Here is a 57,671-nt window from a genome sequence, read left to right on the forward strand (position 1 = left end):
TATATTGCGCCCGGTGGTCACTTTCAGGTCTTGCGCATGTAATTTGGCGTTAATCGCCACGGAGCGGGCGATAATATCGGTGTAACTTTGCCGGGTGCTGTCCATGCCGTGCCCGTCAATGCGCACTTCCCCCTGATTGACATCAAACCCTTTCAATCGGCCCCGTTCCATCAGGGCTTGCCCGGTGGTGAGCGTGGTGCGATGCGCATTAATAAACCCGCAACCGTTACAGGTGATACCCGCCGGGTTGGCAATAATCACCTCGGCTTTATGCCCGGCCACTTCAATCCAGCCGTTGAGGTGACTGCGGTCGTGGCTGTTGACTTCGTTGAGGATAACACTGGCGTCCCCTTTGGCTAACCACGGATTACCGGCCACCATGCCGCCGAGTTGCGTCTGCGTGGCCTGATGGCTGTTATTAAGGATAACCCCTGGTTTATCCACATCAAACTGGCGGTAGCTGTTGTGGGAAACGCCATCAGAACCGGGCGTCTGAATATTCACCTGCGGCGTGCCGTTGGCGCTGCGAATGACGGTCGGTTGCTGACGCCCCGGCGCCTGTCCATCGGCGACAATCGTCGCCTGTGCCGTGAGTGAAATCCCGCCCAGCGCTAACAAGAGACTGAATCGTAACGTCGTGAGCCGACAACGACACGACGGCAGAGATGGCCGACGAGCGCGGCGTCCTGTTCGTCCGCGCCCGGCACTCACTATCTCGGCCACCACCATCCACATCTGACGGGCCTGATTAAAGATAATACGATATAACGGCTTGTTCATGATTGACTCCACTCACACGCTACCCACTGGCAGCCGGGTTATTTAAATTAATACTGCCAAGACAGGTTGAATCCGGCCGTGACCGGGGAGGTTTGAAAACCGGCGGGTTTCGGGTACAGACAGGCGAACCTCCACAGGGGGTGGCGTTAACTGGGCTTCCAGGGCTGGCTGGCGTGCCTGTTGATGGATGCGTTGTTGATCTGAAATGTCTGCGGCCTGACTGACTGAAACCACGCTACAAAAAACCGCAAACACTAAAATACTGCTTTTCATTGACTTTCTATTCCACAATGTCGAAGCGGTATTAACCATGAATTTAGCTTAGCGATCAATATTTAGGATTGATGATCAACCGGGCATCTAAAATAGGGGGATTGGTTAAGATAGCAGCAAAAACAAGGGGTTATAGTGAAAAGCAAAAAACAGGCCAATGTGATTATTTTGTGACAACATTGTATAAAAAACAGATTAATATTAATCATTTAATAACCAATATTAATAATTTCAAATTAATTTCATTTTTTGTGTTAATTATGTGATGAATATCACATTTATGATGTTTGATTTCAGGATGAAATTACTGGCAAAGTGATGATTGTCGTAAATTGGTGATGAGATATTATCTTTTCTGATTATGTGAGGATTTATCCATGCCAATCTTGCTTTTTACCTATCGCTCGATCTGCCTGCCAGAATATCATTCAACCTGAATCCCTTATAATTATATGGGATAAATAGCATGATTTGTTGTCGTCATTACTCTCCCTGGGAAAGGGGGAGCAATGAAAATATCAATGGATTAATCAGACAATACTTTCCAAAGGAACCGATTTTAATGAAGTCTCGGAGCAGGAAATAGATTTTGTGGTAAAACATCGAATGAATTATTTAAAGGAATATGGATATGTTTACTTCCAGAGTAACGATGTTGCACTTATTATGTGAATCTACCAATTATTTTTAAATATATTAGTTTTATTTTTACATAAATATAATATATTTTTGTTATCGTATTAATAAGGGTTTTTATAATGGATGGATATAAGCGGATATATTGTGTTTGTAATGATAGGCGATATTTCTATATAACGACAATCATTAATCATTCTATTTAAATGTTTTTTATGTAATGTGAAGTCAAATTATATCTTATAAATAAATAGCTTTTCATAATACCGATACAGTTGGTCTATTTGATTAATATCCGAGCAATGCAAGTCTAATGCCTGATAAGCCGCACTAACTCGTCGCTTTGCTATGCATAGCGCACAACCCTTGCTACACAAGGCGTTGTCCGAAGTGGAGCACTATTTTGGAAAATGATTTATATTATATTCTTATCTTATAATATAGATGAAATGAGCGTGGTCATGTAAGTCAATTACAGGCTTTATAGTGATGTTTAAGTTTAATTATTGTTAACTACGCTAGGTATTAGTATAGTATATTTGATTAAATTGTTTGAATGACCTATCGTTGAATTTTATTTTTAATAATATATTTACCTCTTTCTTTAAAATATGTTGTACAGCAAGGGATAATATTTCCATGTTAATATTGCAAGACAATAAATATGATAGAGAGATAATCATTTCATGTTGAAAAATTAACTGTTAGTATCGGAGGGGTAATTTGTGATCTGCTTATAAAAATGTGACGATATAATTGTTTTTCATTATTTTATTGATGTACGTCAATGCTATTGTTGCTCGTATCGTTTAATAGAAGCATTACTTCAACAAAACTAATGGATATGCCATGTCGTTAAAAATAACTGTACTCCTGGAAAATAAAACATCTGATTCATATTTGATAGCTAAGCCTGGCCTGAGCCTTTTACTTGAGGATGGTGAAGAAAAGATAATTTTTGATACTGGTCCGGATGGTAGTTATATTGAGAATGCAAATAGGATGGGAATATCTATTGATGATATATCTAAAATTGTTATCTCTCATGGGCATTCTGACCATATAGGTGGTGTTAACTATTTTCCACATAATGCTAAATTAATATGTCATCCCGATGCATTAAGTGAGAGGTATTATGGTGTTATGTTCAACAAAAAGAGTGTGTTAAAGTTCAAAAAAATATCGGGTAAAATTAATAAAAGAGTTAAGAAGAGAGTTTTTTTTCGCTTAACGAAATCGCATATGAAAATAAGTGAACGATTTGTTTTTTCAGGCGAAATAGTAAATAGCCATCGAAAATCTTATGGGTTAATTAGAAAGAATTCCTGGGCTCATGATTATATATTTGATGATAGCGCATTAATTTGGAAAAGTGATAATGGACTGGTGATTATCATTGGGTGCGGTCATTCTGGTATTTGTGAAATCATTAACCACGCTAAAATGATTACCGGTGTAGACAAAGTATGCGCGGTAATAGGTGGATTGCATTTAAGGAGAGCATTACCGATGGAGTTATTGAAGATTAGAGAATTTTTTATAAAAGAAAATATAAAAGAAGTCTATGGATGTCATTGTACTGGTAGTTGGGGAAGACTTTGGTTACCAAATGTCAAACAGCTAAAAACAGGACAAGTATTATTAGTAGAGTAACATAATGAAAGTCGTTGAGAAAATGGATGTTCATCAGGTTATTACCCCATTTGCGATAGCGTTGGGGTTAGCGTTTTTTCATCATAGAGGATTTTATTTATATTTTATAGAAAACAATTTGTGTAGTCGGTGTTTCACGCCAGTGATTATTGCCACTTTTGATAAGAAAGTGGCACCCTATACCTAATAGATTTCGAGTTGCAGCGCGGCGGCAAGTGAACGAATCCCTAGGAGCATAGATAACGATGTGACTGGGGTGAGTGAAAGCAGCCAACAAAGCAGCAGCTTGAAAGATGAAGGGTATATAATTCTATTAATATACTTTGTTGGGAAAAATAATAGTATATTGGAATCGGATATATCTAATTCGATAGCGATATTTATAATCGGTACAATAATGATAATTTTCTGTTTATTTAATTTGTTTTAATGGTCGATTTTATATTATTTTACTGCTTGTAAATTATCAAGCAGGTGGTGCGGTAAAAGGGCTATCTTCGGTCACTGAGGGAAATGACGAAAATTGGTTTTACAAGATATATAGAGTTCTTAATGAAAAATTGAATCGATAAATTTAGATTTATTTATCGTCTCTGTGATGTTTAATTCGTTAAAATAACAGGCTATTATATGAAATTAATGTCTGGATGTTGCCTAATATAGATAGGCGGTATATAAGTTGATTATATCTGTTTGATTTAAATTTAATATATTGATTGATACCCTATGGATTTCAAGATGCATCGCGACGGCAAGGGAGAGAATCCCCGGGAGCATAGCGAACTATGTGACCGGGGTGAGCGAGTGCAGCCAACAAAGAGGCAACTTGAAAGATAACGGGTATACAAGGTTATTCATTAAATCCTACCACCAGTTGGTTGGAGTTAAGACAGAGGTTATGGTTATGAATCAAGGTCAATTCTGGCAACGACCAGGAAAAAATAAGCGTTATTTGGCGGTGATTTTGGCTTCTTTGTTGATGCTTTCTGGTTGTGACCAGTCTGGTAGCACTAATAATGATCAAGCTGCTCATCCACAGTCCACAGAAATTCAAAGCGAAAAAGCATCTCAGCAATCACATATTCCACCAAAATCAGTAAAACAGAAAGACTCAGTATCACTGGCTGAATTAGTCAAACGTTATGCCGGTAAACCAGTGAAGATTCTGGATGCTTCTGAAGTTCAGCTTGATGGCGCTAGCGCAATGGTGGTGACATTTTCTGTTCCTTTAGATCCGAATCAGGATTTTGCGCGGAATGTCCGTTTGGTGGATGTCAAAGAGGGCAAACTTGATGGCGCGTGGGAGCTGTCAGATAACATGATGGAGCTTCGCCTGCGCCATTTACCGCCCTCCCGTAAGTTGCAATTGACGGTAGATAAAGGTGTTAAAGGTATCAATGAGCGTCAACTTGAAACGGCTTATGAGGAAACGCTGACAACCACGACGATTTCTCCGTCGGTCGGTTTTGCCAGCAAAGGCTCTCTGTTACCTAGTAAAGTCGCTGAAGGTTTGCCGGTATTGGCTCTGAATGTTAATCGTGTTGATGTTAATTTTTTCAGGATAAAAGAGGCGGCATTACCGGCTTTTATTGCACAGTGGCAATATCGCAACAATATGAGTTCTTGGGAATCTGAAGAGGTACTCAAAGGTGCGGAACTGGTGTATACCGGCCGTTTCGATTTGAATCCAACACTGAATACCCGCGAAAAATTACTGCTGCCATTAAATAATATTAAAGAGTTACAGAAAGACGGTGTTTATCTGGCAGTGATGCAACAAGCGGGTAAATACACCGACACTAATCCAGCAACAATGTTTACCTTAAGTGATATTGGTGTTTCTATGCACAGCTATCTGGATAAGATGGATGTGTTTACCCAATCTTTGGCGCAAGGTAGCAGCCTGAAAGGGGTGGAAATACGGCTGTTGGATGAGAAAGGGCAATTATTGTCAAAGGCAACAACGGACGATGATGGACACGTTAGCTTGGAGAAAAATGCGAAAGCGAAACTATTGCTTGCTACGCGTGATCACCAAACCAGTATGATTGATTTGGTATCACCGGCGCTGGATCTGTCTGAGTTTGATATCTCTGGTCCACAAGGATACAGCAAACAATTTTTTGTTTTCGGGCCCCGTGATCTCTATCGTCCGGGTGAGACGTTGATTGTCAATGGCTTGTTGCGTGATGGCGATGGCCGCGCAGTGAAGAGTCAGCCAGTTAAAGTGGATGTATTGAAAACCGATGGTCAGGTTGTTCGTGGTTTTGTCTGGCAACCCGAAAATGGGTTGTATCAGTATCGCTATGCGATCCCCCAGTCAGCGGCTACCGGGCTCTGGTCGTTACGTTTTGATCTGGGCGATAATAAACCTCGTTATTACAAGTTTAATGTAGAAGATTTTATGCCGGAGCGCATGGCGCTGGAAATTAGTAGTGAGTCGCAACCGGTGATGAAAGACCACAACGTGGATTTCGCGATTAACGGCCGTTATCTGTATGGGGCGCCTGCTGCATATAATCGCCTGCAAGGGCAATTATTCCTGCGTCCAGCTCGGGATGCGGTAGCAAAATTGCCTGGCTATGAATTTGGTGCGGCCACGGAAGACAATCTTAGCCGCACATTGGATGAGTTTGATTTGGTTTTAGATAGTGGTGGTAAAGCCGCACTTAATGTCAGTGCCGACAACTGGAGTTCGGTCTCTTCGCCGGTAAATGTCATTGTACAGGCAGGTTTGCTTGAATCGGGTGGCCGCCCGGTAACTCGTCGAGTTGAACAGGCCGTTTGGCCGGCAGAAAAGCTGGTTGGTATTCGTCCGCTGTTTAATCAGAAAGAGATTTATGACTATCGCATAGGTCGTTACCAAAGCCGTTACAATGTGGATGAAAATTCCCTGGCGCAATTTGCGGTGGTGTATGCCGATGCCGATGGAAAAAAATATGCTGCGAAAGATTTAACTGCCCGTTTGGTTTATGAACGCCGTGACTATTATTGGCGCTGGTCGGATGGTGAAGGTTGGCAATCAGGTTATGACCAGAAAGATTTGGTGATGGCGGATGAACATATCCAGATTGCTCAAGAGGGTACCGCAAAGGTCAGCTTCCCGGTTGATTGGGGTTCGTATCGTATTGAAGTGGTTAATCCAGAAAATCAATTAGTGACCAGCGTTAATTTCTGGGCCGGTTACTCATGGCAGGACAATACCGGTGGCACAGGGGCTGTTCGTCCTGATCAGGTGAAGTTATCTCTGGATAAACCCGCTTATCAGGTAGGTGAGAAGATAAAACTGCATATGGTCGCACCACAGGCCGGTAAAGGTTATCTGTTGGTGGAATCCAGTGAAGGGCCGCTTTGGTGGCAAAAAATTGATGTGCCGGAACAAGGTCTGGATGTGGAAGTGCCGGTGAATAAAGAGTGGCGTCGTCATGATCTTTATTTGACTGCCGTGGTGGTACGTCCAGAGGATAAATCTCATCAGGCGACACCGAAACGGGCCATTGGCGTGTTGCATCTGCCATTGGCCGATGAAAATCGTAAACTGGATTTGACGCTATCCGCACCGGAAAAAATGCGTCCGAATCAGAATTTGACCGTCAAAGTCAAGGCGACACCACAGCACGGGCGGAAATTACCCAAGCAGGTTAATGTGCTGCTTTCTGCTGTCGATACGGGGGTGCTGAATGTCACGAATTTTAAAACCCCGGACCCCTATCAGGCTTTCTTTGGTCGTAAGCGTTACAGCGTCGATCAATATGATGTGTATGGTCAGTTGATTGAAGGCGAAGGCCGTCTGGCGAATCTGCGCTTTGGCGGTGATGGTGATGATAGTGCCCTTGATCGGGGCGGCAGAAAGCCATTAACCGAAGTGAAGATTATCGCTGAGCAAGCACAGCCCGTGACATTGGATGAAAACGGGGAAGGGCGGATCGTTTTGCCAATTCCTGATTTCAATGGTGAATTGAGGTTGATGGCTCAAGCGTGGAGTGAAGATGAGTTCGGCCATGGTGAAAGCAAAGTTGTCATTGCTGCGCCGGTGATTACGCAGATGGCATTACCTCGCTTTATGGCGGGTGGTGATCACGCATTGTTGTCGTTGGATTTGACTAATTTAACTGAACAGACGCAAAACTTGGCCTTGAACTTTGCTGCTAATGACCTGATTAGGTTAGAGGGGGATGCTAGCAAAGAGATAACATTGGAAAAAGGCAAACGCACTACAGTGGAGATTCCGGTCACGGCGGATTTGGGGTTTGGTCAAGGAGAGGTTTCTCTGACGGTTGATGGTCTGAATTTACCCGGTGAGAATCTGAAACAGTATAAAAATAGTTGGAAGATTGGCGTACGTCCGGCACAGCCAGCGGAAACGGTGCTGTTTGCTAATGTTATTCATCCGGGAGAGGACTGGCAGTTGCCGTTAAAAGCCTTATTGGATTTATCACCAGAAGGGGCGGAGGGGCAATTGTTACTGAGTAGCCGTCCACCGTTACAGATCTCACGTTATATTCGTGAATTGTACGCTTACCCGTATGGTTGTCTTGAACAGACAATCAGTGGGCTTTATCCGTCACTCTATTCGAACAAATCAGAGCTGAATAGTTTGGGTATCATGACGGAAGATGATGACAAACGCCGGGCAAGCATTGATGAGGGAATTATTCACCTGTTGAGTATGCAGCGTCATGACGGTAGCTTTGCTTTATGGGATAAAACCGGTGATGAAGAGTATTGGTTAACGGCCTATGCCACCGATTTTCTATTCCGTGCAAGTCAACGAGGTTACAGCGTACCTAAAGAGGTGTTGACTTCTGCCAATAACCGCTTGTTACGTTATTTACAGGATAAGAGTGTTATTAACTATCCCTACGGTCGGAATCAGGAAGCAACGCGATTCTCGGTTCAGGCTTATGCCGGGCTGGTGCTTGCTAATCAACAGAAAGCGCCATTGGGCGCTCTGAGACAAGTTTATGAACGCCGTCAACAAGCAGGCAATGGCTTGTCACTGGTACAACTGGGTGTTGCACTAAAACTGATGGGGGATAACACCCGAGCAGATGAAGCGGTTCGTTTGGGGATCAGTAAAAACCGTAATGATGATTTAGATTTAGGTGATTACGGTAGTGCTGTTCGCGACAATGCAATGATTGTTGCTCTGTTGACTGAAAATAATATGCAGATAAAGGAACGCGATGAGAAATTGCTGGCTCTGTCTGATGAATTGTCATCTCGTCATTATTTCTCAACTCAGGAGAGTAATTCACTCTATCTGGCGGGACGTTTCTTTATTGATGCATCGGTGCAACCGTGGAAAGCGGTGGTTAATCAACGGACTTCAATAATAGGTAGGGACAAACCCTATAGTGAGATGCTGTATCCGCAGGATATTCAGCAAGGTATGAGTATCAGTAACCTCGGTGATAGCACGCTCTATTCACGCGTGAATGTGGTGGCCTATCCACTGCGTTCTCCGAAACCTTACGCTAATGTGTTGAAAATTCAGCGTAGCTATCTGGATATGAAGGGGAATCCGGTTTCCATTGACCATCTGGGAAGCGGTGAAATGGTGGTTGTGAAGCTGGTGGTGAGCTCAGATAAACCCGTACAGGATGCTTTGGTTGTTGATTTATTGCCCGCTGGTTTGGAGCTGGAAAACCAGAATTTGGCTAACAGCAGTGCCAAGTTGAGTGAGAGTGCCGCTAATCTTCAGGAGTTGATTGGTGATATGCAACAGGCGACGATTCGTCATATTGAATATCGTGATGATCGATATGTGGCGGCAGTCGCGGTTGATCCGTCTCAGCCGGTGACGTTGCTCTATCTGGCTCGCGCTGTGACGCCAGGCGTCTACACAATTCCTGCGCCACAGGTGGAATCTATGTATGTGCCTTACTGGCGTTCAGTTGGTTCCACACCTGAAAAATTGGAAGTTGTCCGCTAAATTTGTCAGCCCTTATGCTCAGGTGTAAGGGCTGATTTCTCATCAGGTATTCATCAATGAAGAAAACGCATCGCCTTATATGGCTGATTGTGCTGTTGTTATTTCTGATCCCGGCGGGTTTATGGCTGGCGGATAAAGTCTGGCCTTTGCCACTGCGTGAAGTCAAAATGGCGCGTATTGTCGTGAGTGAGGATGGTACGCCACTTTGGCGTTTTGCCGATGATGAAGGTGTCTGGCGTTATCCGGTGACATTGGATCAAGTATCACCCGAATATATTCAAGCTTTGCTGACTTATGAAGATCGTTGGTTCTACAAGCACCCAGGGATTAACCCGATTTCTCTGCTTCGGGCTGCCTGGCAGGATATGCGGGCAGGTAAAATTTTGTCTGGGGGCAGTACTCTGTCGATGCAGGTAGCCCGGTTGATTGACCCACATTCACGCACTTTAGGCGGGAAGCTGAAACAGATCTGGCGTACTTTGCAGCTTGAATGGCACTATTCAAAAGATGAAATTCTGGAAATGTATCTAAACCGTGCGCCGTTTGGAGGCACGTTACAAGGCGTCGGTGCGGCGAGTTGGGCATATTTGGCTAAACCGCCCTCTGAACTCTCTACGGGAGAAGCGGCTTTACTGGCTGTTTTGCCGCAAGCTCCTAGTCGTTTAAGGCCAGATCGCTATCCTGAACGGGCACGGGCTGCTCGTGATAAGGTGCTGAAACGGTTGGCACACTATAAAATCTGGCCGGACCGGATGATTGCTGATATTCGGCAAGAAACGTTGTGGTTGGCTCCTCGGCAGGTGCCACGGCTTGCCCCGCTTCTTGCCAGACGCATGGCGAAAGGCACTCGTCAGGAGATCATCAAAACAACCCTTGATGTGGGATTACAGCGTCAGCTTGAAGATATGGCGGTGAATTGGAAGTACCAGTTACCAGAAAAAACGTCGATTGGCGTGTTAATCGTTGATCACACCGACATGGCGGTGAAAGCTTATATCGGCTCGTTGGATATGCGGGATGATAGCCGTTTTGGTCATGTCGATATGATAAGTTCATGGCGTTCGCCGGGATCAACCTTGAAACCATTTCTGTATGCAATGGCGCTGGATGATGGGTTAATTCATGGGGAATCACTGTTACAGGATGTGCCTCGCCGCTTTGATTATTATCGCCCAGGAAATTTTGACAGTGGCTTTCATGGGCCGGTCAGTGCCAGTGAGGCATTGGTTCGCTCACTGAATTTACCCGCCGTGCAACTGCTTGAAGTCTATGGCGCTAAGCGGTTTACCGCCAATATGCGTAATGTAGGAACAATATTGCGTTTTCCTCCCGGCAGTGAACCTAACTTATCATTGATTCTTGGTGGCACGGCAACTCGGATGGATCAATTGGTGGCGGCTTACACGGCGTTTGCCCGTCAAGGGAAGGTTTCCCCCCTGAGATTCACCCCACGACAGAAATTGCGTGATCGGCAACTTTTTTCGCCCGGCGCTGCATGGATAGTGAGGCGGATTATGGCTGGAGAAGCTCTGCCACAACCTGATGATGTGTTACCGGCACAGGTGCCGTTGGCCTGGAAAACCGGCACCAGCTATGGCTACCGTGATGCTTGGGCTATCGGCTTAAATGCGCGTTATACCATCGGTGTTTGGGTTGGTCGGCCGGACGGCACGCCGGTTGTTGGGCAGTTCGGCTACGCTACGGCGATTCCCATCATGAATCAGATTAATAACCTGTTACTCGCCAATATGCGAAATGGGGCTAAACGAATTCCTGTTGATCCACGTCCAGCAAGTGTGAGTCAGGCAATCATCTGTTGGCCGGGAGGGCAGAGTTTGCCGAAGGGAGAGAATAATTGCCGTCAGCGTCGTCTGAGCTGGATACTGAATAACACTATTCCGCCTACGTTGCCTGCGGTGGGGCAAGAGGCCATTTCGGGCATCAATGAACAGGTGTGGTTGGATAAAAACGGTTTGCGTGTGGCGCCTGATTGTCCCGGTGCTCAGTCTAAAAATATCGCTTTATGGCCGATTACCCTCGAATCATGGTTACCAGCACAAGAGCGACGGGCACAGCGTCTGCCACCGGTTAACCCTCAATGTCCACCGTTGAAATCAGATGAAGCGCCCTTGTTGATCGTGGGTATTCATCATGGAGATGTATTGAAACGGCTCCCCGGTTTTGACAGCCTTGATTTACGTATTACCACTCAGGGCGGTAGTCATGGGCAACAGTGGTGGTTTCTGAATGGAGAACAGGTGATGACCACGGAAAAGAATCAGGGATTTGTTCAGACATTGACTGAACCGGGTAAATATCAACTTAGTGTTTTGGATTTAGGTGGACAGGTTGATTCCGTCAATTTTACTTTGAAGTAAACGATTCAGGTAAAAATGTGATTTGTACGAAAAAATGGTAATTTTCGCTAATAAAAATTTAATGGAATGTTATGTTTTCTGTAGGCAACCGCTATTCGTACCCCTATAATCAACGCCGTTTTTATCTCCGCTAAGGTTGCGGAATGAGTATTAGCCGATTAACTTATCGGGAAAAATTAAAATTATCAGTTGCTGACAGAAGAACCAAGAGGTTATCCATGACGGTTGAACGTACTTTTTCTATTATTAAGCCTAACGCTGTGAAGAAAAATGCCATCGGGGCTATTTATGCTCGTTTTGAAAGCGCCGGGTTTAAAATTATTGCCGCCAAAATGCTTCACCTGACCCGTGAACAGGCTGAGGGCTTCTATGCGGAGCACAAAGGCCGCCCTTTCTTTGATGGTCTGGTGGAATTTATGACTTCTGGTCCCATCGTGGTTCAGGTATTGGAAGGCGAGAATGCAGTACAGCGTCACCGTGACCTAATGGGGGCAACTAATCCTGATAATGCATTAGCAGGTACTCTGCGTGCCGATTACGCAGATAGCTTCACTGAAAATGCGGTTCACGGCTCTGATGCGGTTGAATCTGCAAACCGTGAAATTGCCTATTTCTTCACGGAAGATGAAATTTGCCCACGTTAATTGATTTGCCGTTACCCGTAGCATCATTGCATTAAAGTTTGTACAATGCGGCGCCCCGTTGTTAATTCAACGGGGCGCTTATTATTTGTTACTATACTAAACTGATAGTGACCTGAATTGAAACTTCGCGTTGAGTTCATTAACGCAGAGCCGAAAGTGTTACAACGAGGCGATATAAAAAGATGTCCCAACCAAATACCGCGGCACAATTTGCTGCTTCTGTCGTGTCCGAAACTCCAGAAAAGAAAGGCGGTAAAATTAACCTGCTTGATCTGAATCGCAAGCAAATGCGCCAGTTTTTCATTGATATGGGAGAAAAACCATTCCGTGCTGATCAGGTGATGAAGTGGATGTATCACTATTGCTATGACGATTTTGAGCAGATGACGGATATCAATAAAACCCTGCGGGCAAAATTGCAGCAAGTGGCGGAGATCCGCGCACCTGAAGTAGCAGAAGAGCAACGTTCGGCCGATGGTACGATTAAATGGGCGATCACTGTTGGCGATCAGCAGGTTGAAACGGTTTATATCCCGGAAGATGATCGCGCAACTTTGTGTGTCTCTTCTCAGGTAGGCTGTGCACTGGAATGTAAATTCTGTTCTACCGCTCAACAAGGGTTTAACCGTAATTTGCGGGTTTCTGAAATTATTGGTCAGGTTTGGCGTGCCGCGAAAATTATTGGCTCACTGAAATCCAGTGGTCGCCGCCCGATTACCAATGTGGTGATGATGGGGATGGGAGAACCGCTACTTAATCTGAATAATGTGGTGCCGGCCATGGAAATTATGATGGATGATTTTGGCTTTGGTCTGTCGAAACGCCGCGTGACATTGTCCACATCTGGTGTGGTGCCAGCACTGGATAAGCTTGGCGATATGATTGATGTTGCTTTGGCAATATCCCTGCATGCACCGACAGATAATGTGCGGGATGATATTGTTCCTATCAATCGTAAGTATAATATCGAGCAGTTCCTTGCAGGTGTGCGCCGCTATTTGACTAAATCTAATGCCAATCAGGGGCGTGTAACCGTGGAATATGTCATGCTGGATCATATTAATGACAGCGTGGAACAGGCACATCAATTAGCTGAATGCTTGAAAGACACACCGAGTAAGATCAATTTGATCCCGTGGAACCCGTTTCCGGGGGCGCCATATGGTCGCAGTTCCAATAGCCGGATTGATCGCTTTGCGAAAGTGTTGATGGGATATGGTTTCACCACTATTGTCCGCAAGACTCGCGGTGATGATATTGATGCCGCATGTGGTCAGCTTGCCGGTGATGTGATTGATCGTACTAAACGTACATTGAAAAAACGTCAGGCCGGTGAACCTATTCAGATAAGAACAGTCTGAATGGGAATGTTGGTATGTCCTGTCATGCAGTAAGTGAAATGATTGTTACAATTGCATATCTTTGGTCGGTGGGGATGGAATGATAAGGAAATCGTTATCGGGAATGATGGTTGTTGCCGTGGTGGTTGCTATGTTGTTGGCAGGATGTTCCAATCAACCAACAAACGGCAATCAACAGCGAAAAGTCGCGGCGGAAACCCGGATTCAACTGGGAATGGCCTATCTGGCTAAAGGTAATTTACCTGCCGCCAGATATCACTTTGATAAGGTTTTACTGGCAAAGCCAGACCATTATCAGGCTCAATTAGGTATGGCGTTGTATGAGCAATATTCTGGTCGGCCGGAAGCTGCCCGTCAACGTTACAAAATGGCGATGCAGTATGCGCCAGGAAATGATACGGTATTGTATCATTACAGCGTTTTTCTCTGTGAGCAGGGGCAGTATGAAGAAGTCAAAACTCTGTTTACTGGGAGCCATGCTGACAGGCGTGTTTGTTATCAGTGATTTGCCGCTAGTAAAATAGCAAATCTATTTCGCCGCGCAGGCCATTGTGTAATTTAACGATTATAGCAAGGCGCCAGCGCGAAGTTTTTCACAACCTGAAAGTACCGCGTCTTCTTGCTAATGAATACTGAAACGACTCCAGAACAAGCTCATTTAACCGCAGGTCAGCTCCTGCGTCAGGCTCGTGAACAGCACGGGCTAACCCAGCAGACTGTAGCTGATCGCTTGTGTTTAAAACTTTCTACTATCCGTGATATTGAAGAGGACAATATTCCAGCCACCATGGTACCGACTTTCCTGCGTGGTTATGTTCGCTCTTATGCTAAGTTGGTACAAATTCCAGAAGCAGAGATTCTGGCAATTTTGGATAAGCATACCCCGGCAAAAACAGCGAAAGTTTCACCGATGCAGAGTTTTTCATTGGGTAAAAAACGTAAAAAACGCGAAAGTTGGTTGATGTGGATTACGTGGTTGATTATTTTAGCCGTAATTAGTTTGACGGGAGCATGGTGGTGGCAAAACCACATAGCTCAACAGAAGGAATTGATTTCGATGGCTGATCATTCCGCGGCTCAGATTGCTCAGAAGAAAGCCAGTTCAGAGAATTTGTCCACTGAAAGTCATAATCAGGTGGCGCAGTTACCGACCCGCGAGCAGGCCGCAAGTGAGCCATCATCATCTGCCGCTGTAACCGAAAATGCAGTGGCAGCGAATAATACTGGTGATCATCATAAGGAAGTGGCTCAATCTGCGGTATCAACTCAAAATCAAGTGGTGAAAACACCGGAAACTCAGCCACAGACTCAGACTGCTCCGTTGCCAACCAATAAAGGGACAGCTCAAGTACCGAGTGTGTCTGAAAATAATTCAGCGGCAGTCGCTGACAGTAATAAGCTGATGATGAATTTTAAAGCATCCTGTTGGTTACAAATTGTTGATGCAAAAGGGAAAAAATTATTTAGTGGAACTAAACATAAGGGTGATCATCTGAGTCTCTCTGGCTCATTACCTTATGAATTAACTATCGGTGCTCCGGCTGTTGTGGATGTACAGTTCCGGGGGCAAGTTGTTGATTTAAGCCGCTTTATTAAAGAGAGTCGTATTGCGCGTCTTAAAGTTCCAGCAGCACAATAAAAGCCCTGTTACAGTAGGGCATGGTTGTAGTTTTATCAGTAAACACATGGAAGTATGGGAGAAACACCAGTATGCATAATGAATCGCCGATAAAAAGACGCAAATCTACGCGTATTTATGTAGGCAATGTGCCAGTCGGGGATGGTGCACCCATTTCGGTGCAGTCAATGACAAACGCACGTACTACAGATGTGGAAGCGACTGTTAAACAGATTAAATCGCTTGAGCGTGTTGGCGTTGATATTGTTCGCGTATCAATACCAACGATGGATGCTGCGGAAGCATTTAAGTTGATTAAGCAGCAAGCGAGTGTTCCTTTGGTTGCAGATATCCATTTTGATTACCGTATCGCGCTTAAAGTTGCAGAGTATGGTGTCGATTGTCTGCGGATTAACCCTGGTAATATCGGTAATGAAGCGCGTATCCGTGAGGTCGTGGCTTCTGCCCGTGATAAAAATATCCCAATCCGTATTGGTGTGAATGGCGGATCATTGGAAAAGGATCTTCAAGAGAAATACGGTGAGCCCACGCCAGAAGCGCTGGTGGAATCGGCTATGCGCCATGTGGATATTCTTGACAGACTTAATTTCGACCAGTTTAAGATCAGTGTAAAAGCCTCAGATGTCTTTCTGGCGGTTGGTGCCTATCGCCTGTTGGCTCAGAAGATTGATCAGCCATTGCATCTTGGTATTACTGAGGCGGGTGGTGCCCGTGCAGGCTCTGTAAAGTCTGCCATTGGTTTGGGTATCCTCCTGTCAGAAGGTATCGGTGATACTTTGCGTATTTCTTTGGCTGCTGATCCTGTCGAAGAAGTGAAAGTGGGTTTCGACATTCTGAAAGCATTACGTATTCGTTCCCGTGGTATAAATTTTATCGCTTGTCCAACTTGTTCCCGTCAGGAATTTGATGTTATTGGCACAGTTAATGCCTTGGAACAGCGTCTGGAAGATTTACTTACACCGATGGATGTTTCTATTATTGGTTGCGTGGTTAACGGACCCGGTGAGGCGGAGGTTTCTACTTTGGGTGTCACCGGCGCCAGAACGAAAAGTGGCTTTTATGAAGATGGTGTACGGCAGAAAGTGCGTCTCGATAATGCTGATATGATCGATCAGCTTGAGGCTAAGATCCGTGCCAAGGCATCAATGCTCGATGAAAATAAGCGCATTGGCATAAGTCAACTGGACAAATAATGTATCTGATACTGGCTCATCGTTATGATGAGCCAGCGTTGTTTTGTTTGTTAATTGAAGCTCGTCGGTATTCGCTTCTATACCTTATGGATTTCAAGATGCATCGCGACGGCAAGGGAGCGAAGCCCCGGGAGCATAGGTAACTATGTGACCGGGGTGAGCGAGTGCAGCCAACAAAGAGGCAACTTGAAAGATAACGGGTATATAATCAACATCATTTTTGAATCATTAACTAGAGATAAGACGTGGCAAAAAATATCCAAGCTATTCGAGGCATGAATGACTACTTGCCGGCAGATACGGTTATCTGGCAGCGTATCGAAACTATTTTGAAACGGGTACTGGCGGGTTATGGTTATAGTGAGATCCGCACACCGATTGTAGAGCAGACCCCGTTATTTAAACGAGCTATTGGGGAAGTCACTGATGTGGTTGAAAAGGAGATGTATACCTTTGATGATCGCAATGGTGAAAGTGTGACCCTACGCCCTGAAAATACCGCCGGTTGTGTGCGTGCCGGTATTGAACATGGTCTGCTGTACAATCAGGAACAGCGCGTATGGTATTTAGGGCCAATGTTCCGTTATGAGCGTCCACAAAAAGGCCGTTACCGCCAATTTTATCAGTTAGGTGCTGAAGTTTTTGGTCTTCAGGGGCCTGATATTGATGCCGAGCTTATTTTATTGACTGCTCGCTGGTGGCGTGAGCTCGGTATTTTTGAGCATGTGACGCTTGAATTGAATTCCATTGGTTCGTTGGCGGCACGCGCCAATTATCGTGAAGCGTTGGTGGCTTTTCTTGAACAGCATAAAGATAAGCTGGATGAAGATTGCAAACGCCGTATGTACAGCAATCCATTACGTGTTTTGGATTCAAAAAATCCCGACGTTCAGCAACTGCTTAATGATGCGCCGGAACTGTTTGATTATCTTGATGCCGAATCAAAGGAACATTTTGATAGCCTGTGCGCACTTCTTGATGGGGCAGGTATCAAATATCGGATTAATCAGCGTTTGGTTCGTGGCTTGGATTATTATAACCGCACGGTATTTGAATGGGTGACAACGGCGCTCGGGGCTCAAGGGACGGTCTGTGCCGGTGGTCGGTACGATGGGCTGGTTGAGCAACTGGGGGGCCGAACAACGCCTGCTGTGGGTTTTGCCATGGGGATGGAGCGTCTGGTTTTGCTGGTGCAAGAAATGAATCCGACATTTGTCGCGGAGCGGTCAGTAGCCGATGTTTATCTCGCTTCTTTTGGTGAAGGTAGTCAGCAAGCGGCATTGATTTTGTCTGAACAGGTACGTGATACGTTGCCCCAATTGCGTTTAATGACGAACCACGGTGGTGGTAACTTTAAGAAGCAACTGGGGCGTGCGGATAAACAAGGCGCCAAAATTGCACTGATCCTCGGTGAGGATGAAGTTCGTTCTGGTCAAGTAGCCATTAAAGATTTACGTACAGGTGAACAACAAACGTTGCCGCAAAGCGAAATTGCTGCTCGTTTGGTTGAACTGTTAGGTTAAGGAGAGACTCTGTGGAAGTCTATACCAATGAAAACGAACAAGTAGACACGATCCGTCGCTTTTTTGCCAATAATGGTAAAGCCTTGGTTTTTGGGCTGGTGTTGGGTGCCGGGGCGTTGATTGGCTGGCGCTACTGGCAATCTCATCAGACAAATCAGTTGCAGGAAAGTGCGGAAGCTTTTGAACGGGTAGATCAAGGTTTAATTGCCAGTACAAAAGAGGGTCATGTTGCGGCTGAAAAATTTGCCAGTGAAACTAATAACAGCTATGGCGTGATGACGCATATGCATTTGGCTCAACTTGCTGTTGAAAAGAATGAGTTAACTAAAGCAGATCAGTTTTTATCTGCGGCTGCCGGTCAGGCAAAAAATGAGGATTTGCAGGCTCTGGTGAATATTCGTCTAGCCAGGGTCCAATTGGCGGAAGATAAAGCGGATGCCGCGCTGAAAGCATTGGAACAGGTCAAAGGTTCCGGTTGGGTTGCCGTCGCAGAGGATATTCGCGGTGATGCACTGTTGAAAAAAGGTGATATTGCCGGTGCCCGCGCAGCGTATACCAAAGGTTTGAGCTCAAATTCACCACAGGCGATCAAATCGATGTTAAATCTTAAATTGAATAACTTATCCAGCTAAGGGGAATTCTTTCAATGCAACTGCGTAAAACACTCTTGGTTGGTTTGGTGGCTTCCGTTCTGCTAGCCGGTTGTTCAAGTGAGCAAGACACAGTAACGATGTCACCATTGCCACAGGTCGAAAATCAATTTAACCCAAGCGAGGTTTGGGATAAATCCGTAGGTGATGGTGTAGGCCGTTATTATTCTCACTTGACGCCAACTTGGCAGGGCTCCGCTGTTTATGTTGCTGATCGTCATGGCATCGTTAAGGCGTTGGACATTGATAGTGGTAAAGAGATATGGTCGGTGAATCTGGCGGAAAAAGCGGGTTTCCTCTCTTCTCGTATACCGGCATTGCTCTCTGGTGGTTTGACCGTTTCTGGGGATCATCTCTATGTAGGCACTGAACGTGCCAAAGTTATTGCATTGAATACCAAAGACGGCCAAGTTGCCTGGCAATCTGACGTTGCCGGTGAGGCGTTGTCGCGTCCTGTGGTGAGTGATGGTTTGGTGCTGATTCATACCAGCAATGGGATGTTGCAGGCATTGAGCGAGTCCGATGGTAAAGTGCAATGGTCTGTTAATTTGGATACACCATCATTGTCATTACGTGGTGAATCGGCGCCTGCCGCGGCTTACGGTGCTGCCATCGTGGGGGGGGATAATGGTCGTGTCAACGCCGTCTTGATTTCTCAGGGGCAGTTGATTTGGCAACAACGTATTTCTCAGGTAACCAGTTCTACAGAAATTGGTCGTCTTAATGATGTTGATACGACACCGGTTATTTCTGAGGGCGTGATATATGCAATAGCCTATAATGGTAATTTGGTGGCGCTTGATATGCGTTCAGGTCAAATCCTCTGGAAGCGCGATTTGGGTTCAGTGAACGAGATGGTTGTTTCTGGTGATAATATCTATATTGTTGACCAAAACGATCGCGTTATGGGTCTGCGTCAAAATGATGGTGTCACTTTATGGACTCAGACAAAATTGCAACACCGTAATTTAACCGCGCCTGAAATGTATAATGGCTATCTGGTTGTCGGTGACAGTGAAGGTTATCTGCACTGGCTGAATATAGATGACGGTAAGTTTGTTGCTCAACATAAAGTTGATAGTTCCGGTTTAATGAGTCGTCCGGTTGTCGCCAGTGATAAATTGATGGTACAGGCGAAAGACGGTACGGTTTATCTGTTTACCCGTTGAGTTTTGCTTACTGCCTGTTTACCGGAAATATAGAGTAAAGCGTTAGTTATAATCCTACGGCTCCTGAAAAGAACAGGAGCCGTTTCGTCTTTTTAGTGTTTTGTTGCAGCTAACGATGAGTAGCAAAATACTGATTTCAAATTTAGTCATGAGGCATCAACAAATGACACCTATCGTCGCTCTGGTAGGGCGCCCAAATGTGGGTAAGTCCACATTATTTAACCGTTTAACCCGTACAAGAGATGCGCTGGTAGCGGATTTTCCAGGTCTGACTCGCGACCGCAAATATGGTCGAGCTGAGGTTGAAGGGCAGGAGTTTATTATCATTGATACCGGTGGTATCGATGGTACCGAAGAGGGTGTGGAAACCCATATGGCAGCTCAAGCTTTGATGGCGATTGAAGAGGCCGATATTGTTCTGTTCATGGTAGATGCTCGTGCCGGACTTATGCCAGCAGACCACGCGATAGCAAAACATCTACGTGGTCGCGAAAAAGCGACTTTTTTGGTCGCGAATAAAACTGACGGTGTTGATATTGATACCGCTATTGCTGAATTTTATTCCCTCGGATTGGGGGATATCTATTCTATCGCTGCTTCTCATGGTCGTGGTGTCACCCAACTTATCGAACGAGTCCTGTTGCCTTTCTACGGTAAAGGTGATGAAGAAGTGGTTGAGTTGACTGAGGAAGAGGCCAACGCAGCTTATTGGGCAGAGCAGGAACAGAATGAAATTGAGATGGTGGAAGAGGAGGAGGATTTTGATCCATCAACTCTGCCATTGAAATTAGCCATTGTCGGTAAGCCAAATGTGGGTAAGTCTACGTTGACTAACCGTATCTTGGGTGAAGAAAGGGTTGTGGTTTACGACATGCCAGGCACTACCCGTGACAGCATTTATATTCCGATGGAGCGCGATGGCCGTGAATATATCCTTATCGATACCGCAGGGGTACGTAAGCGGGGTAAGATCTCTGAAACGATTGAAAAATTTTCAGTCATCAAAACCCTTCAAGCGATTGAAGATGCTAACGTTGTATTGTTGGTGATCGATGCGCGAGAAGGCATTTCCGATCAAGATTTGTCATTATTGGGTTTTATTCTTAATAGCGGACGCTCGTTGGTCATTGCGGTCAATAAATGGGATGGCATGTCACAGGAAGATAAAGAGAGTGTGAAAGAGATGCTGGATTATCGTCTTGGTTTTGTTGATTTTGCCAGAGTACATTTTATTTCTGCTTTACATGGTAGTGGGGTGGGGAATCTGTTTGACTCGATTCTTGAGGCTTATGATTGCGCCACTCGTCGTGTTAATACTTCATTGCTAACCCGTATCATGCGTATGGCCGAAGAAGATCATCAACCGCCGATGATCCGTGGGCGCAGGGTAAAAATGAAATATGCCCATGCTGGTGGTTATAATCCACCAATTGTTGTGATCCACGGTAATCAGGTAACCGATTTGCCTGATTCCTATAAGCGTTATCTGATGAACTATTTCCGTCGATCTTTGAAAGTAATGGGGACGCCAATTCGGATTCAGTTTAAAGAGGGGGCAAATCCTTATGCCGATAAACGTAATACGTTGACGCCAAATCAAATGCGCAAGCGTAAGCGTTTGATGGCGCATCTGAAAAAGCGTTAATGCTAAATTGTAAGAAAAAAGGGTGGTGATTAACCACCCTTGTTGTTGTCATCCCATATCTGAGTAATGATTTCTGGTGCATCTGGCTCTGGAAGAGTGAAGTGGTATTCTTCATTTCCATTGGCAATACTGAGCAGATAATACTGTTGATCAGGATAGGGTGATGGTGGCATGGAATCAGAAAAATCTTGTTCTATGGCTTGAAGAAATAACTGCTGTTGGTGCGGAGACAATGATTTTAAATTCACTGCTTTATCTTGGTTAAGGCTAGGTGTGGTGGTAAATCCTCCTTGTAGAGAAATTGTGATTTTACTATCAGTTGTGAGTTTGAGAGTTTTATTATTCATGATATACCAAATTTTTACGGTTATTTTTTAGGTCTCTTTAGTATAGCGTGAAATTCGTCGTTAACAATTTTGGCATCTTCTATTAGATATATTTTTTACAATTTAGGTGTTACAAATAATAAAATATCGCTGGCGTTAAACCAGCGATATATTTATAGATTAATCTTTAGTTTTGTCTTTATCGCTTCCTGTATCGTCCTTGTCGCCGCCCTTATCGTCTTTATCTTCTTTCACTTTAACGCCTACTTCTTGCCAGCTATCAATTGTCGCTTTTTCAATATCCTCATCAAATAACTCACGAGCATGTTTAATTGTTAATTTAGCGAAGGATACGAAGTTAGCATCACGTGCAAGATCTTTATCCAACAATGTGTTGTACCATATTTTTCCTGCTTTCTCCCAGGAATATCCACCTAATTTTGTCGCCAGATTATAGAAGGCTTTATTAGGAATACCTGAATTAATATGGACTCCACCATTGTCTCTATAAATCGGCAGATCTTTATAATCATCCATATGACCAGGCTGCGGATCTTTACCGAGCGTTTCATCATCATATGCGCTGCCGGGGTTTTTCATTGAACGAATCCCTACACCTTTAATATCTTTGCCCAGTAACCCACTACCTATAATCCAATCTGCTTCGTCAGCTTTTTGTTTCAGATAATGTTGTTTTACCAGTGAGCCAAAAACATCCGCTATTGATTCATTTAATGCTCCAGACTGGAAGAAATAGACCAGATCCGCTGTTTTCTCAATAACGCCATGAGATAATTCATGGCCGATCACATCAATAGATGTCGTGAAATCATTGAAGGTTTTGCCATCTCCGTCGCCAAATACCATTTGTCCGCTGCCCCAGAATGCATTCATATATTCTTCGCCATAATGCACAGTGGCAATCAATTTCATTCCTTTATCATCTAATGAATTACGATTAAAAACTTCTTTATAGAAATTGTAAGTTGCTTCTAAATATATATATGCGTTATCAACTGATTTATCTCCGTTATCTGGATCTCCTTCATCTCGTACTAATTTTCCTGGCAACTTACGTTTATTTTCTGCATCGTGAATAGAACGATGTATAGTAGTGTTAGTAACCTTATCATCAGAATCATCGGAAGATGTGTTAATAACACTGTCCAACATTAAACTCTTAGTATGATTTAATGTCATTAATACTTTCTTCTTTTCGTTATCATTATTATAAATATTTTGAAGAATGTACGGCGGTATTAAGCCTCTGTAGTTATTGTTTTGTATTTGCATAAAATATCTCCTGGAATAAATTTTTAGTTTTAATTAGAGGTACTCTTTAAGTACGGATTCATATTAAACACGTTTCCAGCAGATAGTCATCAGGGCCAACCTGCTTCTTTTGTGTTAAGGGGTTGTTAACAAATTGTTAAGTTTTTTTATGTGAGGGATTCTTACATTGGTTGTAATAAAAATATAAATAGTTAGGAATAGTTTTTTATAATATTCCTAACATGATAGAAAATCATATCCAGTTTTTTGCTGGTAGAAAGTCGGTATATAAAGCGGCTTCCGCAGATCTTGGTTCAGGGTGATAATCATATTCCCAGCGTACTAATGGTGGCATGGACATTAAGATAGATTCTGTTCGTCCCCCGCTTTGTAATCCAAATAGGGTTCCCCTGTCCCAAACGAGGTTAAATTCTACATAGCGACCACGGCGATATAATTGAAATTGCCGTTCACGTTCACCCCATAATATCTCCCTCCTTTTTTCCACAATAGGTAGATAGGCAGAAAGGAAACCTTTACCTATATCTTGAGTGAAATTAAAACAATGTTCAAAGTCAGGTGTACTTAAGTCGTCATAGAATAAGCCACCAATTCCACGGGCTTCGTTACGATGTTTAATATAGAAGTAATTATCACACCATTCTTTATATTTTGGGTAAACATTTTCTCCATAGGGTCGACATATATTTCGGGCGGTGGTGTGCCAATGAATAGCATCTTCCTTAAAACCATAATAAGGTGTTAAATCAAAACCCCCACCGAACCACCATACTGGCGCTTCACCTTCTTTTTCTGCAATAAAGAACCGAACATTAGCATGGCTGGTTGGTATATAGGGATTCAAAGGGTGAATAACTAGAGAGACGCCCATTGCCTGATAATGACGACCGACCAGTTCAGGACGGTGAGCTGTTGCTGATAAAGGAAGCATATCTCCTGATACATGAGAAAAATTAGCGCCTGCTTGTTCGAATATCGTGCCTTCTTTCATAATTCGACTACGGCCTCCGCCACCTTCTTCTCGTTGCCAGCACTGCTCAGTAAATTTCGCTTTGCCATCTGTCTGTTCCAGTTGTTGGCAAATTTCATTCTGTAATGAAAGGAAAAAAGATTTAATCTGATTAATGTTTGGTGTATTCATGATTCTTTTCCCATTATGATGTGGTGAGCGCTATATTATAGCTATTAGTGGAAGAGAATAGTGGAAGAGAACGCATTTTCGTATTGATTCCGGTGTTAAAGCGGAGATAATGAGAAAATAGTTATTTCAATAAAAACAGGTTGGTTAGGGATGGAAATTCGGGTATTTCGACAAGATGATTTTGAAGAAGTGATCACCTTATGGGAACGCTGCGATTTACTTAATCCTGGTGTTGATCCGGAAGTGGATATCGAGCGTAAATTGACGCATGATCCTGACCTGTTTTTAGTCGCAGAAGTGGTTGGTGAAGTGGTTGGGACGATTATGGGTGGTTATGATGGTCATCGTGGTTCAGCTTATTATTTGGGTGTTCATCCTGAATTTCGCGGTAGGGGAATTGCGAATGCATTAATTGCCCGGTTGGAGAAGAAATTGATTGCCCGTGGCTGCCCAAAAATAGTTCTTATTGTTCCTGAAGATAATGATGCCACTATCTATATGTGTGAAAAACTGGAATATGAGGATCGTCATCAAGAGAGCGTTATTTTTAGTAAGCGTTTGATTGTTGATCAGGAATATTGAGTTCAGATATGGCTGAGTGAAAGAATACCACTCAGCCACAAGGCATTAGTTCAATTTGGTGACTTTTTTTACATCAACAGTCATACCATTCCATTCTTTATCGACTTCACCTTCAAGACGGATTCTATCTTGAGGTGTTATCGTTTGACCATTCCAGTATTTATGATCAACTTCGACTTCAACAATTCCTGCATTATCGCGGAATATGAAGTGATCACTGTGGATACGGGATTCAATATGTCCTTCCAGAACGACCCAACTGTCATCTCTCATATTTTTAACTTGTTGGGTGGTGGAAACTCTTGCATTGTGATCGACAAAACCACCTTGTGGTGGTGCTTGGACGGGAGGCTGTGCTGAATCGGGACCAGAAAAACCACCAAATTGCGTCTGTGAGATTTGAGCCATTGACGGCATACTGAACAAAGTAATCAAGGCGGTGGTTATAAATATTTTTTTCATCATAGTGACCTTACTAATAGTAATGACTTTTAGGGGGGAGTAATGATACCGCTAAGCTGTATTTTATCAATAAAATATTCATCTAAAGTAATTAATTTAAACATTCTCTGAAACTAACAATCAGATGTGATGTCTCAGTGCCTATCTCTGTATTGAGTCATAAGGGAACCCGTTATGCAGAAGTATACTTTAACTAACATGTTGTCAGGATTACGTTTTATTACAATAAGTGGTGCATTGTTACTGGCCGGTTGTATGGGTTCATCGGGTCTTTCATGGTCGGATTTGTCTCCTTTTAGCTGGTTTGGCAGCCCTTTAAAAATCTCAGATCAGGGTGTGGGAGAAATAAATGGTCTGACAGCAATGAATAAAGACACAATAGAGAAGGGGTTGGATAGAAAGTACCACTTACGCAGTGGCATGGAAACAAAAAATGGTCAATTGGTGACAGTATTTCAAGCAATGGATGGTGATCAATTGAAGATTGCGTTATTTGGTCAGGCCGATGGAAAAGTCAGTCGCATTGAAGTGTTGGATGAAAATATTGAAACCGTCTGGAGAACAAAGGTCGGCATGCCATTTTCGGCACTTTATGGCAAAGCATTTGATGTTTGTCGAAATACGGTGAGTGAGTCAGAGAAGAGCGCTATTGTTTGCGTATCCCCCCAGAGCAAACATGTCAGTTATCTGTTTACCGGTAATTGGAATGGCCCTGAAGGTTTGATTCCTTCTGATGATGTACTGAAAAATTGGAAAGTGGAACGTATCGTCTGGAAACGATGAGAGTTTCTGATTAAAAACATAAACTGAGCCGGTTTGGTGAATTTAATGTTCCTTTTGCGGAGCCGTAACAGGCCCGCATTTTTCATTTAATATTTCTGTCAGCTTATTGCGTTTCATACTTTCTAAGTGCAATTTGGTATATTAAACGGTGATAGTTATCTACCTTGTTATAAATAAACTGGATACATTAGTCACTGGCGCGTTATTTGATGAAATAACGGATAAGGTGAGAAATGAAAAAGTATTCAATAAAAAATACGATACTAAACGGACTGGTGGTAGTAACTTTATTAGGCAGCAGTCATGCCTTTGCTGTAGAGCTGTTAAACAGCTCTTATGATGTTGCGCGTGAGCTATTTTCCGCACTGAATCCTGAATTTGAAAAACAGTGGAATGAGCAGTATCCACAAGATAAGTTGATAATCAAACAATCCCACGCCGGCTCCTCCAAACAAGCACTGGCAATTCTTCAAGGATTGCGGGCTGATGTGGTGACTTACAATCAGGTAACGGATGTGCAAATTTTGCATGATCGTGGCAATCTGCTCTCGGCTGATTGGCAGAACCGCCTGCCAAATAGCAGTTCACCTTACTATTCCACGATGGCGTTTCTCGTGCGTAAAGGTAACCCCAAAGATATTCATAATTGGGATGACTTAGTGCGTCAGGATGTCAAATTAGTCTTGCCAAATCCTAAAACCTCCGGTAATGGCCGTTATGCTTATTTGGCCGCCTGGGGGGTTATTCAACAGGAAAAGGGTGGAGATCAGGGTAAAACTCGCGAATGGATGAAACATTTCCTGAAAAATGTCGCTGTGTTTGATACTGGCGGTCGCGGTGCAACAACGTCATTTATTGAACGTGGCTTAGGTGATGTGCTGATCAGTTTCGAATCTGAAGTTAATAATATTCGCAAGCAGTATGGTGATGACAAATATGAAGTGATCGTTCCACCGGTAGGTATTCTGGCAGAATTCCCCGTGGCTTGGATTGATAAGCATATTGTGAAAAACGGTACAGAGAAAGTGGCTAAAGCTTATCTGAATTATCTTTATAGCCCACAGGCACAGCAGATCATTACCCGCTTTAATTATCGTGTCAGTAATAAAGACGTGATGGCTCAACAGAGAGCCCGTTTTCCAGAAACTAAGTTGTTTCGATTGGAAGATCAATTTGGTGGTTGGCCTCAAGTGATGAAAACTCACTTCAATACTGGCGGTATACTAGATCAATTGCTGGCCGAGGGGCATAAGTAATGTTTTCGAGATCCAGTAAGCGAGTATTGCCTGGTTTTGGGTTGAGCTTAGGCAGTAGTTTGTTCTATACCTGCTTGATTTTATTGTTACCCCTGAGTGCATTAGTTGTGCAGCTTTCCAGTATGACCTGGGAACAGTATTGGCAGGTGATTGCTAATCCCCAAGTTGTAGCGGCTTATAAAGTGACATTGCTGGCAGCAGCGGTTGCCAGCTTGTTTAATGCGGTGTTTGGTATGCTGATGGCATGGGTTTTAACTCGCTATCGTTTCCCTGGCCGTAGCTTATTGGATGGTTTGATGGATCTCCCTTTTGCGTTACCTACTGCGGTAGCGGGATTGACATTGGCAACGCTATTCTCTGTGAGTGGTTGGTATGGCTCTTTGCTTGGGCACTTTGATGTGAAAGTCGTGAATACTTGGTTGGGTATTGCGGTAGCGATGGCATTTACAAGCCTGCCATTTGTAGTGCGAACGATTCAGCCGGTACTTGAAGAGCTAGGGCCAGAATATGAAGAAGCAGCTCAAACATTAGGTGCTAATCGTTGGCAAACTTTCTGGCGGGTTGTATTGCCAGAATTATCTCCGGCTTTAATTGCGGGCACGGCACTCTCTTTTACCCGCAGCTTGGGGGAGTTTGGTGCAGTGATCTTTATTGCCGGTAACATTGCATGGCAAACAGAAGTGGTATCGCTGATGATTTTCATCCGTTTACAGGAGTTTGATTACCCCGCAGCCAGTGCCATCGCATCAGTTATATTGGCAATATCTCTGATATTACTCTTTAGCATTAATACTCTGCAAAGCCGCTTTGGTAAACGGATTGGGGGGCATTAATGGTTGAATTATCTGAATCTTACGTAGCACAACGACCACCTGTAAATTGGGCGAAATGGGCGCTGATCATAACAGGTGTATTGTTTTCAATCTTACTGTTAGTGATCCCTATTGTCTGGATATTTATGACTGCCTTTTCTAAAGGAGTTGAGGTAGTCACTGAGAATCTTTTAGATCCTGATATGTTGCATGCCATCTGGTTAACGATACTGATCGCATTAATTACCGTTCCGGTAAATCTAATTTTTGGCGTCATGATCGCTTGGCTGGTAACGCGCTTTCAGTTTCCAGGGCGGCAATGTTTATTGACATTGATCGACATTCCATTTGCTGTTTCGCCGGTCGTGGCTGGTTTGCTCTACCTATTGTTTTATGGTTCGAATGGTTGGGCAGGAAGTTTGCTAGAACCCTATGATATCCAATTGATGTTTTCCTGGCCGGGGATGGTCTTGGTAACGATATTTGTGACTTGTCCGTTTGTTGTTCGAGAACTGGTACCGATGATGCTTAGTCAGGGGAGCCAGGAGGATGAAGCTGCAATTTTATTGGGGGCGTCGGGTTGGAAAATGTTTTGGCGGGTGACGTTACCTAATATCCGTTGGGCGTTGTTATATGGTGTGGTTTTGACCAATGCCCGCGCAATTGGTGAATTTGGTGCTGTCTCAGTGGTATCCGGTGCTATTCGTGGTGAAACTTACACATTGCCGTTGCAGGTTGAATTACTGCATCAAGATTACAACACCGTAGGGGCATTTACTGCGGCGGCATTGTTGGCATTGATGGCAATTATCACTTTGATTGTTAAAAGTGCTTTGCAGTGGCGGTTAAGCCGCCAACATGGTTAAGGTAGGAGCAGAATATGAGTATTGAAATTAACAATATCAGTAAATACTTTGGTCGGACTCAGGTTCTGAGCGATATCACTCTGAATGTTTTTGCTGGAGAAATGGTTGCTCTGCTTGGTCCGTCAGGCTCCGGTAAAACAACCTTGTTGAGGATTATCGCGGGTCTGGAACAACAAACCGAGGGGAAGCTGAGTTTCCACGGGCAAGATGTTAGCCGTATGCATGCTAAAGATCGGCAAGTTGGCTTCGTATTTCAGCATTATGCACTGTTTCGGCATATGACGGTGTTTGATAACGTTGCTTTTGGATTAACAGTATTGCCACGACGTAAGCGTCCGAATATGGCGGCTATCCGCCGTAAAGTTATGGAGTTGTTGGAGATGGTGCAATTAACGCATTTTGCTGAACGCTATCCATCACAACTTTCTGGTGGGCAGAAACAGCGGGTAGCGTTGGCAAGAGCATTGGCTGTTGAACCACAAATTCTATTACTCGATGAGCCATTTGGTGCACTGGATGCTCAGGTAAGAATGGAATTACGCCGTTGGCTACGCCAGCTCCATGAGGAGCTAAAATTTACCAGTGTCTTTGTCACTCACGATCAGGAAGAAGCGATGGAAGTGGCTGACCGGGTTGTTGTCATGAGGCAAGGGAATATTGAACAGGTAGGTACGCCACAAGATGTATGGCGTTATCCGGCAAGCCGTTTTGTGATGGAGTTCTTGGGTGAGGTCAATCATTTTAGTGGTGAAATTAAAGGCTCTCAGCTGTTGATTGGCGGACAGCACTTGCCTCTCAATGTGACGCCAATCCATCAGGGGAATGTTGATGTATTCCTGCGTCCGTGGGATATCATGATGAACTCGCAACCGACACTTTCCAGTCCATTGCCAGTACAGGTGACAGAGGTCAGTCCTAGAGGGCATTTCTGGCAGCTTTCTGTTCAGCCTTTAGGCTGGCATCATGAGTCGGTTGCTGTTGTTTGGTTTGATGAGACTTCAGTACCCACAAGAGGAAACCGTTATTTTATGGGTGGTACTGAAGCGCGTTTATATGCGGGTGATAAACAATTGCAAACACTGAGTTTAGCCCAAACTGCCTGATAATTATTTGGATTTGGTTGGTACCATTTTGCTCATCTGCTTACCGCCAGGGATGGGCATTTTTTATTTAAGGTCTTGCGATATATTTCTGAATATGGTTATTTCGCATTTCTATTAAATAAAATTTGGGTAATAGCTGTGGCAAGCTTGGAACATTTTATAGGTAACACCCCGCTGGTAAAATTACAACGAATCACCGATAAGCTGGGGGTGGAAATATGGGTGAAGCTCGAAGGTAATAATCCGGCAGGCTCGATAAAAGACAGAACAGCGCTATCAATGATTCAGCAAGCTGAATTGCGGGGTGAAATTTCTCCCGGTGACGTATTAATTGAAGCCACTAGCGGAAATACGGGTATTGCGTTGGCAATGATTGCCGCAGTAAAAGGTTATCATCTTAAATTACTGATGCCTGATAATATGAGCCTTGAGCGTCAGGCTTCTATGCGAGCTTATGGTGCGGAACTGATTTTGGTGAGTAAAGCCGTGGGTATGGAAGGTGCACGTGATTTAGCTCAGCAAATGGAACGTAATGGTGAAGGTAAAGTACTTGATCAATTCAATAACCCGGATAATCCTTTAGCGCATTTTACGACCACGGGGCCGGAAATTTGGCGGCAGACGCAAGGGCGTATTACGCATTTTGTTTCTAGTATGGGAACGACGGGAACCATTACCGGTGTGAGCCGCTATTTAAAAAGCCAATCTAACAATGTGCAGGTTATTGGCCTACAACCCGCTGAAAACAGCCATATTCCAGGTATTCGCCGTTGGTCGCCGGCTTATTTGCCCGGCATTTTCCGCAAGGAGTTAGTTGATCAAGTGGTGGATATCACTCAGAAAGAAGCAGAAGATACCATGCGTTTATTAGCTCGGAAAGAAGGGATTTTCTGTGGGGTTAGTTCCGGCGGTGCTGTTGCCGGAGCATTAAGTGTTGCAGCACAAAATCCAGATTCTGTCATTGTTGCCATTATCTGTGACCGTGGTGACAGGTATCTTTCTACCGGAGTATTCAATTAATCTGGTTATATATTCAGCGTGAGTAGAGTAAAAGAAGCGGTAAACTCTGCTCACACTCGCCAATTTCTAATATGGAAAGTGATGTAAGTTGAAGATAAGGGATAAAAAAACAGCCGTGATTGTCGGCCGTTTTTTAAGATGAAAATGGTATTGTGACAGTTAAAGTATTGCTACTTTTTAATACGCATAATGGGTGTTTCACCTACAGTGACAGAACCACTCAACTTGGATAATTCTTTAATCTCATCCATGTTGGAAATAACAACAGGTGTCAGGGTCGATTTTGCTCTCTCTTCAAGGAATTTAAGATCGAATTCCAAAACTAAATCACCTTTTTGTACACGCTGACCTTCTTCTGCAATACGTGTAAAGCCTTCGCCTTTAAGCTCAACCGTATCAATACCAAAATGGACAAATAGCTCAATACCGCTGTCCGATTCGATAGAAAATGCATGGTTGGTTTCAAATATTTTACCGATTGTTCCATCAACTGGTGCAACTATCTTGTTGCCGGCGGGTTTTATAGCGATACCGTCGCCGACAATTTTCTCGGCGAAGACAACATCTGGAACATCTTCAATATTGACAATCTCACCAGATAAAGGTGCGATAATTTCAATAGTGCCGCTGTTTTTTTTATCATCTGAAACTAGAGATTTCAGTTTATCAAACAGACCCATGAATCTTCTCCTAATTGTTTATACTGGACCGCGTTTTAACCGATATTGTTAGCAAAGTGTTTTTTCTTTGATGAAGGTATCAACCAATTCTATTAACCCCTTAGCGGTAGACTGAGAAAGGGCTTGCTCAGCTAGCGCTTTTGCATCTTCGTAACGAGTATTACGAATGATTTTCTTGATGCGGGGAATAGAAATCGCACTCATGCTAAACTCATCCAGCCCCATGCCTAATAGCAACAAGGTAGCACGTTCATCACCTGCAAGCTCGCCACACATCCCCGTCCATTTACCTTCAGCGTGTGAAGCATCGATGGCTTGCTTAATCAGGCTCAATACTGCTGGTAGCATCGGGTTATAAAGATGAGAAATCAACTCGTTACCACGGTCTACAGCAAGAGTATACTGAGTTAGATCGTTTGTCCCAATACTGAAAAAGTCAACTTCTTTTGCCAGGTGATGAGCAATAACCGCTGAAGCGGGTGTTTCTATCATCACACCCATTTCGATTGCTTCATCGAATTTTTTACCTTCTTCGCGAAGCTGGCCTTTCAGCAATTCAAGTTCTACTTTCAGTTCCTGTACTTCTTCTACAGAAATAATCATTGGAAACATAATACGTAATTTACCGAAAGCAGATGCACGTAAGATAGCACGTAACTGAGAATGTAAGATCTCTTTTCGATCAAGGCAAATACGAATTGCACGCCAACCAAGGAATGGGTTCTCCTCTTTCGGTAGATTCATATAGGGCAGATTTTTATCACCACCGATATCCATCGTACGTATAATAACCGCTTGGCTACCCATTGCTTCGGCAACAGCTTTATAAGCTTGGAATTGTTCTTCCTCTGTTGGCAGCGCATCACGATCCATAAACAGAAATTCTGTACGGTATAAACCGACACCTTCGGCGCCATTGAGTTCAGCGCCGATCACATCACGGATGGTACCGATATTGGCACAGACTTCGACCTGATGGCCATCAAGAGTCATTGCCGGGAGATCTTTCAACTTTGCAAGTTCAGCTTTTTCTGACAGATATTCGTTTTTGGTCTTTTTTAGCTGTTCAATTTCTGCATCGGACGGGTTGATGTAAATATGGTTATTTACTGCGTCCAGAATTAGGTAATCACCATTCTGGATTGTCGTCGTCGCCTGGGTGGTACCCACGATCGCTGGCAGTTCAAGAGAGCGGGCCATGATTGACGTGTGGGAAGTTCGGCCACCTAAATTGGTAATAAAGCCGAGTACTTTTTCCAGATTGAGTTGTGCGGTTTCAGATGGAGTCAAGTCGTTGGCAACCAGAATGACTTCCTCTGAAATTGAGCCAAGATCAACAATGGGCATACCCAGAATGTTTTTCAGCAAGCGTTTACCGATATCACGCACGTCTGTGGCACGTTCTTTCAGGTATTCATCATCTAATTCTTCAAGGGCTTTGGCCTGAGTTTCAATAACAGAATAAACCGCGGCATCTGAGGTTTTGAAATCGTTTTTGATTAACGCAATAATTTCTTGCTCAAGTTCTTCATCTTCCAATAGCATGATATGCCCTTCGAAGATTTCAGCTTTTTCTTCTCCGAGGTTTTTTGCTGCTATGTTCTTGATGATTTCTAGCTGAGATGAGGCTTTTTCACGACCTTGCTTGAAACGGGAAATTTCTTGTTCGACTTGCTCTTGGCTGATTTTTTTCTGATTGATAATGATTGAGTCTTCTTTCAGTAATAGTGCTTTACCGAAAGCAATGCCTGGTGATACTAATATGCCTGAAATCATGATGTTACCTAACTACTAATAATTATTATTTAAAGAGCCAGCCCACAGATGGTTTGCTGTTTTAGGACATGCATTTAAACTGATATCCCCAGATAAAAGTTTATCCGGGGATGAGGAACGGCTAAGTGAATACCTGTTTATACCCGTTATCTTTCAAGTTGCCTCTTTGTTGGCCGCACTCACTCACCCCGGTCACATAGTTCGCTATGCTCCCAGGGATTCGCTCCCCTGCCGTCGCGATGCGTCTTGAAATCCATAGGGTATATTCACAATCTCTGAATCTTGACTGGCTTTGCGGTTAATGGAAAGTTATTCCAGTTCTGCCATCAACTTAACCAGATGCTCGATTGCTTTTTGCTCATCTTCACCTTCAGCAGAAATGGTCACTACAGTGCCTTGAGTGAGTCCCAAAGTTTGTAGCTTAAATAGGCTTTTGGCACTGGCAGTTTTACCACCGGAAGTCAGTGTAATGTCGGAGGAGAAACTTTTGGCTTCTTTAACAAACTGTGCGGCGGGACGGGTGTGTAGGCCATTTGGCGCAGTAATGGTGACTTCTTGCTGGAACATAACGTTTCCTCAATAACTTAGATTTTTGCTATGTAAGTTAAGAATCTGTCATGGACAAATTTTAACTTGAGTGTTTATTCACTGCCTATCCCATTTAAGACGATTTTATTTACCTAAAGAGCGAACTGAGTAATGTTCTGGTAAAAGCGAATAGCTCTTGAACGCTCTTTAGTACGACCCGTAAGTTCCGGGTCATGTGTTGTGCTGCCTGTATCACTTTTACTGGTAAGAATGAACAGCACTAACGACGTCTACTGAGATAGACTCTCAGGTTGATAGTGTAATAAAAATTTTTATTCATTATCAAAAAAATTGTTCTTTCCGATGCTTCTGATTGATAGTTTGAAGTAAAGATAGATCGCGGAACTACTTAACTGAAACTACTACTCCTGCTAATTAATTTCGAGCATCGAAATAATTATTATTGGTTAAATACTAGACCCATTGTAAGAAATCATCTGGCAAAGTGTAAAAGTTTGATCTACCACACAGAAAAAGCACCATTTAGGTGCTTTTTTATCAATAAATCTAAGTAACTTACTTAAAAACTTTTATTCATCAGACAAGTCAGTAAACAGTACACTGCTTAGATAGCGTTCACCTGATGAAGCCAGAATAACGACGATATTTTTATCTTTATATTCTGGCTCTTGAGAAAGTTTCACCGCTGCTGCAATGGTGGCGCCAGAGGAGATACCTGCCAGAATGCCCTCTTTTACCATAATTTCACGCGCGGTTTTAATCGCTTCCTCGTTGCTAATTTTGAAAACGCGATCAACCAATTTCAAATCAAGGTTATCTGGAATAAAACCCGCACCAATACCTTGAATCTTATGGGGGCCTGGTTTCACTTCTTCACCGGCCAGAGTCTGACTGATAACTGGCGAGTCTTCAGGTTCTACAGCAACTGCGGTAATATTTTTACCTTTGGTGTTTTTCAGGTAACGAGCAACGCCTGTTAATGTACCGCCAGTCCCTACACCGGCAACAAATACATCCACTTCACCGTCAGTGTCTTCCCAGATTTCCGGGCCTGTGGTTTTTTCATGGATTTCTGGGTTTGCCGGATTGCTAAACTGTTGCAGAATAATATAACGATCGGGATCGCTAGCTTTAATCTCGTTAGCTTTCTCAATGGCCCCCTTCATACCTTTAGCGCCTTCCGTCAGTACCAGTTGCGCTCCCAATGCTTTCAATAGCTTGCGGCGCTCAATACTCATGGTTTCTGGCATAGTCAGCGTTAATTTGTAGCCCCGAGCGGCGGCAACATAAGCAAGGGCTATCCCGGTATTACCGCTGGTAGGTTCTACCAACTCTTTCCCTGGTTGTAGGATACCGCGTTTTTCAGCATCCCAAATCATGTTGGAACCAATGCGACATTTTACACTAAAACTTGGGTTACGGGATTCTACTTTTGCCAGAATACGCCCATTGCCAAAGTGTTTTAGGCGAATTAACGGGGTACGACCAATAGTCAAAGAATTATCTTCGTAAATTTTACTCATACTCGTCTTTCAGCTCCTTTTAGTGATATCCGGTCAACAATACGCCAACAACCGGTTAATGGAAATATAACTTAAATATATTTTTATTGTCTAAAAGAATAACTTAAACGAATATCACGGCATAATACGAGGAGCGTGTTGATCTCGATAGCGATCGACCCACATTGCCGTTGCTGCGCATACGGCAATAGGCATAATCACCAAATTGACAAGGGGTATCATTGTTAAAATACTCACTGTTGCGCCAAATTGCAGATTAATTATTTTGTTTTGGCGAAGGGCACTACGCATTGTTGGAAAACTGACTTTGTGGTTATCAAAAGGGTAATCACAATACTGAATCGATAGCATCCAGGCACTGAAAATAAACCAGAGCACAGGTGCAACAGTCTGCCCGATAACAGGAATAAAATAGAGCAGCAATAAGACCAGAGCGCGTGGAATATAGTAGCACAGCTTGACTAATTCCCGTTTCAGGATACGTGGAACATCTTTGAAGAGTGCGATAACGCCGGTATCCGGTGCGGGGGTTCCTGTTAAATCCGCTTCCAGTTTCTCCGCTAGCAGACCATTGAATGGTGCCGCGATAAAATTCGCTATTGTGCTGAAGAAGTAAGTAAAAATCAGCAAAACAGAGATCACGGTCAGAGGCCATAAAATATAACTGAGCCATTGCATCCAATCCGGTACTTTGTTCACTATCCAAGGGATCCAATTCTCCAGTTTCTGGTAGAGCCACCAAAATGAACCACCGAGAAACAAAATATTTGCCAACAAAGGCAATAAGACAAATCTTTTAATGCCTGGGCGAGTCATTAATTTGCAACCTTGCACCAAATACTGAAAGCCGCTCAAATTTTTTGGCGATTTTGTCAAATTCAGCATACTTCCTATTCTCTCCTGTGTGATTGAAACGCTATCATATAGGCAGGATTTTCGACTGACTAGTATTGTTCTGTATAAAAAAAATGCAAAAGAAGCTTGTTAGGCATTTTTCTGATAAGAAAAGTGTGTATAAGCTTGCACTTGTGTTATTTGACAAATACAGTTAATACAGAAAATATTCCGCCGTGGTGGCATACTTAATTAAACAACAGAGATAGCAATGATGCAGGATTTGCGTCTGATATTAATCATTGTTGGTGCGATAGCAATAATAGCTTTGCTGCTACATGGGTTGTGGACCAGCCGTAAAGAGCGTTCTTCGCTTTTTCGTGATCGCCCAGTTAAACGTCATAAACATGATCGTCAGAATAGTTTTGTCGATGACAGTGATGATGAAGCGTCCGACAATCAGCAAAAGCCTTATGCCCATAAGCAGGTAAAATCTCATCAGGAGTATAAAGCTGAGTCAGTTATCGAGCGCCGTCAGCAAAAGTTGACTGGAATTGATGCTGTAATGCCTGAAGAAAGCGATGATCCGTTGCTGACGGGTCATCAGCCTGAGACGACAGCGAGAAAAGCCGTCGTAGAAGAGCAGGAACCCCAACTCGGTCTGTTTGAATTTGAAGAGCAGAATGAGTCTGAAAGAAACCAATCCGTGATTGAAGGAAAATCTCAGGAGGAGGTTGGCGAAAAAGAAGCTCAGACTAAAGCGAAAGAAATTGTTTTGGTTCTTCACGTAGCAGCGCACCACGGACAGGAGCTGAATGGTGAACCCTTGCTGCAAAGTATTCTACAATCTGGCTTCCAGTTTGGGGAAATGCAGATTTTTCACCGCCACGTGAACCCATCAGGTAGTGGCCCGATACTGTTTAGCCTGGCAAATATGGTGAAACCGGGCTCATTTAATCCTGAAATAATGGCTGATTTTACGACTCCAGGGGTTTCTATGTTTATGGTGGTCCCTTCTTACGGAGAATCTAGTCAGAATTTTAAACTGATGTTGCAGGCGGCCCAGCGTATTGCTTCTGATGTTGGGGGTGTGGTGCTTGATGATGAGCGAAAAATGCTGACACCGCAAAAAATTGAATTGTATAAGGCACGTATTCGCAGCACACTTGGTGTTCAGGTATAATCGATTTATCGAATGTTCAAGCCCCCGCCAGTCGGGGGCTTTTTATCGCTGGTTATAAGTCATGAAATCAACTGCTCAACAAATAGAAAAGCTCAGAACAACACTGCGTCATCATGAATATCTGTATCACGTCATGGATGCACCAGAGATCCCTGATGCGGAATATGATCGGTTAATGCAGGAATTGCAGGATCTTGAAGAACAATACCCTGAGTTGATTACATCGGATTCACCAACGCAGCGGATTGGAGCTGCTCCTCTGACGGCTTTTGAACAAGTCCGCCATGAAATTCCTATGTTGTCACTGGATAACGTATTTGATGAAGAGAGTTACCTGGCGTTTGATAAGCGGGTGCGTGACCGCTTGAAAGAGACCCTGGATTTAGCTGTGTGCTGTGAGCTGAAACTGGATGGTTTGGCGGTCAGCCTGTTGTATGAAAATGGTGAGTTGGTACGGGCTGCAACTCGTGGTGATGGTACAACAGGGGAAAATATTACATCAAATATACGGACTATCCGTGCAATTCCACTGCGTCTATTCGGCGAAAATATTCCAGCTCGTATTGAAATTCGCGGTGAAGTTTTCATGCCGCAAAAAGGGTTTGAGAAGCTGAACGAGGAAGCTCGCCGCACGGGTGCGAAAGTATTTGCTAACCCACGTAATGCGGCGGCTGGCTCTCTGCGTCAGCTCGATCCCCGTATTACGGCTAAACGTCCGTTGGCTTTCTTCTGTTATGGTGTTGGTGTATTGGAGGGGGGAGAATTACCGGCCAGTCACTACGAGCGACTGATACAGTTTAAGCAATGGGGATTGCCGGTCAGCGATAAAATTAAAGTTTGTACCAATAGTCAACAGGTTATTGATTTTTATCATGATATTGTAAACCAGCGTTCCGAGTTGGGGTTTGATATCGATGGTGTCGTTGTCAAAGTCAATTCGCTGGAATTGCAGGAAACATTAGGCTTTGTTGCCCGTGCGCCACGTTGGGCCACGGCATTCAAATTTCCTGCTCAGGAGCAAATGACGATTGTTCGTGATGTTGAGTTTCAGGTTGGTCGTACTGGCGCCATCACACCGGTAGCACGTTTGGAGCCAGTGCAGGTCTCTGGTGTAATTGTCAGTAATGCAACATTGCATAATGCGGATGAGATTGAACGTTTAGGTTTGCGGATTGGCGATACGGTTATTATCCGCCGTGCTGGTGATGTGATTCCACAAGTTGTCGGTGTTTTGGAAGACAGAAGGCCGCAGGACAGTAATGAAGTTGTTTTCCCTGAACATTGTCCGGTATGTGGAGCAGATATTGAAAAGATTGAAGGGGAAGCTGTCGCGCGTTGTACGGGGGGATTGGTGTGTGGTGCTCAGCGTAAAGAAGCACTTAGACATTTTGTTTCCCGTCGAGCGATGGATGTTGACGGCATGGGAGAAAAGATTATCGATCAGTTGGTGGATAAAGAGTATGTCGAAACCCCGGCAGATCTTTTCAGACTGACGGCAGGCAAGTTGACTGGGCTTGATCGCATGGGGCCGAAATCTGCCCAGAATGTGGTGGATGCGTTGGAAAAAGCGAAAAAAACCACCTTTGCCCATTTCCTTTATGCGTTGGGTATCCGTGAAGTTGGGGAAGCGACCGCTGCTAATTTGGCTGCTCATTTTGGCGAACTGGATAAATTACGTTCCGCTGATGAGGAAGCATTGAAAGAGGTTCAGGATGTTGGCGAAGTGGTGGCAAAACATGTTGTTAACTTCTTCAATGAACCTCATAACCAAACAGTCATTGACGATCTGATTGATAATATCGGTATCAACTGGGAACCGGTCGTCGTAACGAAAATTGAGAAGATTGACAGCCCATTTTCGGGTAAAACAGTTGTATTAACAGGTTCATTGCATCAATTATCCAGGGATGAAGCCAAAGCTAAACTTGTTGCACTGGGGGCAAAAGTGACGGGCAGCGTTTCTAAGAAAACAGATTTGGTGATTGCGGGTGAAGCCGCCGGTTCAAAGTTAGTTAAAGCTAATGAGTTAAATATTCCGGTTATTGATGAAAAAGAAATGATCCGTTTATTGGGTGAATAACTTTTTGTTTACATACTGATTATTGAGAGCTTTTCTCAATAATCAGTCATACGCTATAAGGTATTTATAAAGCTTATTTTATACGATTCAGCTAAAAATGTGATCAGGCCCATTAAGTAAAGGTTTACAGTAAGAATTATTTCAGTTTAATGTGATACTTATCCTCATTTGATCGCCTTTTATTACATAGAATGCATTTATAAGAGTTCGCTTTCTATCGTGTTTGGAGTGTGATATGTCTCAGATCCTGCATTTCTTTTTAGCTTTGATTGTCATTGGCGGCCTTGCTATTTTGGCCAGTAGTGACCGTAAAAGTATTCGTCCTCGCTATGTTATTCAATTGCTTGTTATTGAACTTATATTGGCTTGGTTTTTCCTGAATTCTGGTATTGGTCAGGAATTTGTCATGGGATTTGCTGGTTTGTTTGAGCATTTACTGAAATATGCGGGTGAAGGGACTGAATTCATTTTTGGCGGCATGATGGATGCGAAACTGGCATTCTTCTTTCTGAATGTATTGTGCCCGATTATCTTTATCTCTGCGCTGATTGGTATTTTGCAGCATATCAAACTATTGCCAATCATTATCCGCATTATTGGTACTCTGCTGTCTAAAGTCAACGGCATGGGTAAACTGGAATCATTTAACGCAGTCAGTTCTCTGATACTTGGGCAGTCTGAAAACTTTATTGCTTATAAAGATGTATTGGGAAAAATGTCTGAGCGTCGTATGTACACGATGGGTGCAACGGCAATGTCAACGGTTTCTATGTCAATCGTTGGTGCTTACATGACAATTTTAGCGCCTAAATATGTTGTAGCAGCATTGGTGCTTAATATGTTCAGTACTTTTATCATCCTATCATTGATTAATCCGTATGCTGTTGACAGTGAAGAAGATATTCAGATGAACAATCTTCACGAAGGCCAAAGTTTTTTCGAAATGCTAGGTGAATATATTTTGGCGGGTTTCAAAGTGGCGCTTATTGTCGCTGCTATGTTGATTGGTTTCATTGCCCTGATTGCGGCTGTTAATGCGTTGTTCAGCATGGTGTTTGAGAAGAGCTTCCAGGAAATGCTCGGCTATGTGTTTTATCCATTTGCTTGGGTGATTGGGATCCCCACAGATGAAGCATTGAAGGTTGGTAGCGTCATGGCAACCAAATTGGTTGCTAACGAATTTGTGGCAATGCACAGCTTACAATCAATTGCGACAGAACTCTCTCCTCGTTCACAGGGTATTTTGTCGGTATTCTTGGTTTCTTTTGCTAACTTCTCTTCCATTGGGATTGTGGCAGGTGCGATTAAAGGCTTGAATGAGAAACAGGGTAATGTTGTTTCGCGCTTTGGTTTGAAACTACTGTTTGGTTCAACGCTTGTCAGTTTCTTGTCTGCGGCTATTGCAGGTTTGGTACTGTAAAAGATAACGTTTTATCGTGGAATATTGCATCATGGATGGTGCGGTTTTCCTTTCACATATTTCTCTTTATAGACGTGCAAATGATGGAAAAAGAAAACCTGATAGAAATTGCTAATACTGCAATGCCGTTCGGTAAATACAAAGGGCGTATGCTCATTGACTTACCGGAAGAGTATTTATTGTGGTTCGCTCGTAAGGGTGAATTTCCACAAGGTAAATTGGGTGCGTTGATGGAGATGACTTTAGCAATAAAACTAGAGGGACTAGATTCGTTGGTGAAACCATTGAAAAAAGGTTAGCCAAGGTTTGTGTTCATTTTTCAAACGATGAGAGTGGTTAGATATGGTAATAGCCAAAAGGCCCTGAAAGCATGGCTTTCAGGGCCTGATAATTTTGGTGGAGCTAAGCGGGATCGAACCGCTGACCTCTTGCATGCCATGCAAGCGCTCTCCCAGCTGAGCTATAGCCCCACGAGTGTGGTATTTCCTAATTTTGGTACCAAACACCTTGTTTCAGTATAAAGGATTTGGTGGAGCTAAGCGGGATCGAACCGCTGACCTCTTGCATGCCATGCAAGCGCTCTCCCAGCTGAGCTATAGCCCCAATCAAAATTAATGGAACGGGGCGCATAATATGAAACCCTGCAAATACTGTCAACGGCTAACTTATCATTCTCACAACAAGCGTTGAAAAAGCCATCAATTTTATGATGAGTTAACGAAAATAGAGGTTGAGCAATGGGTTGAATTGATAACAAAAAGGCATCACCTGTGATAAGTGATGCCTTGGGTACATTAATTAGGATTGAATTTCACGTTGAACAATGAATTCCAACGCTTGATTGATACGGGATAATGTGCGGGTTTGCCCGATAGCATGAATAGTGACATCCACACCAGGGGATTGACCTGCACCGGTAGCAGCAACACGCAATGGCATACCAACTTTACCCATACCGACTTCTAGCTCATCAGCAGTGGATTGAATGGCATGATGAACATTTTCTGGTGTCCAATCAGTAATTGAAGCCAGCTTTGCATGGACGACTTCAAGGGGTTGACGGGCAACTGGGCGTAAATGTTTCTTCGCCGCATCGGCATCAAATTCAGCAAAATCTTCATAAAAGTAACGGCAGGACTCAGCCATCTCTTTCAGAGTCTTACAACGTTCGCCCAATAATTTAATCAGATCAACCAACTGTGGGCCACTACGGGTATCAATACCTTGTTGCTCAATATGCCATGCTAGATGAACGGCAACTTTCTCTGGAGGCAGGGTATTAATATAGTGATGGTTCAGCCATTGCAGTTTTTCTGTATTGAATGCGCTGGCGGATTTATTGATAGCATCCAGGCTGAACAGTTCTGTCATTTCTTCAATGCTGAAAATTTCTTGATCACCGTGCGACCAACCCAAACGAACCAGATAATTCAGCAGTGCTTCTGGCAGGTAGCCATCATCACGGTATTGCATAACGCTCACTGCACCGTGACGTTTGGACAATTTTTTACCGTCATCACCTAGGATCATAGAAACGTGTGCATATTCTGGCACGGGAGCGCCTAGTGCTTTCAGAATATTAATTTGGCGAGGTGTATTATTGATATGGTCTTCACCGCGGATGACATGGGTGATTTCCATATCCCAGTCATCGATAACAACACAGAAATTATACGTTGGTGAGCCATCGGTACGACGGATAATCAGATCATCAAGTTCCTGATTATTGAATTCAATTGGGCCCCGGATACGATCATTAAAAACAACAGAACCTTCCTGTGGATTGCGGAACCGGACGACATGGGGTTGAGCTGGGTAATGTTGACATGGATTATCACGGCAATGGCCGTCATAACGCGGTTTCTCGCCATTTGCCATTTGAGTTTCCCGCAACTCTTCCAGATGTTCTTTAGAACAATAGCAGCGATAGGCACTCCCTTGTTCTAGCATTTGATCAATTGCCTGATTATAACGATCAAAACGTTTCGTCTGATAATAAGGGCCTTCATCCCAATTCAGATTTAACCAGCTCATACCGTCCATAATGGCATTGATAGCTTCCTGAGTTGAGCGTTCAAGGTCAGTATCTTCGATACGCAATACAAATTCGCCTTTGTTATGGCGGCTATATAACCAGGAATAAAGTGCGGTACGAGCACCGCCAACATGGAGATAGCCAGTTGGGCTTGGTGCGAAACGGGTTTTGATTTTACTCATTGGGGATTGCCTTAATTACGTTTCACTTTTCAATGAACGTTATCGGTGATTTAAAGTAATAAAAGTGGGGGGTTATTTTATCACTGCCCCTTAATTCCTCAATGCTGTTAACGGGAAGTTGTTGAGAAAAGTCAGCGTATTTGTCTAAACTGTACCCTATAGTGATGATAATTATCTCTCCCTTGTTTAATTTTGAGACGAACGATATTTTTCTCTAGAAAAAGCGTTGACTCACTCTGAACTATCCCTATAATGCGACTCCATCACGACGGGGCGATTAGCTCAGTTGGTAGAGCATCTCCCTTACAAGGAGGGGGTCATCAGTTCGAATCTGGTATCGCCCACCATCTCGTTGTGATAAAAATGATTTTATGATTGGGCGATTAGCTCAGTTGGTAGAGCATCTCCCTTACAAGGAGGGGGTCATCAGTTCGAATCTGGTATCGCCCACCAATCATAAATTCAGTGGTATAGAAGCAGTAATAATCATCATGAAGTGGGCGATTAGCTCAGTTGGTAGAGCATCTCCCTTACAAGGAGGGGGTCATCAGTTCGAATCTGGTATCGCCCACCACTTCATTAAGATTGTTTCAGGCGGTATCACGTATCTTTGGTGTGGGTCGTTAGCTCAGTCGGTAGAGCAGTTGACTTTTAATCAATTGGTCGCAGGTTCGAATCCTGCACGACCCACCACTCAAAAAGACACGATTAGGATAATCTAATCATACAGATGGGTCGTTAGCTCAGTCGGTAGAGCAGTTGACTTTTAATCAATTGGTCGCAGGTTCGAATCCTGCACGACCCACCACCTCAGAAGACAGAATCAGATAATCCCTCTTAAGATGAATCGTTAACTCAGTCGGTAGAGCAGTTGACTTTTAATCAATTGGCCGTAGGTTCGAGCCGAGCGAAGCGAGACAACAGCGCGTGAGCGCTGGCCCGAAGGGCGAGGCCGTAGGCCGAGTCATCCTGCACGACCCACCACCTCAGAAGACAGAATCAGATAAGCCCTCTTAAGATGAATCGTTAACTCAGTCGGTAGAGCAGTTGACTTTTAATCAATTGGTCGCAGGTTCGAGCCGAGCGAAGCGAGACAACAGCGCGTGAGCGCTGGCCCGAAGGGCGAGGCCGTAGGCCGAGTCATCCTGCACGACCCACCACTTCAGAAGACAGAATCAGATAATCCCCCTTAAGATGAATCGTTAACTCAGTTGCAGACAGATTGAATTTCAATCAATTTGTGTTTGATTGATAATTGCTCTTTGTGCATCTGATTGTAGTTTTATAGGAGTAATTAATTGAAAAATAAATAATTATCCTATGGCATGAATATTAAAGGCCACCGGGTGGTTAATCCGATGGCCTTAGCTACGTTTCCGTTATCTATTTCAGAAATGCGCGGATCAATTCTAAAAGCGCAACTAACGCTTTGAGAACGATGATTGCAGTATCAATAAAGGTTTTGAATGCTTTCATCCGTTTTGCTCCTATTAGGGAGCGCGATTTACCCAACCATTGCCTTTACACTGCCTGTCCGGTTGGTTCTCATCAATGTTAGCTGAAGAGTAACGCGCTCTGACTGAGGCACTGAATCAGCACCATCTGTACTTCAGTCAGGGCTTAAGAAAACTTGCGTAGTAGATACACGGTCAGAACGCTATCCCTAAACTAACAGCCGTTGATTATAAGTTTATTTTGGCATGATTCAATGGATTAGAACATGAATAGATAAAAACAAAAAAACCAACTGGTGAGGTTGGTTTTTTTGCATTTACCCTTAAATAGTAGGGTGATTTGTCTTTAATGCTATTCGCAAGGTTGGTAGCCTCGGTTTTAGCGCGTTACTCTTCAACTAACATAGTTAGTCTACCCCCTAAAGCATAAAATATCAACATGAGGGGACTCATACTAAATTGACGGTATTATCATGATGAAAAACAATCATATATATAAAATTCTATGTTTTTATTAAAAAATAGAATAATATTTCTGTTCCAGTCCATCAGATTTACAAGTCGAATTTCTGATAGCGTTGACTTGAAGGGCGAGGCCGTAGGCCGAGTCATCCTGCACGACCCACCACCTCAGAAGACAAAATTCAAATAATCTCTGTAGATAAACTGCTAACTTGGTTGCTAGATACAGTTAACTTTCAATTAACTGCTTGCAAGTGATTCACTGTTAAACGATCTATACCAATAAAGCCGGATGGGATAAGCTTTACCTAATTGTTGTACTAGTTAATTATTAGGATATAAAAATGAACCTCTATGGATTAGTTGCTGATATTGGCGGCACCAATGCTAGATTAGCACTTTGCAATTTGGAAAATGGGGCTATTGATCGAATTGAAACATATAGTGCAAAACAACACACCGGGTTAGAGTCTATTATTAGTCACTATTTGGCGGAGCAAAAAGCAGTAGTGACTTATGCATGTATCGCTATTGCTTGTCCGATAAATGGTGATTGGGTAGAAATGACCAATCACCAATGGGCGTTTTCTATTAGTGAGCTGAAGCAGACACTTGGGCTAGAAAAATTAGATGTGATCAATGATTTCACGGCTGTATCTATGGCTATTCCGATGCTGACAGAAGAACACAAAGTTCAGTTGGGTGAAGGAGAAGCGGTTAAGGATAAACCGATAGCGGTTTACGGTGCAGGGACTGGCCTTGGTGTCGCTCATTTGATCAAGGTGGACAAACAATGGGTAAGTTTACCGGGTGAAGGTGGTCATGTGGATTTTGCAGCGAATAGTGAAGAACAAGATGCAATATTGGCTGTTTTACGTCGTAAACTTGGACATGTTTCGGTAGAAAGAATCTTGTCCGGTAGTGGGTTGGTAAACCTTTATCAGGCTATTGCCATTTTGGATCATCGTCAGCCAGAAGATTTAGAACCAGAAACAGTGACGCAACGAGCGTTGGATGAAAGTTGCCAATATTGCCATCGTGCTCTGACACTATTTTGTGAAATCATGGGGCGATTTGGCGGAAATTTGGCGCTAAATATGGGGACTTTTGGTGGTGTGTATATCGCTGGTGGCATAGTGCCGCGGTTTCTTGATTTCTTTAAGCAATCGAACTTTTTTCATGGATTTGAAGATAAAGGGCGCTTTAAACCGTTAGTACAACAGATTCCTGTTTATTTGATTACTCATCCCCAACCAGGATTATTAGGTTCAGGTACCTATTTACGGCAACAGCTTTCACTTATTGATTAAATTATAAAGGCAGATATATATTTCAAAATTAATGATTGTATCTATCTGCCTGGAATTTTTTAAAATGTCACTATTGCAACTATATATTAATATTAAAATCTATGAAAAATTCATTTTATTTTTAAGTGTTAATGGTTTTATTTATACGGAATCGAGATTTAAAGAATAGATATAATTATTTATTCAATTAATTGGTGAAATTATTATCTCTATAATTAAAATTGAAAACAGGATATAAAGTTTTAGTTTAAAATCTTAATCCTATAAAATGGAATAATAATGATGTTGCTAATTTTTTTCATATAATTTATATGGTTACGATTTATCTTGGTAAATCGTGAATATTATATGTAAATACTTCCCATTCGCTGCTTAATCTCCCTTGATTGAATTTATTATCGGCAATATTGCAACCAAGTTTTATCATTATTGGGGTGTGATATCAGAATAAATTATTATGTGATTATCAACGCCTAAATAGATGGTATTAGAAGATCGATACGACATTTGATAATGAGATTTATATTCACAATATTTATGTAACTAATTGATTTATTTTAGATGAAAAGCGGATATTTTATTATGCTGTTTTTCATGGTTAAATACTTTTAAGTTATTGAAATTTTAATTGTTTTGTTTTCTCTTTTTATACTTTATAATCTGTCTAAATTTTTTATTTAGAACAGTACTGGATAGAAATGAAAACGATAGAAGTTGATGAAGACCTTTACCGCTATATTGCCAGCCATACACAACATATTGGTGAAAGTGCATCTGATATTTTACGGCGAATGCTAAAATTTAACGCCGAGCAGCCAGTACAACAAAATGTACAGCCTCTCAGTGCCGTGGAGAAAGCGCCAGTAGCCCGCCCGCGTGATTCTGTCCGTGTGATACGTGAATTGTTACTTTCAGATGACTATTCTGACAAGAAAAAATCTGTTGAGCGTTTTATGTTGATCTTATCTACGTTATACAGCTTGAACAGTGAAAGTTTTTCCCAGACGACTGATGCTATGCACGGCCGCACCCGTGTTTATTTTGCTGGTAATCAACAGACATTGCTCGCCAGTGGTAAACAGACTAAACCTCGCCACATTCCGGGCACACCTTTTTGGGTAATTACTAACACCAATACTGACCGTAAGCGTAATATGGTTGAGCAAATTATGCAGGATATGAAATTCTCAGCCAATTTTATCGACAAGGTGTGTGGCACAATTTAACTGATTAAGGCTGTGCTGACGACAAAGTACAGTGCAGCTTTTGTCCAGGGGAGATTTAAAGTGGTAAATCATCCGCGTGCGGGACAGATTGCCCGCCAAAGTGATCTGATAAATGTAGCGCAACTTACATCACAGTATTACACCTTACATCCTCAGCCGGAAAACTCAGAGCATAAGGTTAAATTTGGTACATCCGGTCATCGTGGCAGTTCTCAGCGTCACAGTTTTAATGAAGCGCACATTCTGGCAATTACTCAGGCTGTTGCAGAAGTTCGCAAGCAGCGGCGAATCAATGGCCCTTGTTATGTGGGTAAAGATACCCATGCTTTATCAGAAGCGGCATTTATTTCCGTATTGGAAGTCTTGACGGCTAACAACGTCAATGTGATTGTGCAGGAAAATAATGGATTTACGCCAACACCTGCGATTTCTCATGCCATCCTTTGTTATAACCGCTTGGGGAAAGCATTGGCTGACGGGATTGTTATTACCCCTTCCCATAATCCACCTGAAGATGGGGGGATTAAATATAATCCACCTGATGGTGGCCCCGCAGATACGGATTTGACCGCAATTGTAGAACGTCGTGCCAATGAGTTGCTCGCAGAAGGTCTGAAAGGTGTTAAACGTTTGCCATTTGTTCAAGTATTGAACAGCGAATATTTGCATCCGCAGGATTTAGTTGAGCCGTATGTTAGTGCGTTGGGTGATGTGATTGATATGGCTGCTATCCAGCAGGCTGGGCTGAAAATCGGTATTGATCCCTTGGGTGGTTCTGGCATTGCGTTCTGGCAGCGTATCGGTGAGCGTTACAATTTGGATCTGACGTTGGTTAATGATCAAGTTGATCAGACATTCCGTTTTATGCACTTGGATCATGATGGCGTCATTCGCATGGATTGCTCGTCCCCTTGGGCAATGGCGGGTTTGTTAGCCATGCGCGATAAGTTTGATTTGGCTTTTGCAAACGATCCTGATTATGACCGCCACGGTATTGTCACTCCTGCCGGTTTGATGAATCCGAACCACTATCTGGCAACCGCGATAAATTACCTATTCCGCCATCGTCCACAATGGTCAGAAAGTGTTGCGGTAGGTAAGACTTTGGTGTCCAGTGCCATGATTGATCGGGTCGTTGCCGATCTTGGTCGTGAATTGGTGGAAGTACCCGTGGGTTTTAAGTGGTTTGTTGATGGACTACACAAAGGTGAGTTGGGCTTTGGTGGAGAGGAGAGTGCGGGGGCTTCTTTCCTGCGTTTTGATGGTACGCCGTGGTCTACAGATAAAGATGGGATTATTTTGTGTTTGCTGGCGGCAGAAATGACCGCAGTGACAGGGGAAAATCCGCAGCAGCATTACAATAAGTTGGCCGCCCGCTTCGGGACACCAAGCTACAGCCGTATTCAGGCGCCGGCAACTTATCAGCAGAAAGCATTATTAGCCAAATTATCACCAGAAATGGTGAAAGCAGATAAGCTTGCAGGTGATCCAATCACCGCCCGGTTGACAAAAGCTTCTGGTAACGGAGCGTCAATAGGCGGTTTAAAAGTGATAACAGAAAATGGCTGGTTTGCTGCTCGCCCATCGGGGACAGAAGAAGCCTACAAAATTTATTGTGAAAGTCTCCTTGGCCCTGAGCATCGGGAGAAAATTGAGCAGGAAGCACTGGATATTGTTAACCAGGTTTTTACCACCGGTTGATCTTTTTGACCGATTAAAAAGAATCCGCAATGGCGATAATGGCTTTTGCGGATTTTTTATTTTCATCCCAAAGCAACCATTAATGCACCGACAGTAATCAATGCAACACCACCTGCGGCCATCAGTGATATTTTTTCACCGAATAAGATAACGGCCAAGATGACAGCAAACACGACACTCAGTTTATCAATCGAGGCAACCTGAGAAACATTGCCGTTTTTAATTGCCAGAAAGTAAAACAGCCATGACAATGCTCCCGCCACACCGCTTAAAACGATAAAAAGCAACGCCTTGCGGTTTACCAGTATTTCACTAACCAGATTTAATTTTCCCTGCACGACAACAACGCCGACAAGAAACAACGCCATAATGACTGCGCGTATCGCTGTTGCTATGTTGGCATCAAGATTTTGCAAACCGATTTTCCCGAAGATAGCGACTAAAGCGGCAGTAAACGCTGATAATGAGGCATGGATAAGCTAAGAACTCATCGCGAATAAATCCTGTTGTTAGTATCAAATGAGTTGAGATGATAAGACAGTTCTCTCTGTTTGAATATACCATTGCTTTCATTAAAGAAATTAAAGAATAAACTCATTACTAATCCCAGTTTTAGTTAGTGAATATTTTGGGCCCGTGAAATAGTTTTCAGTTGATTGATGATTATTTGAATAGATAAAGATTGAACAAAAAGATTTTTATCTGAGATTAAGGGCCCTTTTTACCTGTGTTTTTACCTGTTAAAGTGTAAAGCACTTATGTCATTATGTTGATCACTAACATCACGAAAATTTGATCTACGCTTAACATGCAACAAAAATGTCATATTTTGTTTGCAATTAATATCTGTTTTGATAATATATTAACAATACATTATATATCATTGAATTTACTTTATCGTACAGATCATCCTAGTTCTTGCTTCTACATTTGACTTTTGTAGAGGCAGGTGGATTTTATGCACTCTCATAAGTATTTTAAATACCTGGTTTAAAAGATACCAATATAAATAATATAAGAAAATAACAATGAAAAATTTTTCTCTTAATAGTTATACATCCATACCGGCATGTATATGGGGTCTATTTCTTGGGACTTTTGTAACAAGATCAACATCAATGATGGTATGGCCTTTTATTTCCATCATACTATATACAAAATTCCATTTTACTGCATCGATGATTGGATTAGTTCTCTCTTTATCCATTGCGATTTCATCAATATTAAGTTTTTATGCTGGTTACTTCTCTGATAAAGTCGGCCGGGCTAAGATAATTGTCATTGGATGTCTTATATCTTCATTGGCATATTTAATATTATGGTTATCTGAGCATCAGTCTGGTTTTATTATTGGCACTTTATTAGCGAATATTTCCTGGGCGCTTGTGAATAATCCAATAAAAGCAGTTATCGGTGATATTATCGAGGAAAAACAGGTAAGAGAAAATGCCATGTACTTAAGGTATTTATTTCTTAATGCGGGTGCGGTAGTCGGGCCTTATTTAGGAATAAAATTAAGTCTGGATATTAATTCTATCTCTTTTCTGATTGTTTCGATATCCTATGTCATTTTTATGATCCCTGTTTATTTATTTAGTAAGAAAATAAAAATAAATTCAATAAATAATGATGACTTTAAAGGAACGATAAAGATTTTATTGAATGATCGGGTGTTTTTAATGTTGGTCATAAATAATATTCTCATGATGTTTATTTTTGGCCATTTCGATTCAACTTTGCCACAATTAATTACTTCATTAGGGTTTAATGGGTATGCTGAGTTTATTGCTTCGCTTATTATGTTACATGCGATAACCATTGTCGTTATGCAGTTACCGTTTTCCATGTTAACGCAAAACATGGAGTTAGAAACGAAAATAAATATAGGGGCTGTATTACTCATTTTATCTGAATTAATGTTCTTTATCTCATTCAAGTATTATGATGTTTATTTATTATGGTATATAGCCGCGTTTACCATGAGTATCAGTCAAACTATTTTGTTTCCATGTGTGAATGTTTTTATTGATCGTTTGGCACCAAATGATTTACGTGGTGCGTATTTTGGTGCAGCGTCACTTTATAGTATTGGTTTTTCTATATCGCCATTGGTTGGTGGTGCTGTTATCCAATTCTTTGATGGTGGAGTGTTATTTCAATTATTAGCGATATTAAGTGTATTAATGTTGGTAATTTTCTATCGGATGTTTAAACTAAGGGATAAACATGAAATTAATATTAGAAGAAGTCTCAAATCTTAGACCAACCGAATTATATTGTCCTGTTCGTGTTGAGCAGTTAATAGAGAAAGTTAAACTTGAAGGTTTTTGGACTCAACCAATCTGGATTGATGAAGCAACGAATATCGTTATTGATGGTCATCATAGACTTGAATTAGCCAAAACACTAAAATTAAGTTGTATTCCTTGTCTGGCATTTGATTATGAGAAGGAGTTGTTGGTTTATTCCCGCAATGAGGATAAAACAATTAGTCATATTGATGTTATTAAGGCGGGTTTGGATGGGCAACCTCTTGGTTATAAACAGACTCGTCATGAGTTTGCCGGAAATGTTATTGAAATACAAATTTCGTTAAAAATGTTAGGGTTTGTCAATGAATAAGCAATTTTATGATGTGGTAATGTGTGGTGCAGGGCCTGCGAATATTTCATTAATCCCAGATTTATTAAAGGATGAAGCCATAAAAAATTGTCTGATTTTAGAAAAAACAGAGATGGTTGGTTCTGGCGCATTAAAGAAATATAAAATTACCGCGAACTCTTTAGGTAGTGTATTTTTAGAGAAATTTGACGGTTGTGATGATGAACTTAGTCAATATATAAGATCAGCATCAGAGTGGGAACATTTTAGTGCCAATAAAGATAAGCCAGTTGAATTGAGGTTTGTCGGCCAATATTTGGAGAGAATTGCACGCTTTATTCAGGAAAACAAATATGGTGATCGGTTTGATGTTTTGACTGATGCGGAAGTAAAAAAAATTAAGCAGAATGAAGAGGGTGACTATGATATAACTTATCATAAAAATAATGAAGATTATATTGTATCAGCGCGAAAAGTACTGTTTAATATAGGCGGAAGTCCAAACAAATCCAGGTTATTACATAATAGCAAGAATATTACATCAGGTGATTTCATTAAAGGTTTCTATGATGATGTCATTAATAAAGGCAGTGTAAAAAGTATATCCATATTGGGTTCGTCACACAGTTCTGTTTCTTGTTTGATTAGGCTTGTTGAACAATTAGAATTTGCAGGAAAAATAAATGTCTTCGTGAATAAAGATTTCAAGTTGTTTTTCGATTCACCTTCAAGTGCGGAATCTTATGGCTATGATTTCACACAGGAAGATATTTGTCCTTTAAGTAACCGAGTTAATAGATATTCAGGTTTAAGATATGATTCTTTTGCTTTTGCACAAGAACTTAAAGAAAGAAAATATAAAAACATTTCCATCTTGAATATTTCAGAAATTTCCGATGATGAAGTTATTAAGCTCATTAATCGTGATGATTTACTTATTCATTGTACTGGTTATCATTCTAAACTTGTTGAAATAGTTAATGAAAATAATGTTCCTATTGAATTTAAAAGTGATAGATATGGTTTGCTAACTAATGAAAAATTAAGTCCTATATCGACGTCAGATGAAGTGCTTAATAATTTTCACGCATTCGGTCTGGGATCTGGTGTAAAGACGGGTGGTGAAAATGGTGGAGAGGCAAGTTTTCATGGAAGAATTGACGGGGTTTGGGTATATCAGCATGTTATATATGACATCGTATTTAATTGATATTTAATTCAATATCAATTTTATATTATTAACGGACTACATTTTAGGTTAATTCCTATTTAACAATAAAAATAACCTTTTAACAGCCATTTAAAATAATCAATTAAGACTGACTATGAATATAAAAACCGTAATACTTCTCTGTGCCGGAAGAGGCAGTAGATTATCAACTAGAACATCAAATAAACCAAAACCTTTGGTAGAAACAAATCAGATATCATTTATCGATAATGCACTGAGGAATATCGAATCTGTCGGTATTGAAAAAGTGATTATTGTGGTAGGTTATAAGAGCGATGTTTTAATGTCTCATGTTAAACAACACGCATATAACTTGCATATTGAATTTGTTAATAGCGATAAGTGGGAATCGACGAATAATATCTATTCTTTATATCTCGCTAGAAATTGGATTAAGCAGGATACCCTGATTCTTGAAGGCGATATCTTCTTTACTAAGAAATGCTTAGAAAGTGTAATGTCAAAAGCGGGAGATCTTAATATACTTGTTTCTCCTCTTAGCCCAAATATGGAAGGAACTTATGCAAAAGTCGATAATGATAAAATCGTTGCGCTAAATTCCACGAAAGATAACAACTATCAGGTTGAAGACGGTCAATATAAGACGGTAAATATTTATAATATTTGCACCGCTAATTTTGCTGAATATGTTACTAAAGCGTTAGAAAGTTACGTTAATAGTGGAGCGACTGGGTTATATTATGAAGATATATTTAAACAGTCTTTGCTGAATAATGTGGCTGAATTTAAAGCCAGTATTGTTGATAATTCTCAATGGTATGAAGTAGATAATACTTATGATCTTGCTATTTGTGATTTCATTTCAAGTAATAATAAATTAGAACTTGTGCAAAACAGGCACGGTGGTTACTGGCGTTATCCCATTATTGACTTTGGTTTAATTTATAATTTCAACTTTCCACCTAAGAAATTGAAAGATGAAATAAAGAATAATTTTGATGAAATATTGTTAAATTATCCTGGCGGGAATCGTTTAGTCGAACATGCTTTGTCTGAATTTATTGGGATAGAAAGAACACAATTATGTATTTCAAATGGTGCCGCTGAGATAATTAAACGGCTTCCTGATGTTTATACAGGCAAAGTATTAGTCACTGTACCTTCATTTAATGAATATGCTAATTGCTTTGGAAAAGCAAGAACGATATATAGCTATACCAAAGAACATCGGCATTTTGAGATAGATATTAATGAAGTATTAACGTTGGTAAAGGAAGAACAACCCAGTGTGGTTGTTATTGAATCACCTAATAATCCGACAGGTAAATTGACTCCTATTGATAGTCTGTTATATTTGGCTGGCGAATTGCTGGCATTAAATATCGACTTAATTATTGATGAATCTTTCTTAGATTTCTCTAAAATGCGTGATGACACAATGTTAAAGTATTTAGATAACTATAAGAATTTATCTGTTATTCGAAGCATGAGTAAAACCTTCGGGATTGGTGGTATTCGTATAGGGTATATTGCCACGGCAAATCAGGAATTACTTGGTAAAATAAGAGCTGTGTTACCAATTTGGAATATTAATGGTTTTGCTGAAGAATTTTTATTTAGACTACCTCAATATCGAGAGAGTTATAAATTAAGCTGTGAACAAGTGATTAGTGATACGTTAAAATTACAGCAAGAATTAAACTCAATAGAGGGTATTACCGCATTTGAGACAGACTCTAATTTTGTTTACTGTAAATTGCACATTTCCGATGCAAAGACTATCTCACGGTTACTTTTAGATATTCATGGGCTGTATGTAAAAGAGTGTTCTGGTAAAGGAAATTCAGACTCTGATCTCTATTTACGTATTTCTTGCCGAACGCAAAGCGATAATGAAATTTTAATAAATGCATTACGTACGATTATGCAGTGGCAAATAAACATTAATGATATGAAAGCGATCAAAGAAGTTAAAGAGGTTTGCGAATGAATAATCCCAAAACAGTGGTAATTTGTGGTAAAGGAGAGTTGGCAATATTCATTTGTCAATATTTCTTAAATCATAAAGGCTATAAAATATCGCACGTGGTGGCAGATAAATTCGAACCTGTAAGTACTGATCAGACGTTAATCGATTTCTGTTATCAAAATAATATTTCTGTTATTGAAGATAATAAGGTTGAAAATCTACCAGGCTATGAAAGTGGTGATTTCACTTGTAATTTATGCTTTGTTGTATTTCATAAGCGGATATTGCCTTTAAAATTCATTAACTCGTGTAAGAAAATATTAAATATCCATTTGTCTTATTTACCTAAATATCGAGGCGTAAGACCGGTTAATTGGGCTTTGAAAAATGGAGATCAGTCTCATGGTGTGACGATCCATGAAATCAACGAAGGTATTGATGCTGGTCCGATTGTGAATCAGATCTCATTTTCTATTTATCCTGAATTTGAAGAGGTCATTGATACTTATACACGGGCTATTAGCTATGCCAGACAATTATTCCTTGACACGATGCCAATATTGGAAAAAATAACACCAAGACCTCAGATTGATTCAGAGGCAACAATTTATTATGAAAAGGATAATCATAGTCTGGAAGAACGGATGACATTTACCAAGCAGGCATCGCTCGAATTACTTAATAAAGCTTAAATGATAACTGCCCTTAACACTGGAACACTCTATGTATAATCTCATTGCCACAGATCTCGATGGGACGCTTTTACTTCAAGGAGATACAATTGGTAAGTTTACCCGCAAGGTGCTTACTGATTTATCAAGTACCGGAAAGCAGATCGTATTTGCAACGGGAAGGCATCATGCTGATGTGAATTCGATTATTGGTGATTTTGATATTCCTGTGCATTTGATTACTTCGAATGGCGCCAGATTAACCAGTGCTTGTAAAAGTCTGGACATTAGACAACATTTGCCAAGTCACGTAGTAAAAAGAGTGATTGAAGAAACGCGGGCGGATAATGATTTAGTGATCAATATGTATTGTGGTTCTCAATGGTTAACCAGTGAAGCAAATTATAATTTTAGCGATTTTAGTCAGAATGATAACTTTAATCCAATATTCAAGCATATTGATGAAATGCCTTGTGATGCGGTTGAAAAAGTTTTTTTCATTCATAAGAGTAGAGATCATGATGCATTGGTTAAATTAGAACATCATTTAATTGAGCTATTTTCTGATCATGTCAGTATCGCTTTTTCATTCCCTTGGTGTCTGGAGGTAATGGGTAGTGGTGTTTCGAAGGGGCAAGCTTTAATTCAACTCGCTGGGTTTCTTGGTATCCCAATTGATAAAACGATTGCGTTTGGTGATGGTATGAATGATGTGGAAATGCTTTCAACCGTAGCTAAAGGGGTCATAATGGGAACGGCGCATAATAGGGTGAAACAAGCTCTTCCGGGTGCCGATATTATTGGTTCTTGCTGTGAAGAATCTGTCGCCCATTATTTATCTGAAAATATGTGTTAGGTAAACTTGGGGCGCCAAGGTTTAGGTTATGGCGCCCTTTACCAACGGTTGAACCAGCTCTATTTTCTGAGACGGCTTTATAACAATTTAATTATGTATATCCAATGTGTTAATTATAATTTAAAATTATTTCTATTGTTTTTATTTGCGAAATAATAATTATGAATATTCAATAGGGTAATAATGAATAAATACTACACCAAGATTACTTTATGAATTTAAATAGAAAAATATGATGCTTCTACAGTGATTGGTATTTTAGATGGGCTGCATGGCATCTATTTCAGAATGCATATACCATTATTTTTATCATCACTTTGTTGATATTTCTCACTTCTACTCTATTCTTTTTTATAGATATGAAATTCCGAACCCTCATCAAGAATGCGGCGATATCTATTGTCAATTTATTCCCTATCAATATGAGGTTCCATTATGTCTAACGATAAAACAGGAAAACCACTAGAACAGGAAGACAGTGAAAGAGACGCAGAGATACGTGACCGAAATTATTTTCGAAAACTGTCCCTATTCGATGATACTGTTATAGCTGGTGCTGAAATGATCGGTACTGGTTATGATGTTTTTGGTAAGTATTGCAATGTGGGAAGTTGTATGAATTCGCTTTTCGATGAGCGAAAAATCAATGCAAGTGAAGATAATTTCAAGAAAGTCACTATTCTCGGCAAAACACTAAAAGTCCCCTATTATGTCGATTGTTATAGTGTCGGGGATTTAAAATATACCAATGCATCAGGCGAATCTATTGAGTCATATCAAAGCAGTATTTCCAGTAAAAGCCGCATTAAAGGCAACTACTTATTCTTTAGCGCATCGCTGAGAG

47 protein-coding genes, 7 tRNA genes, 2 other RNA genes and 1 pseudogene (1 of these 57 running past the window's edge) are annotated in these 57,671 nt (G+C 42.0%); 41 read left to right on the plus strand and 16 right to left on the minus strand.

What is annotated here, in order from left to right; all coding sequences use genetic code 11:
• Both D3222_RS07860 and D3222_RS07865 read right to left on the minus strand, forming a co-directional pair.
• Positions 1–780, minus strand: a 780-nt coding sequence (locus tag D3222_RS07860) for a two-partner secretion domain-containing protein (RefSeq protein ID WP_118985667.1), incomplete at its 3' end; no start/stop codon positions are given.
• 42 nt (positions 781–822) lie between these two features.
• Positions 823–1,053 carry a hypothetical protein gene (locus D3222_RS07865; protein ID WP_232832445.1) on the minus strand — a complete coding sequence of 77 codons (231 nt, stop codon included), beginning with the start codon at positions 1,051–1,053 and terminating at the stop codon, positions 823–825.
• 475 nt (positions 1,054–1,528) lie between these two features.
• On the opposite strand from D3222_RS07865, the pseudogene D3222_RS07875 reads away from it, so the two are divergent.
• The 13 genes and pseudogenes from D3222_RS07875 to der form a co-directional block, all read left to right on the plus strand.
• Positions 1,529–1,647: pseudogene (locus tag D3222_RS07875) on the plus strand (IS30 family transposase); the annotation flags it as partial.
• Positions 1,648–2,538: 891 nt separating this feature from the next.
• Positions 2,539–3,342 (plus strand): MBL fold metallo-hydrolase, encoded by an 804-nt coding sequence (locus D3222_RS07880; RefSeq protein ID WP_118985669.1) that lies wholly within the window; start codon positions 2,539–2,541, stop codon positions 3,340–3,342.
• 904 nt (positions 3,343–4,246) lie between these two features.
• Positions 4,247–9,277 (plus strand): alpha-2-macroglobulin family protein, encoded by a 5,031-nt coding sequence (locus D3222_RS07890; protein WP_118985671.1) that lies wholly within the window; start codon positions 4,247–4,249, stop codon positions 9,275–9,277.
• A gap of 56 nt (positions 9,278–9,333) precedes the next feature.
• A complete protein-coding gene (gene pbpC, locus D3222_RS07895; RefSeq protein ID WP_118985672.1) occupies positions 9,334–11,655 on the plus strand; it encodes a peptidoglycan glycosyltransferase PbpC in 2,322 nt (773 codons plus the stop codon).
• Between the two features lie 218 nt (positions 11,656–11,873).
• Complete coding sequence (gene ndk, locus D3222_RS07900) at positions 11,874–12,299, plus strand: nucleoside-diphosphate kinase (RefSeq protein ID WP_011145680.1); 426 nt, start codon at positions 11,874–11,876, stop codon at positions 12,297–12,299.
• A 182-nt stretch (positions 12,300–12,481) separates the two neighbouring features.
• Positions 12,482–13,660, plus strand: coding sequence for a bifunctional tRNA (adenosine(37)-C2)-methyltransferase TrmG/ribosomal RNA large subunit methyltransferase RlmN (locus D3222_RS07905; protein ID WP_118985673.1), 1,179 nt, complete (start codon positions 12,482–12,484; stop codon positions 13,658–13,660).
• 79 nt (positions 13,661–13,739) lie between these two features.
• Entirely contained in the window at positions 13,740–14,165 is a 426-nt protein-coding gene (locus D3222_RS07910; protein ID WP_232832446.1) for a tetratricopeptide repeat protein, read from the plus strand.
• A gap of 120 nt (positions 14,166–14,285) precedes the next feature.
• Positions 14,286–15,299 (plus strand): cytoskeleton protein RodZ, encoded by a 1,014-nt coding sequence (gene rodZ, locus D3222_RS07915; protein WP_118985675.1) that lies wholly within the window; start codon positions 14,286–14,288, stop codon positions 15,297–15,299.
• Between the two features lie 71 nt (positions 15,300–15,370).
• On the plus strand, positions 15,371–16,492 hold the full coding sequence (gene ispG / locus D3222_RS07920) for a flavodoxin-dependent (E)-4-hydroxy-3-methylbut-2-enyl-diphosphate synthase (RefSeq protein ID WP_118985676.1): 1,122 nt from the start codon (positions 15,371–15,373) through the stop codon (positions 16,490–16,492).
• 245 nt (positions 16,493–16,737) lie between these two features.
• Positions 16,738–18,015: a histidine--tRNA ligase gene (gene hisS, locus D3222_RS07925; protein WP_118985677.1), complete on the plus strand. Its 1,278-nt coding sequence runs from the start codon at positions 16,738–16,740 to the stop codon at positions 18,013–18,015.
• A gap of 11 nt (positions 18,016–18,026) precedes the next feature.
• Positions 18,027–18,647, plus strand: coding sequence for a YfgM family protein (locus D3222_RS07930; protein WP_118985678.1), 621 nt, complete (start codon positions 18,027–18,029; stop codon positions 18,645–18,647).
• A gap of 14 nt (positions 18,648–18,661) precedes the next feature.
• On the plus strand, positions 18,662–19,834 hold the full coding sequence (bamB, locus tag D3222_RS07935) for an outer membrane protein assembly factor BamB (protein WP_118985679.1): 1,173 nt from the start codon (positions 18,662–18,664) through the stop codon (positions 19,832–19,834).
• A 163-nt stretch (positions 19,835–19,997) separates the two neighbouring features.
• Complete coding sequence (der, locus tag D3222_RS07940) at positions 19,998–21,479, plus strand: ribosome biogenesis GTPase Der (protein WP_118985680.1); 1,482 nt, start codon at positions 19,998–20,000, stop codon at positions 21,477–21,479.
• A gap of 29 nt (positions 21,480–21,508) precedes the next feature.
• On the opposite strand, the gene D3222_RS07945 is transcribed toward der, so the two are convergent.
• The 3 genes from D3222_RS07945 to hemF form a co-directional block, all read right to left on the minus strand.
• Positions 21,509–21,826 carry a protealysin inhibitor emfourin gene (locus D3222_RS07945; RefSeq protein ID WP_118985681.1) on the minus strand — a complete coding sequence of 106 codons (318 nt, stop codon included), beginning with the start codon at positions 21,824–21,826 and terminating at the stop codon, positions 21,509–21,511.
• A 159-nt stretch (positions 21,827–21,985) separates the two neighbouring features.
• Positions 21,986–23,098, minus strand: coding sequence for a metalloprotease PrtS (gene prtS, locus D3222_RS07950; RefSeq protein ID WP_118985682.1), 1,113 nt, complete (start codon positions 23,096–23,098; stop codon positions 21,986–21,988).
• Positions 23,099–23,330: 232 nt separating this feature from the next.
• Positions 23,331–24,239, minus strand: a complete 909-nt coding sequence (gene hemF / locus D3222_RS07955) for an oxygen-dependent coproporphyrinogen oxidase (RefSeq protein ID WP_118985683.1) — start codon at positions 24,237–24,239, stop codon at positions 23,331–23,333.
• Positions 24,240–24,389: 150 nt separating this feature from the next.
• On the opposite strand from hemF, the gene D3222_RS07960 reads away from it, so the two are divergent.
• Entirely contained in the window at positions 24,390–24,821 is a 432-nt protein-coding gene (locus D3222_RS07960; protein WP_011145692.1) for a GNAT family acetyltransferase, read from the plus strand.
• 45 nt (positions 24,822–24,866) lie between these two features.
• On the opposite strand, the gene D3222_RS07965 is transcribed toward D3222_RS07960, so the two are convergent.
• On the minus strand, positions 24,867–25,283 hold the full coding sequence (locus D3222_RS07965; protein ID WP_232832447.1) for a YgiW/YdeI family stress tolerance OB fold protein: 417 nt from the start codon (positions 25,281–25,283) through the stop codon (positions 24,867–24,869).
• Positions 25,284–25,457: 174 nt separating this feature from the next.
• On the opposite strand from D3222_RS07965, the gene D3222_RS07970 reads away from it, so the two are divergent.
• From D3222_RS07970 to cysM, 6 genes are all read left to right on the plus strand, one after another.
• Positions 25,458–26,066: an RpoE-regulated lipoprotein gene (locus tag D3222_RS07970; RefSeq protein WP_118985685.1), complete on the plus strand. Its 609-nt coding sequence runs from the start codon at positions 25,458–25,460 to the stop codon at positions 26,064–26,066.
• 233 nt (positions 26,067–26,299) lie between these two features.
• The gene (locus tag D3222_RS07975) at positions 26,300–27,322 is read left to right on the plus strand and encodes a sulfate ABC transporter substrate-binding protein (protein ID WP_118985686.1); all 1,023 of its coding nucleotides are present in this window, start codon (positions 26,300–26,302) and stop codon (positions 27,320–27,322) included.
• On the plus strand, positions 27,322–28,155 hold the full coding sequence (cysT, locus tag D3222_RS07980) for a sulfate/thiosulfate ABC transporter permease CysT (RefSeq protein WP_118985687.1): 834 nt from the start codon (positions 27,322–27,324) through the stop codon (positions 28,153–28,155). The genes D3222_RS07975 and cysT overlap by 1 nt, the downstream gene beginning before the upstream one ends.
• Positions 28,155–29,000 carry a sulfate/thiosulfate ABC transporter permease CysW gene (gene cysW, locus D3222_RS07985; RefSeq protein WP_118985688.1) on the plus strand — a complete coding sequence of 282 codons (846 nt, stop codon included), beginning with the start codon at positions 28,155–28,157 and terminating at the stop codon, positions 28,998–29,000. The genes cysT and cysW overlap by 1 nt, the downstream gene beginning before the upstream one ends.
• Before the next feature lie 14 nt (positions 29,001–29,014).
• Positions 29,015–30,103 (plus strand): sulfate/thiosulfate ABC transporter ATP-binding protein CysA, encoded by a 1,089-nt coding sequence (gene cysA / locus D3222_RS07990; RefSeq protein WP_118985689.1) that lies wholly within the window; start codon positions 29,015–29,017, stop codon positions 30,101–30,103.
• A 138-nt stretch (positions 30,104–30,241) separates the two neighbouring features.
• Positions 30,242–31,123 carry a cysteine synthase CysM gene (cysM, locus tag D3222_RS07995; protein WP_118985762.1) on the plus strand — a complete coding sequence of 294 codons (882 nt, stop codon included), beginning with the start codon at positions 30,242–30,244 and terminating at the stop codon, positions 31,121–31,123.
• A 170-nt stretch (positions 31,124–31,293) separates the two neighbouring features.
• Here cysM and crr read toward each other — a convergent pair whose 3' ends face one another.
• The 5 genes from crr to cysZ all read right to left on the minus strand — a co-directional run bounded on the left by crr (position 31,294) and on the right by cysZ (position 36,536).
• A complete protein-coding gene (gene crr, locus D3222_RS08000; RefSeq protein WP_118985690.1) occupies positions 31,294–31,803 on the minus strand; it encodes a PTS glucose transporter subunit IIA in 510 nt (169 codons plus the stop codon).
• 48 nt (positions 31,804–31,851) lie between these two features.
• A complete protein-coding gene (gene ptsI, locus D3222_RS08005; protein WP_118985691.1) occupies positions 31,852–33,579 on the minus strand; it encodes a phosphoenolpyruvate-protein phosphotransferase PtsI in 1,728 nt (575 codons plus the stop codon).
• A gap of 309 nt (positions 33,580–33,888) precedes the next feature.
• Entirely contained in the window at positions 33,889–34,146 is a 258-nt protein-coding gene (gene ptsH / locus D3222_RS08010; protein ID WP_021323875.1) for a phosphocarrier protein Hpr, read from the minus strand.
• Between the two features lie 551 nt (positions 34,147–34,697).
• Positions 34,698–35,651, minus strand: coding sequence for a cysteine synthase A (gene cysK / locus D3222_RS08015; RefSeq protein ID WP_118985692.1), 954 nt, complete (start codon positions 35,649–35,651; stop codon positions 34,698–34,700).
• A 114-nt stretch (positions 35,652–35,765) separates the two neighbouring features.
• Positions 35,766–36,536, minus strand: coding sequence for a sulfate transporter CysZ (cysZ, locus tag D3222_RS08020; RefSeq protein ID WP_118985693.1), 771 nt, complete (start codon positions 36,534–36,536; stop codon positions 35,766–35,768).
• A 220-nt stretch (positions 36,537–36,756) separates the two neighbouring features.
• Between cysZ and zipA the strand changes: the two genes are divergently transcribed.
• From zipA to D3222_RS08040, 4 genes are all read left to right on the plus strand, one after another.
• On the plus strand, positions 36,757–37,668 hold the full coding sequence (gene zipA, locus D3222_RS08025) for a cell division protein ZipA (RefSeq protein WP_118985694.1): 912 nt from the start codon (positions 36,757–36,759) through the stop codon (positions 37,666–37,668).
• 61 nt (positions 37,669–37,729) lie between these two features.
• The gene (gene ligA, locus D3222_RS08030; protein WP_118985695.1) at positions 37,730–39,748 is read left to right on the plus strand and encodes an NAD-dependent DNA ligase LigA; all 2,019 of its coding nucleotides are present in this window, start codon (positions 37,730–37,732) and stop codon (positions 39,746–39,748) included.
• Between the two features lie 235 nt (positions 39,749–39,983).
• Positions 39,984–41,168, plus strand: a complete 1,185-nt coding sequence (locus D3222_RS08035; protein WP_118985696.1) for a NupC/NupG family nucleoside CNT transporter — start codon at positions 39,984–39,986, stop codon at positions 41,166–41,168.
• An 83-nt stretch (positions 41,169–41,251) separates the two neighbouring features.
• Complete coding sequence (locus D3222_RS08040) at positions 41,252–41,467, plus strand: DUF3820 family protein (protein ID WP_011145708.1); 216 nt, start codon at positions 41,252–41,254, stop codon at positions 41,465–41,467.
• Between the two features lie 95 nt (positions 41,468–41,562).
• On the opposite strand, the gene D3222_RS08045 is transcribed toward D3222_RS08040, so the two are convergent.
• From D3222_RS08045 to gltX, 3 genes are all read right to left on the minus strand, one after another.
• Positions 41,563–41,638: transfer RNA gene (locus D3222_RS08045), tRNA-Ala, on the minus strand.
• Between the two features lie 57 nt (positions 41,639–41,695).
• Positions 41,696–41,771: transfer RNA gene (locus D3222_RS08050), tRNA-Ala, on the minus strand.
• Between the two features lie 195 nt (positions 41,772–41,966).
• Positions 41,967–43,385: a glutamate--tRNA ligase gene (gene gltX / locus D3222_RS08055; RefSeq protein ID WP_118985697.1), complete on the minus strand. Its 1,419-nt coding sequence runs from the start codon at positions 43,383–43,385 to the stop codon at positions 41,967–41,969.
• Between the two features lie 271 nt (positions 43,386–43,656).
• On the opposite strand from gltX, the gene D3222_RS08060 reads away from it, so the two are divergent.
• The 7 genes from D3222_RS08060 to D3222_RS25005 all read left to right on the plus strand — a co-directional run bounded on the left by D3222_RS08060 (position 43,657) and on the right by D3222_RS25005 (position 44,545).
• Positions 43,657–43,732 (plus strand) — tRNA-Val (locus D3222_RS08060).
• Between the two features lie 30 nt (positions 43,733–43,762).
• Positions 43,763–43,838, plus strand: a tRNA-Val gene (locus tag D3222_RS08065).
• A 45-nt stretch (positions 43,839–43,883) separates the two neighbouring features.
• Positions 43,884–43,959, plus strand: a tRNA-Val gene (locus D3222_RS08070).
• Between the two features lie 43 nt (positions 43,960–44,002).
• A tRNA-Lys gene (locus D3222_RS08075) sits at positions 44,003–44,078 on the plus strand.
• A 39-nt stretch (positions 44,079–44,117) separates the two neighbouring features.
• Positions 44,118–44,193, plus strand: a tRNA-Lys gene (locus D3222_RS08080).
• Positions 44,194–44,236: 43 nt separating this feature from the next.
• Positions 44,237–44,369, plus strand: a non-coding RNA gene (locus D3222_RS25000) — RtT sRNA.
• A 43-nt stretch (positions 44,370–44,412) separates the two neighbouring features.
• Positions 44,413–44,545: non-coding RNA, RtT sRNA (locus D3222_RS25005), on the plus strand.
• A 223-nt stretch (positions 44,546–44,768) separates the two neighbouring features.
• Here the strand turns inward: D3222_RS25005 and dinQ are convergent.
• The gene (gene dinQ / locus D3222_RS26545; RefSeq protein WP_304598668.1) at positions 44,769–44,861 is read right to left on the minus strand and encodes a damage-inducible type I toxin DinQ; all 93 of its coding nucleotides are present in this window, start codon (positions 44,859–44,861) and stop codon (positions 44,769–44,771) included.
• 784 nt (positions 44,862–45,645) lie between these two features.
• Between dinQ and glk the strand changes: the two genes are divergently transcribed.
• The 3 genes from glk to pgm all read left to right on the plus strand — a co-directional run bounded on the left by glk (position 45,646) and on the right by pgm (position 49,538).
• Complete coding sequence (gene glk, locus D3222_RS08095) at positions 45,646–46,611, plus strand: glucokinase (protein ID WP_118985698.1); 966 nt, start codon at positions 45,646–45,648, stop codon at positions 46,609–46,611.
• Between the two features lie 698 nt (positions 46,612–47,309).
• Positions 47,310–47,837 carry a replication initiation negative regulator SeqA gene (seqA, locus tag D3222_RS08100; RefSeq protein WP_118985699.1) on the plus strand — a complete coding sequence of 176 codons (528 nt, stop codon included), beginning with the start codon at positions 47,310–47,312 and terminating at the stop codon, positions 47,835–47,837.
• A 60-nt stretch (positions 47,838–47,897) separates the two neighbouring features.
• The gene (gene pgm, locus D3222_RS08105) at positions 47,898–49,538 is read left to right on the plus strand and encodes a phosphoglucomutase (alpha-D-glucose-1,6-bisphosphate-dependent) (protein ID WP_118985700.1); all 1,641 of its coding nucleotides are present in this window, start codon (positions 47,898–47,900) and stop codon (positions 49,536–49,538) included.
• 62 nt (positions 49,539–49,600) lie between these two features.
• On the opposite strand, the gene D3222_RS08110 is transcribed toward pgm, so the two are convergent.
• Positions 49,601–50,014 carry an EamA family transporter gene (locus D3222_RS08110; protein WP_232832449.1) on the minus strand — a complete coding sequence of 138 codons (414 nt, stop codon included), beginning with the start codon at positions 50,012–50,014 and terminating at the stop codon, positions 49,601–49,603.
• 552 nt (positions 50,015–50,566) lie between these two features.
• Between D3222_RS08110 and D3222_RS08115 the strand changes: the two genes are divergently transcribed.
• From D3222_RS08115 to D3222_RS08145, 7 genes are all read left to right on the plus strand, one after another.
• Positions 50,567–51,799: an MFS transporter gene (locus D3222_RS08115; RefSeq protein WP_118985701.1), complete on the plus strand. Its 1,233-nt coding sequence runs from the start codon at positions 50,567–50,569 to the stop codon at positions 51,797–51,799.
• Positions 51,765–52,160: a ParB N-terminal domain-containing protein gene (locus tag D3222_RS08120; RefSeq protein WP_118985702.1), complete on the plus strand. Its 396-nt coding sequence runs from the start codon at positions 51,765–51,767 to the stop codon at positions 52,158–52,160. The genes D3222_RS08115 and D3222_RS08120 overlap by 35 nt, the downstream gene beginning before the upstream one ends.
• On the plus strand, positions 52,153–53,349 hold the full coding sequence (locus tag D3222_RS08125) for a SidA/IucD/PvdA family monooxygenase (protein WP_118985703.1): 1,197 nt from the start codon (positions 52,153–52,155) through the stop codon (positions 53,347–53,349). The genes D3222_RS08120 and D3222_RS08125 overlap by 8 nt, the downstream gene beginning before the upstream one ends.
• Positions 53,350–53,464: 115 nt before the next feature.
• Positions 53,465–55,321 carry an aminotransferase class I/II-fold pyridoxal phosphate-dependent enzyme gene (locus D3222_RS08130; RefSeq protein ID WP_118985704.1) on the plus strand — a complete coding sequence of 619 codons (1,857 nt, stop codon included), beginning with the start codon at positions 53,465–53,467 and terminating at the stop codon, positions 55,319–55,321.
• Positions 55,318–55,992 (plus strand): formyltransferase family protein, encoded by a 675-nt coding sequence (locus tag D3222_RS08135; protein ID WP_118985705.1) that lies wholly within the window; start codon positions 55,318–55,320, stop codon positions 55,990–55,992. Before D3222_RS08130 ends, D3222_RS08135 begins: the two co-directional genes overlap by 4 nt.
• A gap of 31 nt (positions 55,993–56,023) precedes the next feature.
• Positions 56,024–56,827: a Cof-type HAD-IIB family hydrolase gene (locus D3222_RS08140; RefSeq protein ID WP_118985706.1), complete on the plus strand. Its 804-nt coding sequence runs from the start codon at positions 56,024–56,026 to the stop codon at positions 56,825–56,827.
• Between the two features lie 435 nt (positions 56,828–57,262).
• Positions 57,263–57,671, plus strand: partial view of an MAC/perforin domain-containing protein gene (locus tag D3222_RS08145; RefSeq protein ID WP_118985707.1) — the 5' end (the start) only. It continues 1,127 nt past the right edge of the window; only the first 409 of its 1,536 coding nucleotides appear in the window; the start codon lies at positions 57,263–57,265; its stop codon lies beyond the right edge, outside the window.

Origin of the sequence: Photorhabdus sp. CRCIA-P01 (genome assembly GCF_003545805.1) — a bacterium.
Lineage (GTDB): Bacteria > Pseudomonadota > Gammaproteobacteria > Enterobacterales > Enterobacteriaceae > Photorhabdus > Photorhabdus antumapuensis.

Excerpts from the sequence above, each read along its gene's own strand:
- D3222_RS07865 (WP_232832445.1), bottom strand. The coding sequence starts at position 1,053 with ATGAAAAGCAGTATTTTAGTGTTTGCGGTTTTTTGTAGCGTGGTTTCA.
- D3222_RS07880 (WP_118985669.1), top strand. The coding sequence starts at position 2,539 with ATGTCGTTAAAAATAACTGTACTCCTGGAAAATAAAACATCTGATTCA.
- D3222_RS07890 (WP_118985671.1), top strand. The coding sequence starts at position 4,247 with ATGAATCAAGGTCAATTCTGGCAACGACCAGGAAAAAATAAGCGTTAT.
- pbpC (WP_118985672.1), top strand. The coding sequence starts at position 9,334 with ATGAAGAAAACGCATCGCCTTATATGGCTGATTGTGCTGTTGTTATTT.
- ndk (WP_011145680.1), top strand. The coding sequence starts at position 11,874 with ATGACGGTTGAACGTACTTTTTCTATTATTAAGCCTAACGCTGTGAAG.
- D3222_RS07905 (WP_118985673.1), top strand. The coding sequence starts at position 12,482 with ATGTCCCAACCAAATACCGCGGCACAATTTGCTGCTTCTGTCGTGTCC.
- D3222_RS07910 (WP_232832446.1), top strand. The coding sequence starts at position 13,740 with ATGATAAGGAAATCGTTATCGGGAATGATGGTTGTTGCCGTGGTGGTT.
- rodZ (WP_118985675.1), top strand. The coding sequence starts at position 14,286 with ATGAATACTGAAACGACTCCAGAACAAGCTCATTTAACCGCAGGTCAG.
- ispG (WP_118985676.1), top strand. The coding sequence starts at position 15,371 with ATGCATAATGAATCGCCGATAAAAAGACGCAAATCTACGCGTATTTAT.
- bamB (WP_118985679.1), top strand. The coding sequence starts at position 18,662 with ATGCAACTGCGTAAAACACTCTTGGTTGGTTTGGTGGCTTCCGTTCTG.
- der (WP_118985680.1), top strand. The coding sequence starts at position 19,998 with ATGACACCTATCGTCGCTCTGGTAGGGCGCCCAAATGTGGGTAAGTCC.
- D3222_RS07945 (WP_118985681.1), bottom strand. The coding sequence starts at position 21,826 with ATGAATAATAAAACTCTCAAACTCACAACTGATAGTAAAATCACAATT.
- prtS (WP_118985682.1), bottom strand. The coding sequence starts at position 23,098 with ATGCAAATACAAAACAATAACTACAGAGGCTTAATACCGCCGTACATT.
- hemF (WP_118985683.1), bottom strand. The coding sequence starts at position 24,239 with ATGAATACACCAAACATTAATCAGATTAAATCTTTTTTCCTTTCATTA.
- D3222_RS07960 (WP_011145692.1), top strand. The coding sequence starts at position 24,390 with ATGGAAATTCGGGTATTTCGACAAGATGATTTTGAAGAAGTGATCACC.
- D3222_RS07965 (WP_232832447.1), bottom strand. The coding sequence starts at position 25,283 with ATGAAAAAAATATTTATAACCACCGCCTTGATTACTTTGTTCAGTATG.
- D3222_RS07970 (WP_118985685.1), top strand. The coding sequence starts at position 25,458 with ATGCAGAAGTATACTTTAACTAACATGTTGTCAGGATTACGTTTTATT.
- D3222_RS07975 (WP_118985686.1), top strand. The coding sequence starts at position 26,300 with ATGAAAAAGTATTCAATAAAAAATACGATACTAAACGGACTGGTGGTA.
- cysT (WP_118985687.1), top strand. The coding sequence starts at position 27,322 with ATGTTTTCGAGATCCAGTAAGCGAGTATTGCCTGGTTTTGGGTTGAGC.
- cysW (WP_118985688.1), top strand. The coding sequence starts at position 28,155 with ATGGTTGAATTATCTGAATCTTACGTAGCACAACGACCACCTGTAAAT.
- cysA (WP_118985689.1), top strand. The coding sequence starts at position 29,015 with ATGAGTATTGAAATTAACAATATCAGTAAATACTTTGGTCGGACTCAG.
- crr (WP_118985690.1), bottom strand. The coding sequence starts at position 31,803 with ATGGGTCTGTTTGATAAACTGAAATCTCTAGTTTCAGATGATAAAAAA.
- ptsI (WP_118985691.1), bottom strand. The coding sequence starts at position 33,579 with ATGATTTCAGGCATATTAGTATCACCAGGCATTGCTTTCGGTAAAGCA.
- ptsH (WP_021323875.1), bottom strand. The coding sequence starts at position 34,146 with ATGTTCCAGCAAGAAGTCACCATTACTGCGCCAAATGGCCTACACACC.
- cysK (WP_118985692.1), bottom strand. The coding sequence starts at position 35,651 with ATGAGTAAAATTTACGAAGATAATTCTTTGACTATTGGTCGTACCCCG.
- cysZ (WP_118985693.1), bottom strand. The coding sequence starts at position 36,536 with ATGCTGAATTTGACAAAATCGCCAAAAAATTTGAGCGGCTTTCAGTAT.
- zipA (WP_118985694.1), top strand. The coding sequence starts at position 36,757 with ATGATGCAGGATTTGCGTCTGATATTAATCATTGTTGGTGCGATAGCA.
- ligA (WP_118985695.1), top strand. The coding sequence starts at position 37,730 with ATGAAATCAACTGCTCAACAAATAGAAAAGCTCAGAACAACACTGCGT.
- D3222_RS08035 (WP_118985696.1), top strand. The coding sequence starts at position 39,984 with ATGTCTCAGATCCTGCATTTCTTTTTAGCTTTGATTGTCATTGGCGGC.
- D3222_RS08040 (WP_011145708.1), top strand. The coding sequence starts at position 41,252 with ATGGAAAAAGAAAACCTGATAGAAATTGCTAATACTGCAATGCCGTTC.
- gltX (WP_118985697.1), bottom strand. The coding sequence starts at position 43,385 with ATGAGTAAAATCAAAACCCGTTTCGCACCAAGCCCAACTGGCTATCTC.
- dinQ (WP_304598668.1), bottom strand. The coding sequence starts at position 44,861 with ATGAAAGCATTCAAAACCTTTATTGATACTGCAATCATCGTTCTCAAA.
- glk (WP_118985698.1), top strand. The coding sequence starts at position 45,646 with ATGAACCTCTATGGATTAGTTGCTGATATTGGCGGCACCAATGCTAGA.
- seqA (WP_118985699.1), top strand. The coding sequence starts at position 47,310 with ATGAAAACGATAGAAGTTGATGAAGACCTTTACCGCTATATTGCCAGC.
- D3222_RS08115 (WP_118985701.1), top strand. The coding sequence starts at position 50,567 with ATGAAAAATTTTTCTCTTAATAGTTATACATCCATACCGGCATGTATA.
- D3222_RS08120 (WP_118985702.1), top strand. The coding sequence starts at position 51,765 with ATGAAATTAATATTAGAAGAAGTCTCAAATCTTAGACCAACCGAATTA.
- D3222_RS08125 (WP_118985703.1), top strand. The coding sequence starts at position 52,153 with ATGAATAAGCAATTTTATGATGTGGTAATGTGTGGTGCAGGGCCTGCG.
- D3222_RS08130 (WP_118985704.1), top strand. The coding sequence starts at position 53,465 with ATGAATATAAAAACCGTAATACTTCTCTGTGCCGGAAGAGGCAGTAGA.
- D3222_RS08135 (WP_118985705.1), top strand. The coding sequence starts at position 55,318 with ATGAATAATCCCAAAACAGTGGTAATTTGTGGTAAAGGAGAGTTGGCA.
- D3222_RS08140 (WP_118985706.1), top strand. The coding sequence starts at position 56,024 with ATGTATAATCTCATTGCCACAGATCTCGATGGGACGCTTTTACTTCAA.